This is a genomic window from Agreia sp. Leaf283 (genome assembly GCF_001422485.1).
Taxonomy (GTDB): Bacteria; Actinomycetota; Actinomycetes; order Actinomycetales; family Microbacteriaceae; genus Agreia.
This window is the reverse complement of sequence record NZ_LMNF01000001.1, coordinates 1,318,128-1,373,255: the sequence shown is the minus strand read 5'-3', so window position 1 is coordinate 1,373,255 and position 55,128 is coordinate 1,318,128. Positions and strand designations below refer to the sequence as shown.

At 67.9% G+C, this 55,128-nt stretch carries 55 protein-coding genes and 1 tRNA gene (2 of these 56 running past the window's edge); 22 read left to right on the top strand and 34 right to left on the bottom strand.

Translation table 11 applies throughout. The annotated features are described in order from the left end of the window. From ASF51_RS06225 to ASF51_RS06205, 5 genes are all read right to left on the bottom strand, one after another. A protein-coding gene (locus ASF51_RS06225; protein WP_055926585.1) for a heat shock protein transcriptional repressor HspR crosses the window boundary here: on the bottom strand, nucleotides 1-209 show its 5' portion. 202 nt of this gene lie to the left of the window's left edge; the window shows 209 of its 411 coding nt (coding positions 1-209); the start codon lies at nucleotides 207-209; its stop codon lies beyond the left edge, outside the window. 51 nt (nucleotides 210-260) lie between these two features. After that, complete coding sequence (locus ASF51_RS06220; RefSeq protein WP_055926583.1) at nucleotides 261-1,247, bottom strand: DnaJ C-terminal domain-containing protein; 987 nt, start codon at nucleotides 1,245-1,247, stop codon at nucleotides 261-263. 89 nt (nucleotides 1,248-1,336) lie between these two features. Further along, nucleotides 1,337-1,981, bottom strand: coding sequence for a nucleotide exchange factor GrpE (locus ASF51_RS06215; protein WP_055926581.1), 645 nt, complete (start codon nucleotides 1,979-1,981; stop codon nucleotides 1,337-1,339). A gap of 2 nt (nucleotides 1,982-1,983) precedes the next feature. Further along, on the bottom strand, nucleotides 1,984-3,855 hold the full coding sequence (dnaK, locus tag ASF51_RS06210; RefSeq protein ID WP_055926579.1) for a molecular chaperone DnaK: 1,872 nt from the start codon (nucleotides 3,853-3,855) through the stop codon (nucleotides 1,984-1,986). A gap of 181 nt (nucleotides 3,856-4,036) precedes the next feature. Further along, on the bottom strand, nucleotides 4,037-5,248 hold the full coding sequence (locus ASF51_RS06205; protein ID WP_055926577.1) for a hypothetical protein: 1,212 nt from the start codon (nucleotides 5,246-5,248) through the stop codon (nucleotides 4,037-4,039). A 102-nt stretch (nucleotides 5,249-5,350) separates the two neighbouring features. Here ASF51_RS06205 and ASF51_RS06200 point away from each other — a divergent pair, with 102 nt between their 5' ends. Beyond that, nucleotides 5,351-6,799, top strand: coding sequence for an MFS transporter (locus ASF51_RS06200; RefSeq protein ID WP_055928014.1), 1,449 nt, complete (start codon nucleotides 5,351-5,353; stop codon nucleotides 6,797-6,799). A 101-nt stretch (nucleotides 6,800-6,900) separates the two neighbouring features. On the opposite strand, the gene ASF51_RS06195 is transcribed toward ASF51_RS06200, so the two are convergent. From ASF51_RS06195 to ASF51_RS06170, 6 genes are read right to left on the bottom strand one after another with little or no spacing between them, the layout of a single operon-like run. Further along, entirely contained in the window at nucleotides 6,901-7,761 is an 861-nt protein-coding gene (locus ASF51_RS06195; RefSeq protein ID WP_055926574.1) for a prenyltransferase, read from the bottom strand. Then, nucleotides 7,758-8,096, bottom strand: coding sequence for a lycopene cyclase domain-containing protein (locus ASF51_RS06190; protein ID WP_055926572.1), 339 nt, complete (start codon nucleotides 8,094-8,096; stop codon nucleotides 7,758-7,760). Before ASF51_RS06190 ends, ASF51_RS06195 begins: the two co-directional genes overlap by 4 nt. Further along, nucleotides 8,093-8,443, bottom strand: coding sequence for a lycopene cyclase domain-containing protein (locus ASF51_RS06185; protein ID WP_055926571.1), 351 nt, complete (start codon nucleotides 8,441-8,443; stop codon nucleotides 8,093-8,095). The genes ASF51_RS06190 and ASF51_RS06185 overlap by 4 nt, the downstream gene beginning before the upstream one ends. After that, nucleotides 8,443-10,275, bottom strand: a complete 1,833-nt coding sequence (gene crtI / locus ASF51_RS19555) for a phytoene desaturase family protein (protein ID WP_235497150.1) — start codon at nucleotides 10,273-10,275, stop codon at nucleotides 8,443-8,445. Before crtI ends, ASF51_RS06185 begins: the two co-directional genes overlap by 1 nt. Continuing rightward, on the bottom strand, nucleotides 10,272-11,147 hold the full coding sequence (locus ASF51_RS18990; RefSeq protein WP_055926569.1) for a squalene/phytoene synthase family protein: 876 nt from the start codon (nucleotides 11,145-11,147) through the stop codon (nucleotides 10,272-10,274). Before ASF51_RS18990 ends, crtI begins: the two co-directional genes overlap by 4 nt. Further along, on the bottom strand, nucleotides 11,144-12,214 hold the full coding sequence (locus ASF51_RS06170) for a polyprenyl synthetase family protein (protein WP_082479585.1): 1,071 nt from the start codon (nucleotides 12,212-12,214) through the stop codon (nucleotides 11,144-11,146). The genes ASF51_RS18990 and ASF51_RS06170 overlap by 4 nt, the downstream gene beginning before the upstream one ends. A 139-nt stretch (nucleotides 12,215-12,353) precedes the next feature. On the opposite strand from ASF51_RS06170, the gene idi reads away from it, so the two are divergent. Continuing rightward, a complete protein-coding gene (gene idi / locus ASF51_RS06165; RefSeq protein ID WP_055926566.1) occupies nucleotides 12,354-12,890 on the top strand; it encodes an isopentenyl-diphosphate Delta-isomerase in 537 nt (178 codons plus the stop codon). On the opposite strand, the gene map is transcribed toward idi, so the two are convergent. Continuing rightward, nucleotides 12,862-13,644 carry a type I methionyl aminopeptidase gene (map, locus tag ASF51_RS06160; RefSeq protein ID WP_055926564.1) on the bottom strand — a complete coding sequence of 261 codons (783 nt, stop codon included), beginning with the start codon at nucleotides 13,642-13,644 and terminating at the stop codon, nucleotides 12,862-12,864. The genes idi and map overlap by 29 nt on opposite strands. Before the next feature lie 47 nt (nucleotides 13,645-13,691). Here map and ASF51_RS06155 point away from each other — a divergent pair, with 47 nt between their 5' ends. Continuing rightward, nucleotides 13,692-13,958 (top strand): helix-turn-helix transcriptional regulator, encoded by a 267-nt coding sequence (locus ASF51_RS06155; protein ID WP_055926562.1) that lies wholly within the window; start codon nucleotides 13,692-13,694, stop codon nucleotides 13,956-13,958. On the opposite strand, the gene ASF51_RS06150 is transcribed toward ASF51_RS06155, so the two are convergent. Then, on the bottom strand, nucleotides 13,924-14,394 hold the full coding sequence (locus ASF51_RS06150; RefSeq protein WP_055926560.1) for a helix-turn-helix domain-containing protein: 471 nt from the start codon (nucleotides 14,392-14,394) through the stop codon (nucleotides 13,924-13,926). The genes ASF51_RS06155 and ASF51_RS06150 overlap by 35 nt on opposite strands. An 82-nt stretch (nucleotides 14,395-14,476) precedes the next feature. Here ASF51_RS06150 and ASF51_RS06145 point away from each other — a divergent pair, with 82 nt between their 5' ends. From ASF51_RS06145 to mnhG, 7 genes are all read left to right on the top strand, one after another. Next, the gene (locus tag ASF51_RS06145) at nucleotides 14,477-15,193 is read left to right on the top strand and encodes an SDR family oxidoreductase (protein ID WP_055926558.1); all 717 of its coding nucleotides are present in this window, start codon (nucleotides 14,477-14,479) and stop codon (nucleotides 15,191-15,193) included. A gap of 143 nt (nucleotides 15,194-15,336) precedes the next feature. After that, nucleotides 15,337-18,405 carry a Na+/H+ antiporter subunit A gene (locus tag ASF51_RS06140; RefSeq protein ID WP_082479584.1) on the top strand — a complete coding sequence of 1,023 codons (3,069 nt, stop codon included), beginning with the start codon at nucleotides 15,337-15,339 and terminating at the stop codon, nucleotides 18,403-18,405. Further along, entirely contained in the window at nucleotides 18,402-18,845 is a 444-nt protein-coding gene (locus ASF51_RS06135) for a Na(+)/H(+) antiporter subunit C (protein ID WP_055926556.1), read from the top strand. The genes ASF51_RS06140 and ASF51_RS06135 overlap by 4 nt, the downstream gene beginning before the upstream one ends. An 8-nt stretch (nucleotides 18,846-18,853) precedes the next feature. After that, nucleotides 18,854-20,419 (top strand): Na+/H+ antiporter subunit D, encoded by a 1,566-nt coding sequence (locus ASF51_RS06130; protein ID WP_055928008.1) that lies wholly within the window; start codon nucleotides 18,854-18,856, stop codon nucleotides 20,417-20,419. A gap of 5 nt (nucleotides 20,420-20,424) precedes the next feature. After that, nucleotides 20,425-21,066, top strand: coding sequence for a Na+/H+ antiporter subunit E (locus ASF51_RS06125; protein ID WP_082479685.1), 642 nt, complete (start codon nucleotides 20,425-20,427; stop codon nucleotides 21,064-21,066). After that, a complete protein-coding gene (locus ASF51_RS06120) occupies nucleotides 21,063-21,398 on the top strand; it encodes a monovalent cation/H+ antiporter complex subunit F (protein ID WP_082479583.1) in 336 nt (111 codons plus the stop codon). Before ASF51_RS06125 ends, ASF51_RS06120 begins: the two co-directional genes overlap by 4 nt. Further along, on the top strand, nucleotides 21,395-21,781 hold the full coding sequence (gene mnhG / locus ASF51_RS06115) for a monovalent cation/H(+) antiporter subunit G (protein ID WP_055926552.1): 387 nt from the start codon (nucleotides 21,395-21,397) through the stop codon (nucleotides 21,779-21,781). Before ASF51_RS06120 ends, mnhG begins: the two co-directional genes overlap by 4 nt. Before the next feature lie 100 nt (nucleotides 21,782-21,881). On the opposite strand, the gene dcd is transcribed toward mnhG, so the two are convergent. Continuing rightward, entirely contained in the window at nucleotides 21,882-22,469 is a 588-nt protein-coding gene (dcd, locus tag ASF51_RS06110; RefSeq protein WP_055928005.1) for a dCTP deaminase, read from the bottom strand. A gap of 81 nt (nucleotides 22,470-22,550) precedes the next feature. Between dcd and ASF51_RS06105 the strand changes: the two genes are divergently transcribed. Then, entirely contained in the window at nucleotides 22,551-23,927 is a 1,377-nt protein-coding gene (locus tag ASF51_RS06105; protein WP_055926551.1) for an RDD family protein, read from the top strand. A gap of 65 nt (nucleotides 23,928-23,992) precedes the next feature. Then, nucleotides 23,993-24,063 (top strand) — tRNA-Gly (locus ASF51_RS06100). Between the two features lie 65 nt (nucleotides 24,064-24,128). On the opposite strand, the gene ASF51_RS06095 is transcribed toward ASF51_RS06100, so the two are convergent. Further along, nucleotides 24,129-24,446, bottom strand: coding sequence for a GlsB/YeaQ/YmgE family stress response membrane protein (locus tag ASF51_RS06095; RefSeq protein WP_369797290.1), 318 nt, complete (start codon nucleotides 24,444-24,446; stop codon nucleotides 24,129-24,131). Nucleotides 24,447-24,535: 89 nt separating this feature from the next. On the opposite strand from ASF51_RS06095, the gene ASF51_RS06090 reads away from it, so the two are divergent. Continuing rightward, nucleotides 24,536-25,204: a response regulator transcription factor gene (locus tag ASF51_RS06090; RefSeq protein ID WP_055926546.1), complete on the top strand. Its 669-nt coding sequence runs from the start codon at nucleotides 24,536-24,538 to the stop codon at nucleotides 25,202-25,204. A 1-nt stretch (nucleotide 25,205) separates the two neighbouring features. Here the strand turns inward: ASF51_RS06090 and budA are convergent, their stop codons facing one another. Continuing rightward, nucleotides 25,206-25,979 carry an acetolactate decarboxylase gene (budA, locus tag ASF51_RS06085; protein ID WP_055926544.1) on the bottom strand — a complete coding sequence of 258 codons (774 nt, stop codon included), beginning with the start codon at nucleotides 25,977-25,979 and terminating at the stop codon, nucleotides 25,206-25,208. Between budA and ASF51_RS06080 the strand changes: the two genes are divergently transcribed. Beyond that, complete coding sequence (locus tag ASF51_RS06080) at nucleotides 25,978-26,379, top strand: PPOX class F420-dependent oxidoreductase (protein WP_055926542.1); 402 nt, start codon at nucleotides 25,978-25,980, stop codon at nucleotides 26,377-26,379. The two genes, budA and ASF51_RS06080, sit on opposite strands and share 2 nt — an antisense overlap. A 4-nt stretch (nucleotides 26,380-26,383) precedes the next feature. Here the strand turns inward: ASF51_RS06080 and ASF51_RS06075 are convergent, their stop codons facing one another. The 5 genes from ASF51_RS06075 to ASF51_RS06055 all read right to left on the bottom strand — a co-directional run bounded on the left by ASF51_RS06075 (nucleotide 26,384) and on the right by ASF51_RS06055 (nucleotide 33,110). Next, nucleotides 26,384-28,156 (bottom strand): beta-galactosidase, encoded by a 1,773-nt coding sequence (locus tag ASF51_RS06075; protein WP_055926540.1) that lies wholly within the window; start codon nucleotides 28,154-28,156, stop codon nucleotides 26,384-26,386. Beyond that, entirely contained in the window at nucleotides 28,149-29,714 is a 1,566-nt protein-coding gene (locus tag ASF51_RS06070) for an alpha-N-arabinofuranosidase (protein WP_055926538.1), read from the bottom strand. The genes ASF51_RS06075 and ASF51_RS06070 overlap by 8 nt, the downstream gene beginning before the upstream one ends. A 75-nt stretch (nucleotides 29,715-29,789) precedes the next feature. Then, nucleotides 29,790-31,142 (bottom strand): sugar ABC transporter substrate-binding protein, encoded by a 1,353-nt coding sequence (locus ASF51_RS06065; protein WP_157412025.1) that lies wholly within the window; start codon nucleotides 31,140-31,142, stop codon nucleotides 29,790-29,792. Nucleotides 31,143-31,222: 80 nt separating this feature from the next. Next, nucleotides 31,223-32,173, bottom strand: coding sequence for a carbohydrate ABC transporter permease (locus ASF51_RS06060; protein WP_055926536.1), 951 nt, complete (start codon nucleotides 32,171-32,173; stop codon nucleotides 31,223-31,225). 1 nt (nucleotide 32,174) lies between these two features. After that, nucleotides 32,175-33,110, bottom strand: a complete 936-nt coding sequence (locus tag ASF51_RS06055; RefSeq protein ID WP_055926534.1) for a carbohydrate ABC transporter permease — start codon at nucleotides 33,108-33,110, stop codon at nucleotides 32,175-32,177. 222 nt (nucleotides 33,111-33,332) lie between these two features. Between ASF51_RS06055 and ASF51_RS06050 the strand changes: the two genes are divergently transcribed. After that, on the top strand, nucleotides 33,333-34,322 hold the full coding sequence (locus ASF51_RS06050) for a LacI family DNA-binding transcriptional regulator (protein WP_055926532.1): 990 nt from the start codon (nucleotides 33,333-33,335) through the stop codon (nucleotides 34,320-34,322). A gap of 36 nt (nucleotides 34,323-34,358) precedes the next feature. Here the strand turns inward: ASF51_RS06050 and ASF51_RS18985 are convergent, their stop codons facing one another. Both ASF51_RS18985 and ASF51_RS06045 read right to left on the bottom strand, forming a co-directional pair. Next, nucleotides 34,359-34,532, bottom strand: a complete 174-nt coding sequence (locus ASF51_RS18985; protein ID WP_157412024.1) for a hypothetical protein — start codon at nucleotides 34,530-34,532, stop codon at nucleotides 34,359-34,361. 100 nt (nucleotides 34,533-34,632) lie between these two features. Then, nucleotides 34,633-34,965, bottom strand: coding sequence for a hypothetical protein (locus ASF51_RS06045; protein ID WP_055926531.1), 333 nt, complete (start codon nucleotides 34,963-34,965; stop codon nucleotides 34,633-34,635). Nucleotides 34,966-35,146: 181 nt separating this feature from the next. On the opposite strand from ASF51_RS06045, the gene ASF51_RS06040 reads away from it, so the two are divergent. The 4 genes from ASF51_RS06040 (at nucleotide 35,147) to ASF51_RS06025 (ending at nucleotide 38,609) form a co-directional block, all read left to right on the top strand. Next, entirely contained in the window at nucleotides 35,147-35,413 is a 267-nt protein-coding gene (locus ASF51_RS06040) for a hypothetical protein (RefSeq protein WP_055926529.1), read from the top strand. A 93-nt stretch (nucleotides 35,414-35,506) separates the two neighbouring features. Then, complete coding sequence (locus tag ASF51_RS06035) at nucleotides 35,507-35,995, top strand: hypothetical protein (RefSeq protein ID WP_055926527.1); 489 nt, start codon at nucleotides 35,507-35,509, stop codon at nucleotides 35,993-35,995. Nucleotides 35,996-36,029: 34 nt separating this feature from the next. Then, complete coding sequence (locus tag ASF51_RS06030; RefSeq protein WP_055926525.1) at nucleotides 36,030-37,487, top strand: flotillin family protein; 1,458 nt, start codon at nucleotides 36,030-36,032, stop codon at nucleotides 37,485-37,487. Nucleotides 37,488-37,640: 153 nt separating this feature from the next. After that, nucleotides 37,641-38,609, top strand: coding sequence for a DMT family transporter (locus ASF51_RS06025; RefSeq protein ID WP_055926523.1), 969 nt, complete (start codon nucleotides 37,641-37,643; stop codon nucleotides 38,607-38,609). 67 nt (nucleotides 38,610-38,676) lie between these two features. Here the strand turns inward: ASF51_RS06025 and ASF51_RS06020 are convergent, their stop codons facing one another. After that, complete coding sequence (locus ASF51_RS06020; RefSeq protein WP_055926522.1) at nucleotides 38,677-39,963, bottom strand: MFS transporter; 1,287 nt, start codon at nucleotides 39,961-39,963, stop codon at nucleotides 38,677-38,679. Nucleotides 39,964-40,078: 115 nt separating this feature from the next. On the opposite strand from ASF51_RS06020, the gene ASF51_RS06015 reads away from it, so the two are divergent. Further along, nucleotides 40,079-40,765, top strand: coding sequence for a GntR family transcriptional regulator (locus ASF51_RS06015; RefSeq protein ID WP_055926520.1), 687 nt, complete (start codon nucleotides 40,079-40,081; stop codon nucleotides 40,763-40,765). A gap of 94 nt (nucleotides 40,766-40,859) precedes the next feature. Then, nucleotides 40,860-41,462 carry a hypothetical protein gene (locus ASF51_RS06010; RefSeq protein ID WP_055928001.1) on the top strand — a complete coding sequence of 201 codons (603 nt, stop codon included), beginning with the start codon at nucleotides 40,860-40,862 and terminating at the stop codon, nucleotides 41,460-41,462. Between the two features lie 360 nt (nucleotides 41,463-41,822). Here ASF51_RS06010 and ASF51_RS06005 read toward each other — a convergent pair whose 3' ends face one another. Further along, nucleotides 41,823-42,515, bottom strand: a complete 693-nt coding sequence (locus tag ASF51_RS06005; RefSeq protein WP_055926518.1) for a response regulator — start codon at nucleotides 42,513-42,515, stop codon at nucleotides 41,823-41,825. Nucleotides 42,516-42,528: 13 nt separating this feature from the next. Next, nucleotides 42,529-44,160, bottom strand: coding sequence for a sensor histidine kinase (locus ASF51_RS06000; RefSeq protein ID WP_055926515.1), 1,632 nt, complete (start codon nucleotides 44,158-44,160; stop codon nucleotides 42,529-42,531). A gap of 191 nt (nucleotides 44,161-44,351) precedes the next feature. Here ASF51_RS06000 and ASF51_RS05995 point away from each other — a divergent pair, with 191 nt between their 5' ends. Then, the gene (locus ASF51_RS05995; RefSeq protein ID WP_055926510.1) at nucleotides 44,352-45,776 is read left to right on the top strand and encodes a cation:dicarboxylate symporter family transporter; all 1,425 of its coding nucleotides are present in this window, start codon (nucleotides 44,352-44,354) and stop codon (nucleotides 45,774-45,776) included. An 84-nt stretch (nucleotides 45,777-45,860) separates the two neighbouring features. Here ASF51_RS05995 and yicI read toward each other — a convergent pair whose 3' ends face one another. The 8 genes from yicI to ASF51_RS05955 all read right to left on the bottom strand — a co-directional run. Beyond that, a complete protein-coding gene (yicI, locus tag ASF51_RS05990) occupies nucleotides 45,861-48,161 on the bottom strand; it encodes an alpha-xylosidase (protein ID WP_055926507.1) in 2,301 nt (766 codons plus the stop codon). A 29-nt stretch (nucleotides 48,162-48,190) separates the two neighbouring features. Further along, nucleotides 48,191-49,174: a carbohydrate ABC transporter permease gene (locus tag ASF51_RS05985; RefSeq protein ID WP_082479681.1), complete on the bottom strand. Its 984-nt coding sequence runs from the start codon at nucleotides 49,172-49,174 to the stop codon at nucleotides 48,191-48,193. An 11-nt stretch (nucleotides 49,175-49,185) separates the two neighbouring features. Beyond that, complete coding sequence (locus tag ASF51_RS05980; RefSeq protein ID WP_055926504.1) at nucleotides 49,186-50,151, bottom strand: carbohydrate ABC transporter permease; 966 nt, start codon at nucleotides 50,149-50,151, stop codon at nucleotides 49,186-49,188. A gap of 107 nt (nucleotides 50,152-50,258) precedes the next feature. Next, nucleotides 50,259-51,554: an extracellular solute-binding protein gene (locus tag ASF51_RS05975; RefSeq protein ID WP_369797288.1), complete on the bottom strand. Its 1,296-nt coding sequence runs from the start codon at nucleotides 51,552-51,554 to the stop codon at nucleotides 50,259-50,261. Between the two features lie 126 nt (nucleotides 51,555-51,680). Continuing rightward, nucleotides 51,681-52,706: a LacI family DNA-binding transcriptional regulator gene (locus tag ASF51_RS05970; RefSeq protein WP_055926498.1), complete on the bottom strand. Its 1,026-nt coding sequence runs from the start codon at nucleotides 52,704-52,706 to the stop codon at nucleotides 51,681-51,683. A 557-nt stretch (nucleotides 52,707-53,263) separates the two neighbouring features. Then, nucleotides 53,264-54,043, bottom strand: a complete 780-nt coding sequence (locus tag ASF51_RS05965; RefSeq protein WP_055926495.1) for an ABC transporter ATP-binding protein — start codon at nucleotides 54,041-54,043, stop codon at nucleotides 53,264-53,266. Further along, entirely contained in the window at nucleotides 54,040-54,888 is an 849-nt protein-coding gene (locus ASF51_RS05960; RefSeq protein ID WP_082479581.1) for an ABC transporter ATP-binding protein, read from the bottom strand. Before ASF51_RS05960 ends, ASF51_RS05965 begins: the two co-directional genes overlap by 4 nt. After that, nucleotides 54,885-55,128: the final stretch of an ABC transporter permease gene (locus ASF51_RS05955; protein ID WP_082479580.1), read on the bottom strand. It continues 665 nt past the right edge of the window; only the last 244 of its 909 coding nucleotides appear in the window; its start codon lies off the right edge, out of view; it ends in the stop codon at nucleotides 54,885-54,887. The genes ASF51_RS05960 and ASF51_RS05955 overlap by 4 nt, the downstream gene beginning before the upstream one ends.

Here is a 55,128-nt window from a genome sequence, read left to right as displayed (position 1 = left end):
GCGATGCCCTCGAGACTCACGCCCTCCGCCGAGAGACGCGCGACCTCGCGGAGCTGAACCACGTTGCGCATCGAGTAGCGACGCGACTTGCCCGCCGTGCGGGTGGGGCTCACGAGCCCGATGCGGTCGTACTGGCGCAGGGTCTGCGGATGCATGCCGGCCAGTTCGGCGGCCATGGCGATCGCGAACATCGGTGAGTTCTCGTCCATGGCCTGCCTTTCTGTACGGCGTGTGCGGAGGGTCGATCGAGGGGGCGAGTGTTACTCGTGCGCCTTGGAGAGCAGCTCGAGGCGCGGGTTCTCCTGCGGCTCGACCGCGTGGAACGCCTCGAGCGCCTCGCGGGCCTCGGGGCTGAGGTGCGCGGGAACCGCGACCTGCACCACGGCGAGCAGGTCGCCGGTGCCCTTCGACGTCTCGACGCCGCGTCCCTTCACCCGCAGCACGCGCCCGGAGGGGGTGCCGGGTGCGACCTTGAGCTTGACGGGATCGCCGCCGAGGGTCGGAACCTCGATCGTCGCCCCGAGCGTCGCCTCGACGAAGGTCACGGGAACGTTCACGCGCAGGTTCAACCCGTCGCGTTCGAATACGGGGTGTTTGCGCACAGTCACGGTCAAGACGATATCGCCTGGCTCGCCCCCGTCTGGACTGCCCTCACCCTTGCCGCGCAATTTGATCTTCTGGCCGTCGGAGACGCCGGCTGGGATCTTCACGGTGATCGGGCGCCCGTCTGCGGTCTGCAGCTTGATCGTGTCGCCCTTTGTGGCCGTGAGGAAGTCGATGGTGGCGCGGGCCGTGACGTCGCGGCCACGCGTCGGTCCGCCGTAACCGCGGAAGCCACCGGACGATCCGCCGAAGAGGCCTCCGAGCAGGTCGTCGTACTGGCTGCCGGCACCGGGCTGGGTGTAGGTGTACTGCTGGCCTCCGCGGCCGCCTCCGCCGCCGCCGAACATGCCGCCGAAGACGTCTTCGAATCCGCCGCCCTGCTGGCCGGGAGCCTGGAAGCGGGCCCCTGAGCCCATGGCGCGGATCTGGTCGTACTCCTTGCGCTGCTCAGGATCGGACAGCACCGAGTTGGCCTCGGAGATCTCTTTGAACTTGGCCTCGGCTTTGGGATCGCCGGGGTTGGAGTCGGGGTGGTACTGACGCGCGAGCTTGCGATACGTCTTCTTGAGCTCGGCCTCGGAGATGTCCTTCGAGACGCCGAGCACCTTGTAGAAGTCCTTGTCGAACCAATCCTGGCTGGCCATTCGTGTCCTTGTTCGTGTTCAGCCCTGCGACAGGCTCGGGGAACGGGTCGTTCCCTGAGCCTGTCGAAGGGGCTCTACCAGGTTGTGTGTTAAGCGCTGACCGGAGTCGAGACGACGACCTTGGCTGCACGCAGAAGCGTGGAGCCGAGGTAGTAGCCCGTCTCGACGACGTCGGCGACCGTCTCGACCTCGACATCGGCCGACGGCTGCTGGAAGATCGCCTCGTGCAGCTGCGGGTCGAAGACATCGCCCGCGGCTCCGAACGGCTTCAGACCCAGACGCTCGGTGCCGCCGCGCAGCTTCTGCGCGATGGATGCGAACGGCCCGTCGCCGAGGTCGCCGTGCTTCTCAGCACGGTCGAGATCGTCGAGCACCGGAAGCAGAACCTTGACGACCTCGCCGACGGTGCGCTCCCGCTCGACCTCGCGGTTCGCCTCGGTGCGCTTGCGGTAGTTCGCGTACTCCGCGGTGACCCGCTGCAGATCGGCGAGCCGTTCTGCGGCGAGCACCTCGTCTGAGGCCGTCGACGACGACGCAGAGGAGGCGTCTTCGAGGAAGCTCAGGTCGGCGTCGCTCAGCGAGGTCTCGACATCGGGGCCTTCGGCCTCGATGAACTCTCCCTCGATAATCGGTTCGCTGGCTGGAGAATCGCTCCCCGAGCCTGTCGAGGGGCCCGCCGCCGAAGCCGCTTCCTCCCCTTCGACAGGCTCAGGGAACGAGTTCTGATCCGTCATGGTTACTTGTCCTTCGAGGGCTCGTCGTCTTCGACAACCTCGGCGTCGACCACGTCTTCGTCAGACGCGGCGTCCTGAGGTGCGTCGGTCGGCGCGTCGCCTTCGGCGGCAGCGTCGGCCTGGCTCGAGGCGTAGATGGCCTCGCCCAGCTTGCCCTGGCTCTCGTTGAGCTTGTCGAACGCGACCTTCACGGCCTCGTCGTTGTCTTCTCCGGCGAGTGCCGTCTTCAGCTCGTCGACGTCGGCCTGAACCGAGGTCTTGACGTCTTCGGGCAGCTTGTCCTCGTTCTCCTTGATGAGCTTGTCGATCGAGTAGGCGAGCTGCTCGGCGTTGTTGCGCACCTCGGCGGCCTCACGACGCTTCTTGTCTTCAGCGGCGTGCTCTTCGCCCTCGCGAACCATGCGGGCGATGTCCTCCTTCGAGAGGCTCGAGCCACCCGTGATGGTCATCGACTGCTCCTTGCCGGTGCCCTTGTCCTTCGCGGACACGTGCACGATGCCGTTGGCGTCGATGTCGAAGGTGACCTCGACCTGCGGGATGCCGCGCGGGGCCGGCGCGATGCCGGTCAGCTCGAACGTTCCGAGGTTCTTGTTGTCGCGGGTGAACTGGCGCTCGCCCTGGAAGACCTGGATCGCGACGGACGGCTGGTTGTCGTCTGCCGTGGTGAAGGTCTCGCTGCGCTTGGTCGGGATGGCCGTGTTGCGCTCGATGAGCGTGGTCATCATGCCGCCCTTGGTCTCGATACCGAGGCTCAGGGGCGTGACGTCGATGAGCAGAACGTCCTTGCGCTCGCCCTTCAGCACGCCGGCCTGCAGTGCGGCGCCGACGGCGACGACCTCATCGGGGTTGACGCCCTTGTTGGGCTCCTTGCCGCCCGTGAGCTTCTTGACGAGCTCGACGACGGCGGGCATGCGGGTCGATCCACCGACGAGCACCACGTGGGCGATGTCGTTGACCGAGACGCCGGCCTCGCGGATGACGTCTTCGAACGGCTTCTTGGTGCGGTCGAGGAGGTCGGAGGTGAGCTCTTCGAACTTGGCGCGGCTGAGCGTCTCGTCGAGGTTGGCGGGGCCGTTCTCGGTGAGAGACAGGTACGGCAGCTGGATGCTGGTCGACGTCGACGACGACAGCTCCTTCTTCGCCTGCTCCGCGGCCTCCTTGAGGCGCTGCTTGGCGATCTTGTCGCCGGAGACGTCGACGCCCGTGGCGTCTTTGAAACGCTTGATCAGGTAGTCGACGACGCGCTGGTCCCAGTCGTCTCCACCGAGGCGGTTGTCACCGGAGGTGGAGCGCACCTGGATGGTCGAGAAGTCGTCGTCCTTTCCGACTTCGAGGAGCGACACGTCGAACGTTCCGCCACCGAGGTCGAAGACCAGGATGAGCTCGTCTTCCTTGCCCTTGTCGAGGCCGTAGGCGAGAGCAGCGGCGGTGGGCTCGTTGATGATGCGCAGAACGTTGAGGCCCGCGATCTCACCGGCCTCCTTCGTCGCCTGGCGCTCGGCGTCGTTGAAGTAGGCGGGAACCGTGATGACCGCGTCGGTGACGGTGTCGCCCAGGTAGGACTCCGCGTCGCGCTTGAGCTTGGCGAGGATTCGGGCCGACAGCTCCTGCGGGGTGTAGGGCTTGCCGTCGATGTCGACGGTCCAGTTGGTGCCGATGTGCCGCTTCACCGAGGAGATGGTGCGGTCGACGTTGGTGACGGCCTGGCGCTTGGCGGTCTCGCCGACGAGAACCTCGCCGTCTTTGGTGAATGCGACCACCGAGGGGGTCGTGCGGAAGCCTTCCGCGTTGGCGATGACGGTGGGTTCTCCACCTTCGAGGACCGCGACCACCGAGTTGGTGGTACCGAGGTCGATTCCTACTGCACGAGCCATGTGAGTGATTTCTCCTTGTTTTGCTGGCGGGACCGACGTTCTCACATCAAGAATGTCTAAGTTCTCACAAGGGTTGAGCCTTGTTGACTCAAGCTTGCCAGCGACCGAAATCCATGTCAAGTCTTCACAGCTAAAGTTGAGCTAGATCGACTCAACTTTGGACAGCGGCTCGCCGATAGGGTCAGTCCCGGATGCGCGAGGGGTGCGACAGCCGGGCGTCTCGCGCCGCGAAGACGGCTCCGTCGACGACCCTCGACGGATGCGAGGGAAGCGCGATCACCTCGACGTGGGCGTCGACGGACGGCGCGATGAGCGTGCCGAGCACACCGAGGTAGCCGTCGAGCACCACCACCTCGGCCCCGACCACCGCGGCGGCGGCCTCGATCGCCTGCGCCAACGAGGCCATGGCGGCGGTCACCGCGGCCGCCGCCGCCTCGTCTCCTTCGGCCACGGCTGCGAGCAGTGCCGACAGGGCCTCGCGGGGAAAGCGGTCGACGAGGTCGGCCGCCTCGGCGTCGGATCGCACGCCCGCCGTCGTCAGCAGCCCCGCCAGGGCGACCGCGTCTCCGAGTCGACGCGACTCACCGCCCTCGATCGCCACGGGGATCCGCGCGAAGTCGGCCTCACCGAGGCCGCCGGGGATGGCCGGCTCGCCGGCGACGAGAACGCAGCCCGCGACCGCGCGCTCCCCGCCGAAATACAGCAGGGTGCGTTCGCCGATGCGCTCGCGCAGTTCGCCGCGCACGAGCCCGAGGGCGGCGGTCGCACTGTCGCTCATGACCTGGACCACGGCCCCGCCACAGCCATGCGCGGCCAGCACATCGCGCACCCCGCTCGCGAGGTCGACGTCGGCCCAGCCGAGGGCATCCGACCGCACGACGACGTCGCCCCAGGGCGATACACGCCCCGCGACAGCGATGCTCACGGCCGTCAGGACTCGCGGGGGCTCCACCGACTCGACGATCCAGTCGATCGCGGCCGCGAGCATCCGGATCGCCTGTGCGGGATCGCCGCCGCGCAGATCGGCGCGATCGGCGTAGCTGCCGAGGTGATCACCACCGACGGTGGCCGTCTTCGCACGAACGCCGTCGACATCCACCCGGAGCCCCGCGACGACCCAGCCGTCACCCGACAGCGACACGGCGTGGGTGGGGCGTCCGAGACGGGACTGCGTGTCGGCGAGCCCCTCTGTCACGAGATCGAGGGCCTTCAGCTCACCGATCATGCCCGTCAAGGTCGACAGGCCGAGCCTCGACGAGTCGGCGATCTGGGCTCTGGAGGATGGGCCGTGGTCTCGCAGATAGCGCAGCACCAGGGCGAGATTGTGCTCTCGCAGATCTGCGGTATCTCCTCCGCGCCCCCGCACGAAGAGCCCCCCCGGGTGCCGATTCATGCGTCTAACCCTAGCCCGGAAGATCGCCGCAGTATGGGCGATTTCACCTCGTGTGCCCGCGTTGTCTGCTGCCTCGTCTCGGCGCACGGCTACTGTGTGAACATGACTCAGAATCCCGGCGACGCAGCCGGCCCAGACGACGCCTCGACGCGGCCCGCGATGCCACTTGTCGCCAATACCGGCGCGGCCCTGGCTGTGGGACTCGACCTGCAGGTGGAGCCCGTTCCGGCGAGGCAGGTTCGGTCGTGGGCGCTGTGGGACTGGGCCACCCAGCCCTTCAATTCGGTCATCCTCACCTTCATCTTCACCGCCCTCTACCTCACCACCGACGTGTTCCTGCCGGCCGACGTGGCCGCGCTGCCCAAGAACGATCCGGTGAAGGTCGCCGGCCTCGCCGAACTCGCCAGCGGGTTCGGCTTCGCGATCTTCCTGGCCGGGCTGGTCATCCTCGTACTCGCACCGGTGCTCGGCCAGCGCGCCGACCGCACGGGCAGCCGCAAGGGCGGCCTGCTCGTCTACACGGTGCTGCTCGTGCTGTGCATGGCCGGTCTGTTCTTCGTGCAGGGACAGCCCAGCTACTTCGTTCTCGGGGCGTCACTCGTGGCGATCGGAAGCGTCTTCAGCGAACTCGCCGGGGTGAACTACAACGCGATGCTCGTGCAGGTGTCGACGAAGAAGACGATCGGGCGGGTCAGCGGCCTGGGCTGGGGCCTCGGCTACATCGGCGGCATCGTCGCGCTCGTCATCGTGGTCGTGGCCTACAGCGCCGACTGGTTCGGGCTGTCGCAGGAGAACGGACTGCCGTTCCGCGTCGTCGCGGTCGGCTGTGCCATCTGGACCGTGATCTTCGCCATCCCCATCTTCGTGTTCGTTCCGGAGCTTCCCCCGGCGCCCTCGGTCGGCCCCAAGGTCGGCTTCTTCGCGAGCTACGCGGTTCTCGTGAGAGACATCGCGCGCCTCTTCCGCGAGAGCCGGCACACGTTCTGGTTCCTCGTGGCCAGTGCCGTGTACCGCGACGGCCTGGCGGGCGTGTTCGCGTTCGGGGCCATCATCGCCTCCGGCACCTTCGGGTTCGAGTTCCTCGAGGTCGTCGCCTTCGGAATCGCCGCCAACCTCGTGGCCGGAGTCAGCACGATCATCTCTGGGCGCTTCGACGACCGCTTCGGTCCGCGGGCCGTCATCCTGTTCTCGCTGATCGGACTCGTGGTGGCCGGCACCGCCGTCTTCGCCCTGCACGACGGGGGCAAGATCGTGTTCTGGATCGGCGGCCTCGCCCTCTGCCTCTTCGTCGGCCCGGCCCAGACCGCGTCGCGCTCGCTGCTGGCACGGGTGTCGCCCGCGGGGCGAGAGGGCGAGATCTTCGGCCTCTACGCTACGACGGGACGCGCGGCGAGCTTCATCTCCCCCGGCCTCTGGGCGCTGTTCATCGCCCTCGCGGGTGCGCAGTACTGGGGCATCCTCGGCATCGTGCTCGTGGTGGCGGTGGGCCTGGTGCTGATGCTCTTCGTGAAGCTTCCCGACCTGCGCGCGGCCGCCACCGACGCGCCCTAGCCTGCCCGCGGCATCCGCTGCCCCGCGCCTGTTGCCGGGGGCGACGGATGTTGCCGGTCGCCCGGGCACATTCGTCGCCCCGAGCAACACTCGCGGCGAGGCTAGGGAACGAGCACCCACAGCCAGATCAGCAGCATCGTCACCACGAATCCGCACACGAAGTTGAACAGCAGGAAGCGTCGCCACCCCGTGTTGGCCCGCTCGGCGTCGGCGTCGGCGATCGACCAATACGGCAGCACGCTCAGCGCGTACGGCAGCACCAGCAGTCCTCCCAGCGGGCCCGGCCACGTGGTGAAGAGCATCAGCACTCCCCCGAGCAGGTAGGCCACGAAGGCGAAGCGCACGGTCGCGGCACCGCCGATGACGGTGGCGATCGACGCGATGCCGCCCTCCCTGTCGGCGACGATGTCCTGCACCGCACCGAACGCGTGGCTGGCGACGCCCCACAGGAAGAACGCGGCCAGCACGGCCCAGAGCGCGGGCGTGAACGTCGCCCCTGCAAGCACCAGCCCGTAGACCGCCGGACTCACGAAGTGCGTGCTCGAGGTGAGCGAGTCGATGAACGGGCGCTCCTTGAACCGCAGCTTCGGAGCGCTGTAGGCGAGCACCGCGAAGAGGCTCACGGCGAGCACGAGCCACGACAGCGGCGATCCCACCAGCACGAGGTACACGATGAACGGCACATTCGTGATGACCACCGCCCAGAGGGTCGGCCGGTGCAGCGACTTGTCGAGCACAGCGCCCTCGACGCCGCCCTTGCGCGGATTCCGCATGTCGGACTCGTAGTCGAACACGTCGTTGATCCCGTACATCGCGAGGTTGTAGGGAATCAGGAAGTACAGGGTGCCCAGCACGAAGACGAGGTCGACCTCGCGCGTGACCAGCAGGTATCCGGCGGCGAACGGAAACGCCGTGTTGACCCACGAGAGGGGCCGCGACGACAGCAGCAGCTGACGGATCATGCGCGCTCCTCCGGGCGTGCGGCGGCACCGGATGCGCACGAGCCCGCGGGCAGCAGCATCCAGAGCGACGGTAGCAGAACGGCGGCGGCGATCGCGTAGGCGAAGTCCTCGAGCGGCGCGATGCCGATGAAGGCCCCCGAGATGAGGGAGGGCTCGTAGCCGACGAGCCCGATGCCGATCATCACGTTGTCGAAGACCGCGGTCATCACCAGCAGAACGCCGAGGGTGATGGCGACCGCGACCCACGGCCGGGTGCTCCGGATGCGCACGGCCGCGACGATGGCGACCAGCGCGACGACCGCGAGGAAGATCGCATTGAGCGTCCAGTAGGTCACGAGCGCACCGCCTCGCGGCCGGCGACGCGGCCGGCCCGACCGACGGATGCCCGCGTCAGGAACCCGAACAGGTTCATCGCGAGATAGCAGAGCAGGGTGAGGAAGAAGATCTCCTCGACGGGCAGCTCGGGCGCCAGCTGCAGACCTGTCATGAACGAGGTCTCTCCGCGAAAGAAGATGCCGAGCCCGATGCCTGCCAGATCCCAGCCGACGAAGAACACGAGACCCGCGACGAGAACGATGGATGCCCGGCGCGCGTCGCGGAAGAAGAACAGCGTGAATCGGCGGTCGAGCACCACCATGCCCGTGATCGAGACGAGGAGCGCGAGCAGGTACAGCAGACCCATCAGTCGCCGGGCTCCGCCAGTGCTCCCGTGCTGGTGTCGCCGCGCAGTCGCTTGATCACGAGCTCCGCGCTGATCAGGCACATGGGCAGTCCGATGCCGGGGATCGTGGATCCTCCGGCGTAGACGAGCCCGTCGACCTTCTTCGACACGTTGCCCGCTCGGAAGAACGCGCTCTGGCCCAGGGTGTGGGCCGGGCCCAGCGCGGTGCCCTTCCACGCGTTGAGGTCGTCGACGAAGTCGGCGGGGCCGACGGTGCGCCGCACCACGATGCGGTCGGCGAGGTCGGGAACGCCGGCCCACTCGGCCACCTGCGCGATCGCGGCGTCGGCGATCCTCTCGACCCGGGCATCCCCCAGGCCGTTCTCGCCACCGTGGCCGATGCCGGGGTCGGCCGGGATCGGAACGAGGACGAAGATGTTCTCGTGGCCGTCGGGCGCGACGGTGTCGTCGGTGGCGCTGGGGCGGCAGACGTAGATCGACGCGGGCTCGGGAACCGACGTGGCCCCCTTCGGTCCGAAGCGCCCGAAGCGGCTCGCTCCGAAGATCTTGCCGAAGTCGCCCTTCCAGTCCTTCGTGAAGAACAGCGAGTGGTGCGCCAGCTGCGGCAGCTCGCCCGAGACGCCCAGGTAGACCAGCACGGCGCTGGGGCCGGCGGTCTTCTTCTGCCAGTACGACTCGGGGTAGGTCTGCAGTTCGGGCAGCAGCATGGTGGTCTCGACGTGCCGCAGGTCGGCGGTGGCGACGACCAGCTCGGCCTCCAGTTCGTGGGCGCGTCCCTCGTCGTCGACGTAGTGCACGCCGCCGACACGGCTGCGGTCGGATGCCGGTGGCCCGGCCACGACGTCGGTCGCCGTCGCGGGAGCCGTCGTTGGTGCAGCCGCAGTGGAGCCCTGCGCATCCGCTTCGCCCGCGAGCAGGCGCCGCAGCTCGTCGCGGTCGATCACGTTCGTGTCGAACTCGGTGGTCTCGTAGTCGTAGACGCTCTTCTCGGGCTCCGGCGCCTTCAGCGCTGGATCGAGTTCGAGCACGATGCGAGTTACGGTCGCGCCGGTGCGGATCTCGACGCCCGCGTCTCGGGCGATGTTCTCGATGCTGGCGATCACCTGGCCGAAGCCGCCCTGGGGGTAGAGCACGCCGTCGTTCATGTCGAGGTGGCTCATGAGGTGGTACATGCTCGGAGCGGCATACGGTGAGGAACCCAGGAAGACGGCGGGGTAGCCGAGGATCTGCTGCAGCCGCGGATCGCGCACGGTGCGACCGGCGAAGCTGGCCAACGTCTCGGTGAGCAGGCGCACGAGTCGGGGCGTGCGCGTGACGACGGGGCCGACCGCGAGCGGCTTGAGGTCTTGGAACGTGGAGTACAGGAAGTACTTCTTGGCGAGGTCGTAGGTCTCGGCTGCGGAGTCGAGGTAGCCGGCCATCTTCACGCCGGCGCCGGGCTCGATCGATTCGAACAGCTCGAGGTTCGATTCGAGGTCGCTGCGGATGTCGACCGTCGTCTCCTCTCCCTCGAAGAACACGCGGTAGCCCGGGTCGAGGCGGGTGAGGTCGAGCTGCTCTGCGGCCGAGGTGCCCATGAGCTTGTAGAAGTGGTCGAAGACCTCGGGCATCAGGTACCACGAGGGGCCCGTGTCGAAGGTGAAACCGTCTTTCTTCCACACGCCCGCGCGGCCGCCGACCGCGCCCCGCTTCTCGAGCAGGGTCACCTCGTAGCCCTCGCGGGCCAGCAGCGCGGCGCTGGCCAGCCCGCTGATACCGGCCCCGATGACGATGGCCCGCCGGGCCTCGCCCTGCGAGTCGGTGCTGTCACCGGTGGGGATGCTGGCTGTCACTCGTGCTCCTTCGGTAGACGACCCGCGGCAGCGAGGGCCGCGATTCGCATCTTAACGGGGTTGGGCACGCGGATGCGGGTGGTCACCAGGACGGAGGCCGGCGTTTCGCGTAGACGGCGGGTGAGCTCGGCGAAGAGTCCCTGGGCGAGCACCACGGCGCGCCGGGAGGAGCTCGGCAGCAGCGTCAGGGTCGAGCAGGCGATGTCGAGGTCGTTCTGGATGTCGTCGATGATGACGGTCTTCTGCGCCTCGGTGAAGGAGTCGACGTCGACACCGGGAAAGTAGCTGCGGCCGAGGGCCGTGAAGTCGGCCGCGAGGTCGCGCAAGAAGTTGATCTTCTGAAAGGCCGCGCCGAGGTGGCGCGCGCCGTCGACGAGCCGAGCCTCGTCCTCGTCGGAGTAGCGGTGTCCGACGAGGAACGCCTTGAGGCACATCAGGCCGACGACCTCGGCGGATCCGTAGACGTAGAGGTCGAATGACTCCGGCGTGTGCTCGGTCTGGCTCAGGTCTGCGCGCATCGACGCGTAGAACGGGGCCGAGAGCTCTTCGCCGAATCCGGTCTCGCGGGCCGTGAGCGCGAACGCGTGCACCACCAGGTTGGTACTGAAGCCGCAGCGCATCGCCTCGTTCGTCTCGCTCTCGAGCGCGTCGAGCTGGGCTCGGATGGCGCCGGCATCGAGGCGTGCCTCCGCGGCGACCCCGTCGACGACCTCGTCGGCGAGCCGCACGAGGGCATAGATGTTCTCGACGTGCTGCCGCACCGTGGGAGACAGCAGCTTCGACGCAAGACCGAACGAGGTCGAGTATCTCCGGATGACGACGGCCGAGGCCTCCATGGCCACACGGTCGTACAGCGATTCGGGCCGGGTCATTTGACCCGTTCCAGCACCGTGGCGACGAAGGCGCGGAACTCCGCGCGCACCGTATCGGGAAGCGCGCTCGACGCCAGCTGCTCCCAGGCCCTGTTGGCGAAGTCGCGGGCCAGAGCCTCTGCGTAGCGGCGGGCGCCGCTTTCTTCGAGCAGGCCGCGGATGCGCTGGGCGCCTTCGTCGTCGAGCTCGGGATCGCCGAACGACGGCTCGATCTGCGGCCACTGCTCGGTCGTCGCGGCGTAGGCGATGAGCACCGTTCGCTTGCCCTCGCGCAGGTCGCCGAGGGTGGACTTGCCGGTGTCTCCTTCGTCGCCGAAGACCCCGAGGAGGTCGTCGACGATCTGGTAGGCGATGCCGAGGTTGCGCCCGAACGACCCCAGTGCCTCGACCGCCGCCTCGTCGGCGCCCGCAAGCACCGCTCCGGCCTGGAGGGGGGTCTCGAAGGAATAGACGGCCGTCTTCAGACGCTCCATGTCGACGATGTCCTCGACCGAGGGCGGGTCGGGGTGCAGCGAGAAGTCCACGTCGAGGAGCTCGCCGGCCGCCGATGCGAACATGGCCTCGTCGAGGATCTCGTGGAGGCGCTCGCGCAGCTCTCCGCTGACGCCGCTGCGATCGAGCAGGCGGAAGGCGTTGAAGAGAGCGAGATCTCCCGCGATCACCGCGACCGAGAGGCCGCGGTGCTCTGCGGTGGGAATGGGGATGCCCGCGGTCTGCGCCAGGTCGCGGTAGCTGCCCGACACGTTGGGGCCACCACGACGGATGAAGTCTCGATCGATCACGTCGTCGTGCACGATCAGGGCGGTATGCAGCAGTTCGAAGGCCGCGCCGACATAGGCGGCCGTCTCCGAGTCGGTTCCTCCCAGGGCCTCGTAAGCGGCGAGAACCATGGCCGGACGAAAGCGTTTGCCGCCGGCGGAGTTCTTCTCGAGCGTCTCCCAGAGAGTCACATATCGAGGTCCGATGCCCGACGCCCGCGCCTTCGCGAGCCCGAAGAAGCGGTCGAGAACCGCATCGACGTGCTGCTGCCGCCGGCGGGTCACCACCACGAGATCATGCGTATCCACGGTTCGAGGCTAACTTACGAGACTGTCTAAGTACCGCGCCTCGTCGTGGGGATTGCACAATGGCGGGCTGCCTGCTCGAAGAATCCCGGCCCGATCAGTCAGTCGGCTGACTATTCGCCCGTTCTGACACAATAAGTGCATGTCCTCTCATGAACAGGTGGTTCTGCTTTCCGACGAAGGACTGCCGATCGGAACGGCCGACAAGGCCACGGTCCACACCGCCGACACGGCCCTGCACCTGGCCTTCTCGTGCCACGTCTACGACGCGCAGGGCCGCATCCTGGTCACCCGCCGCTCGCTCGGCAAGGTCGCCTGGCCCGGGGTGTGGACGAACTCGTTCTGCGGTCATCCGGCTCCGGGCGAGGCGATGACCGACGCCGTGGCGCGCCGCGCGCAGCGCGAGCTGGGAATCACGCTCGACGAGGTGACCCTGGTTCTCCCGGACTTCCGCTACCGGGCGACCGACGCATCCGGAATCGTCGAATACGAGATCTGCCCGGTGTTCACGGCCACGACGACCGACGAGGTCGCGGGCAACCCCGACGAGGTCGCCGAGTGGAACTGGGTCGACCCCGATGCGCTGCGCTCGGCCGTCGACAGCACGCCGTGGGCATTCAGCCCATGGCTGACCCTGCAGCTGCCGCTGCTCAGCGAGGCGACCGCGTCGGCACGGTGAGGATCTCGGCACCGTCGTCGGTGATGGCGATCGTGTGCTCGCTGTGCGCCGTGCGGGCGCCGGTCGCGCTGCGCAATGTCCACCCGTCGGGGTCCGTCACGAGTTCGTCGGTGTCGGCCATGACCCACGGCTCGAGCGCGAGCAGCAGGCCCGGCCGCAGACGATAGCCCCGACCCGGTCGACCGATGTTCGAGACGTGCGGATCCTGGTGCATCGTCGACCCGATTCCGTGGCCGCCGAACTCGACGTTGATCGGATAGCCCGCCTCGGTGAGGACGGATCCGATGGCGTGGGAGACGTCACCGATTCGAGCGCCCGGGCCCGCGGCGGCGATTCCGGCGGCGAGCGCCCTCTCCGTCGCTTCGATCATCGCAATGCTCTGCGGTGGCCTCGATCGACCCACGATGAAACTGATCGCGGAGTCCGCAGCGAGGCCGCGCAGCGACACGGCGAGGTCGAGCGTCAGCAGGTCTCCGTCCTGCAGGGCGTAGTCGTGCGGCATGCCGTGCAGAACGGCGTCATTCACCGCGGTGCAGATGTAGTGGCCGAACGGTCCCGTGCCGAACGAGGGCGCGTAGTCGACGTAACACGATTCGGCGCCGGCTTCGAGGATCAGGTGCTTGGCCCATCGGTCGATGTCGAGCAGATTCGTGCCCACCGTGCTGCGCAGCCTCAGAGACTGCAGGATGTCGGCGACGAGGCCGCCAGTAACGCGCGCGCCGGCCAGCTGGGCGTGATTCAGAATCTCGATCATTCCGATAACTATACCGGTACTGTTATGACGGTATTAGAATCGGGAGCATGGTCCGACTCCCCCTCACCCCCGATGAGCTCGAGCGCGGTCAGCGACTCGGTGCCCTGTTACGGCACGCGCGAGGCGAGCGCTCCATGCTCGACGTGGCCCTCGAGGCAGGGGTCTCGCCTGAGACGCTGCGCAAGATCGAGACCGGCCGCGTCGCCACTCCGTCGTTCCAATCGATCGCAGCGATCGGGCGCGTTCTCGGACTCTCGCTCGACGACGTGTGGGCCGAGATCAACCCGCCGCAGGCAGCGCTCCTGGCCCGCTGACGCTCTCGACCCGATCGAGAGGAACCTCGCGGCCGTCGCTCGTGACAAAGGCGATGTGCAGCAGCTCGTTCGTGGCGCGTTCGCGATGCTCGACGACGGGGCCGAACCCCGTCGGTCGGTGCGTGTCGCCCCACTGGGCGAAGCTCGCGAGCACGACCCCGAGGTCGCGACCCGCGTCGGTGAGCAGGTACTCCGAGCGCTCGCGCTCGCCTTCGGCGCGGTAGGAGTGTCGCTCGAGCACGTCGAACTCGACAAGCGTCGACAGCCTGGCCGCGAGCACGTCTTTGGCCACGCCGAGCCTCTGCTGGAAATCGGAGAACCTCGTGACGCCCGCCAGGGCCTCCCGCACGACGAGGATCGTCCACTTCTCTCCGAGCACCTCGAGGCTGCGAGCCACGGGGCACCGAGGGTCTTTTCCCAGAACCGTTGTCGCCATTCCTCGACGATAGCATCTGAGTTTGATTTTGCAACCCAGGGTGCTAGGTTGTGAATCACAACCTAGAAGGAAGAAGTTCACCATGCCGTCAGCAATCAGCGGCTCCGTCGTTCTCGTCACCGGAGCCAACGGAGGACTGGGACGCGAGTTCGTGGCCCAGGCCCTCGAGCGCGGGGCCACGAAGGTCTACGCCACGGCCAGGACGCCCCGCGAGTGGAACGACGCACGGGTGCAGACGATCGCGCTCGACGTGACGGACGAGTCCTCGGTGAGGGCGGCCGCCGCCATCGCAGCGGACACCACCATCGTGATCAACAACGCCGGCGTCGGCGGCGACGTGCCCATGCTGGGCGGCTCCGAGGCGCTGCGCCAAATGTTCGAGACCAACTTCTTCGGTGCGGTCTCGATGGCGCGCGAATTCGCACCCGTGCTCGCCGGCAACGGCGGCGGAGCCCTGCTCGACGTCCACTCCGCGCTGAGCTGGCTCGGCGTCGCAGGCGGGTACAGCGCGACGAAGGCCGCCTTCTGGTCGGCGACGAACTCGCTGCGCCTCGAGCTCGCACCCCAGGGCACGCACGTGGTGGGCCTGCACCTCGGCTACGCGGACACTCCCATGACCGAGGGGGTCACCGAGTTCAAGAGCGACCCGGCCGACATCGTCGCCCGCGCCTACGACGGCCTCGAGGCCGGCGATTTCGAGGTGCTCGCAGACGAGACGAGCGTTCAGGTGAAGGCGGGCCTCTCCGCTCCGCTGCAGGCCCTGTACCCGCAGCTCGCCTCGGCGGTGCCCACGGCCTGAGCACGGAGAGTGCTGCCGATGCCCCGGACGGACTTATGCCGTTCGGGGCATTCACCTGTCATGTCCCGGTAGACTGAAGCTCCACACGGCCGCTTGCGACCGGGCGCGAACCGTTCCCCGGCTGACTATCTGAGGGAGCCGAAATGATCATCTCTCTCGTCGGCTTCGCCCTCGCCGGGCTCGTCCTTCCCACGCTCACGGCCCGCTTCGGCCCTCGTATGTTCGTGTTCGCCGCACTCGTTCCCGCGGCCGTCTTCGTCGGACTGCTCTTCCAGGTCCCCGCCGTGACCCGAGGCGAGACTCCCACCGAGCTCCACCCGTGGGTGCCGCAGCTCGACCTCGCGTTCGCGTTCCGCCTCGACGCCCTCTCGCTCACGATGGCGCTCATCGTCACAGGCGTCGGAACACTCGTCGTGCTCTACTGCGCCCGCTACTTCCGCCGCGGCGAAGACGGGCTCGGCCGCTTCAGCGGCGTGCTCCTCGCCTTCGCCGGAGCCATGTTCGGCCTCGTCGTCAGCGACGACATCTACGTGCTCTTCATGTTCTGGGAGGCGACCACCGTCTTCTCCTACCTGCTCATCGGCCAGTACACCGCGAAGCGCAAGAGCAGGGGCGCCGCGCTCCAGGCGCTGCTCGTGACCACGGCGGGCGGCCTCGCCATGCTGGTGGGCGTCGTCATCCTCGCCGTCGAATCGGGCACCACGCGGGTGTCGCAGATCGTCGCAGACCCGCCGCAGGCATCCGGTCTCGTCACGGTCGCCGTGATTCTCGTGCTCGTCGGAGCACTGTCGAAGTCGGCCCAGGTTCCCCTGCATTTCTGGCTGCCCTCCGCCATGGCCGCGCCGACCCCGGTGAGCGCCTACCTGCACGCTGCGGCGATGGTGAAGGCCGGCATCTTCCTGATCGCCCTGCTGGTTCCCGCGTTCGGAGACACCCCCGGGTGGCGGCCGCTGCTCGTGGCGGTCGGCGTTCTGACCATGCTGGTGGGCGGATGGCGGGCCCTGCGCCAGCACGACCTGAAGCTGCTGCTCGCCTATGGAACCGTCAGCCAGCTCGGCTTCCTCACCGTGGTCGTGGGCTACGGCACCCGCAACGCCGCGCTCGCCGGCATCACGCTCATCACCGGCCACGCCCTCTTCAAGGCCACCCTGTTCCTCGTGGTCGGCATCATCGACAACCGCCTCGGCACCCGCGACCTGCGCAAGATCAGCGGACTCGGTCGGCAGGCGCCCCTGCTGGCGATCGTCGCCACCCTCGCCGCCGCGTCGATGGCGGGCCTGCCTCCCCTGCTCGGCTTCGTGGCGAAAGAGGCCACGTTCACGGCCCTGCTCGAAGACGCCGAGCACGGGGCTCCGCTCGGGCTCGTCGCCCTCATCGGCGTCTCCGTCGGCTCGATTCTCACCGTTGCGTACACCGCGCGCTTCCTGTGGGGCGCCTTCGCGTCGAAGCCCGGCGTCGAGCCCGCCGAGTTCGTGCACGAGCACGTCGACTTCCTCATCTCGCCCGCGATCCTCGCCCTCACGAGCCTCGGCCTCGGCATCGCCTCCCCGCTGCTCGACCCGCTCTTCGGACTGTATGCCGACACCGTTCCGCCGCTCAGCGGCGAGGCGTCGTCCGTGTCGTCAGAGGCCCCGGATGCGGCCCATCTGGCCCTGTGGCACGGTCTCGAGCCGGCCCTCGGCATCTCGGCGGTCACCCTCGTTCTCGGACTCGCCCTCTTCGCCGCACGCACCCGGGTGTCCGCCATCCAGGGCCGCGTGCCGTCGCTGATCGACTCGGCCCGCGGCTACAGCCGCATCGTGCACCTCGTCGACCGCGGAGCCGTGCGCCTCACGCGGGTGACCCAGACCGGATCGCTTCCGATCTACGTCGCGACCATCCTCGTCGTGCTCATAGCGGCGGTCGGCACCGCGCTCGTGCTCGTCGGCGAGCTGCCCGGCTCATTCCGAATCTGGGATTCGCCGGCGCAGCTGCCCATCGCGATCGTCATGGGCGTCGCGACCATCGCCGCCGCCCGGGCACAGAAGCGCTTTATGGCCGTGGTGCTCGTGGGCGTGACCGGCTACGGCATGGCCGCGCTCTTCGCGCTGCAGGGCGCCGCCGACCTGGCGCTGACGCAGGCACTCGTCGAGACCGTCACGCTCGTGACCTTCGTTCTCGTGCTGCGCCGTCTGCCGTCGGCCATCGGGCAGGACCACGGCCGGCGGCACCGCGTCGTGCGGGCCGTCATCGGCGTGGGCGTCGGCATCCTGATGTCGGTCGTGGCCGTGGTCGCCCTCGGCTCCCGCATCGCCGAGCCCATCTCGCTGCAGTTCCCCCAGCTCGCCTACGAGGGCGGGCACGGACGCAACGTCGTGAATGTGCTGCTCGTCGACATCCGCGGGTGGGACACCCTCGGCGAGATGAGCGTGCTCGTGGTCGCCGCCACCGGTGTCGCGAGCCTCGTGTTCCTCTCCCGCCGCAGTGGCGACATGCCGAGGCTCGGACCCGAGACAGAGCGGCCGCGCTGGTTCGCCCGTCGCGGCCGGCTGGCCGAGGCGCCGATCGAGGCGACCGCGAGCGCCGGGGCCACTCCCGACGGGGCCGCACCCTCGCAGGAGGGGTCCGGGCAGCGCACTCCCTGGCTGCTGGCAGGAAAGACGCTCGCCCCCGAGAACCGATCGATCATCCTCGAGGTCGTCGTGCGGCTGCTGTTCCACTCGGCCATCGTCGTGTCGGTCTACCTGCTCTTCGCCGGCCACAACCTCCCCGGCGGCGGATTCGCCGGAGGGCTCGTGGCAGGGCTCGCCTTCGTCGCCCGCTACCTCGCCGCGGGGCGCTTCGAACTCGGTGAGGCCGCGCCGATCGACGCCGGAAAGCTGCTCGGTTTCGGCGTGCTCTTCGCCGGGGGCACCGCCCTCGTGCCCATCTTCTTCGGCGTCGACGCGCTCACCTCCACGTGGTTCGAGGCCGAGATCCCCGTGGTCGGGCACATCGAGTTCGTCACCTCGACGCTCTTCGACATCGGCGTCTACCTGGTCGTCGTCGGTCTCGCCCTCGACATCCTGCGCAGCCTCGGAGCCGAGATCGACCGGCAGCAGGAGGAGGACCACGACGACGAGAGCAGTGACGACGACGGCCTTCCCGGAGCCCACGAGGTGAACTCGCTGAGCAGCGCACCCGATGCGCCCGCATCCGACACACCGACGTCCCCCGAGAGGAGCCCCCGATGAGCGCCTCCCTGGTTCTGATCCTGCTGATGGCCGTGCTGTACGCGGGCGGCGTCTACCTGCTGCTCGGCCGCAGCATGACCCGCATGCTCCTCGGCTTCCTGCTGGTCGGCAACGCGACGAACCTCCTGATCCTGATCATCGCCGGGCCCGCCGGCCTCGCCCCGATCGTGGCCGACGGCGTCGAGCCGTCCGAGATGCACGATCCGCTGCCCGAGGCGCTCATCCTGACCGCCATCGTCATCACCTTCGGTGTCTCGGCGTTCCTGCTCGCCCTCATCTACCGCTCGTGGCGCATCGCCCGGGCCGACGTGGTCACGACCGACGCCGCCGACGCGGCCGTGGGCGGCAGCTCCATCGACGACGAGGAGAGCACCGAGGCCGAAGACGGCTCGGACGAAGACACCGAATTCGAAGGCCGAGCGGAGGCGAAGACATCGTGACCGCGCTGATGAACTCCCTCATCCCCCTCGTCGTGCTGCTGCCCCTCATCGGTGCTGCGGGCGCCCTCGTGGCGGGCCGCCGTCCGCGACTGCAGGTCACGTTCTCCATCACGGTGCTGTCGCTCGTCGTGCTCACGAGTGCCGCCCTCGTCTACCTCACCGACCAGACCGGCGGCCACGCCGTGACGGTCGGCGGGTGGTCGGCGCCCTTCGGCATCGTGCTGGTGGTCGACAGGCTCTCGGCGCTGATGCTGCTGATCTCGTCGATCGTGCTGCTGTGCGTTCTCGTGTTCTCGGTCGGCCAGGGCATGGCCGACGGCGACCGCGAGACGCCCGTGTCGATCTACCACCCGAGCTACCTGATCCTGGCTGCCGGGGTCTTCAACGCCTTCGTCGCGGGCGACCTGTTCAACCTCTATGTAAGCTTCGAGATCCTGCTCGTGGCGAGCTATGTGCTGCTCACCCTCGGCGGAACCCAGGCGCGCATCAAGGCCGGCATCACGTACATCATCGTGAGCCTCGTGTCGTCGATGCTCTTCCTGGCGTCGATCGCCATGATCTACGGCGCCACTGGAACCGTGAACATCGCCCAGCTGTCGGTGCGCCTCGGCGAGCTGCCCGCCGACATCCAGCTCGTGCTGCAGATCATGCTGCTGGTGGCGTTCGGAATCAAGGCGGCCGTCTTCCCCCTCTCGTTCTGGCTGCCCGACTCCTACCCCACGGCCCCGGCGCCGGTCACGGCGGTGTTCGCGGGCCTGCTCACCAAGGTCGGCGTCTACGCGATCATCCGCACCGAGACCATCCTGTTCCCGGGCAACACCCTGCAGACCGTGCTGCTCGTCGTCGCGCTGCTCACCCTGGTGATCGGCATCCTGGGTGCCGTCGCGCAATCCGACATCAAGCGGATGCTGTCGTTCACGCTGGTCAGCCACATCGGTTACATGATCTTCGGCATCGCGATCGGAACGGTGGCCGGTCTCGGCGCCACGATCTACTACGTGATCCACCACATCACGGTGCAGACCACGCTGTTCCTCGCGACGGGACTCGTCGAGCGACAGGGCGGAACCACCGCGCTCAACAGACTCGGCGGACTGCTCAAGGCCTCGCCCGTGATCGCGGTGCTGTTCTTCGTTCCCGCGCTCAACCTCGGAGGCATCCCGCCGTTCTCGGGCTTCATCGGCAAGCTGGGCCTGTTCGAGGCCGGAGCGCAGACGCCGTCGCCGCTCATCTGGGTGCTCATCGGCGCCGGAGCGCTCACCTCGCTGCTCACTCTCTACGCGCTCATGCGCGCGTGGAGCCTCGCGTTCTGGCGCCCCAAGCGCGAGGCGCACGAAGAGGAGTCGCCGGCGCTCGACCGCATCGAAGAGGCGCCCGACGAGTCGGCCGACGTTCAGGAGACCAAGGCGTCGCCGCGCATCATGATCGGTGCCACCGTGGCCATGGTCACCGTGAGTCTGGCCCTCACCGTCTTCGCCGGGCCCCTGTACTCCATGGCCACCCGCGCGGCCCAGAACCTCGAGCAGCCCGCAGACTACATCTCGCTCGTCTTCCCCAACGGAGGCGTCTCGTGAGCCGCATGAAGGGGTCGATCTGGCGCCAGGTGCCGCTGCTCGTCTGGCTCGTGGTGCTCTGGCTCTTCCTCTGGGACCAGGTGTCGGTGCTCAGCATCGTCACGGGACTGGTGCTCGCCCTGCTCGTGACCCGGGTCTTCTACCTGCCGCCCGTCGAGCTGCCCGACCGGGTGAACCCGCTCGGCGTGCTCCTGTTCCTGGCGAGATTCGTCTTCGATCTCGTTCGAGCGTCGTTCCAGGTGGCGTGGATGGCGATCGACCCGCGACGCGTGCCGACGAGCTCCATCATCGCCGTGCAGCTGTCGACGAAGTCCGACCTCAGCCTCACTCTCACCGCCCTGGCCGTATCGCTGGTTCCCGGCTCGCTGATCGTCGAGGCCGACCGGCAGGACGACATCCTGTACCTGCACGCGCTGGGAACCGAGACCCCGGAGGACGTCGAGCAGGTTCGCGCTGGCGTCGTCGCGGTCGAGGAGCGCATCGTGCGCGCCATCGGATCGCGCGACGACGTGCGCCGCGTCAACATGTCGCGAGCCGAGCGGTCGCTTCCTCCGCTCATCACCGGGCGACGGCAGAGCGCCTGGGAGTCGCGGCATCCGATCGTTCCCGCCGAGCAGTACACACCAGAAGGGGGATACCCGGAATGAACATCGTCGTCTACGTGGCCGGAGCCCTCTTCGCGGTCGCCGCGCTCTTCGCCGTCGTGCGCATCTGGCGCGGACCCTCCATCCTCGACCGCATGGTGGCCGCAGACATGCTGCTCTCGACCCTCATCTGCGTTCTGGGGGCGGAGATGGTCTACAACCATCACACGCGCACCCTTCCCGTCGCCCTCGTGCTCGCCATGTTCGCCTTCGTCGGCTCGGTCAGCGTGGCCAGGTTCGCGACGAAGCAGAAGGAGGCCGAGGCGAAGCAGGCAGATAGAGGCACCTCTCCCCTCGATCCGTCGCTCGACGAGCTGGCAGGGGGCGAGAAATGACCGCCGACGCCTGGTTCGAGGTCGCCTCCGCTGTCTGTCTGCTCATCGGCGCGCTGCTCAGCCTCGCGGCCGGCATCGGGCTCCTGCGTTTTCCCGACGCCCTCTCGCGCATGCACGCGGCGACGAAGCCGCAGATCGCGGGGCTGGCGTTCATCCTGCTCGCCATCGCGCTCGAGCAGCGCAACTGGGCCACGGTCTCCACGCTGTTCCTGGTGATGCTCTTCCAGATGCTCACGGCCCCGGTCGCCGTGCACATGATCGGCCGTGCCGCCTACCGCACACGCCACCTGCGCCGCGAGCTGCTGCTCACCGACGAACTCGCCGACGTGGTCGACCGCGCCAGCCAGGACCTGGCGACGGACCCGGCCGCCCGCCCGGAGTAGCCGGCCCGCCCGCGCGCATCCGCCCTGTCTGTTACCGAGGGCGACGGATGTGCCCGGGCGACCGGTAACATCCGTCGCGCAGGGCAACACCCGCCAGTGGTCAGTCGGCCTGGGAGACGTCTGTTCTGTGGAAGTTGAGGTGCGAGCGCGAGGCCGTGGGGCCGCGCTGGCCCTGATAGCGGGAGCCGTACTCCGTTGAACCGTAGGGCTTCTCGGCAGGGCTCGACAGGCGGAAGAAGCAGAGCTGGCCGATCTTCATGCCCGGCCAGAGCTTGATCGGCAGCGTCGCCACGTTCGACAGCTCGAGGGTGACGTGGCCGGAGAAGCCGGGGTCGATGAATCCGGCGGTGGAGTGGGTCAGCAGGCCGAGTCGGCCCAGCGAGCTCTTGCCCTCGAGCCGCGCGGCGATGTCGTCGGGCAGGGTGACGAGCTCGAATGTCGACCCCAGCACGAACTCCCCCGGGTGCAGGATGAACGGCTCGTCGGGCTTGGCCTCGATGAGCCGCGTGAGTTCGGGCTGATCCTCGGCGGGGTCGATGAAGGGGTACTTGTGGTTGTCGAACAGCCTGAAGAAGCGGTCGAGGCGCACGTCGATGCTCGAGGGCTGGATCAGCTCGGGCTGGTAGGGATCGAGGCCGATGCGGCCCTCGTCGAGTTCGGCTTTGATGTCACGATCGGATAGCAGCACGGCCATAGCCTAGCCAAGTGGCGGGCCTGGCCACATGCGTAGTCCTGCAGGGCGGATCGGGCCTCGCACTAGGGTGGTCGGATGGACGCCTCCGACCCGTTCGCCCGGGCTCTCTCCGCCCCCTCGACTCTTCCGTCGGAGCTCGCCGGACTCGACGCCGACCCCCTCTGGGCGGCCCTGCTCACGAGCGTGCAGAACGTGGTGCTCGGAGAGATCCGCCGCGGCCGCCACCCCGAGCTCGCCGACGAGACGCAGCGCTCGTCGTGGCCGGCGCTCCTCGACCGGCTCGGCCACGACGCGCGCGTGCGCATCGGGCGCGAGATCGTCGACGAGCTCACGGTGGGCACGGTCGACGAGCTCTGGGTGTCGGCGATGCGCGTGACGGGCCAGGATCGCGGCGTGGCTGGTGTCGGCCGTATGGCTGGTGTCGGCGGCGTGGCCGGGGTCGATCCGGATGCGCTGGGCCGGCAGGCCGTGACCAGCGCCGACCCCGGGGTGCAGGAGCGCATCGTCGACCTGCTCGAACTGCTCGGCGAGGTCGTCGACGCCCAGCTCTCCGATCGCTTCGGGGTACTCGCCGACGAGTCGCGCGCCGGAGCGGTCGAGTTCTCGCTGTCGGATGCGGGGCCCGCGCCGGCGCCGGTGTCGGAGCCCGCGCTGCCGACTCGATCCGAGCAGCGACCGGCTGCACCGCAGGCCTCGCCCTTCGTCGCGCCTGCTCCCGTGGCTCCCGCCGATGCGGGGCTCGTCGCGTCTCTGCCCCCGGCGCTGGCGCAGCCGCCCGCCCGACCGGCGGCCCTGCCGGTGTTCGACTGGGAACCCGGCCCCGGGCATCCGGTCGCCGCACGATCTGAGAGCGCAGCAGCGGCCCAGCCCACGGCCCCGCAGATCGCCGCGCCCCAGACTCCTCCGGAGCACACCGTCGCGCGGCAGCCCGAGATGCCCCCGGGTGATCCGGGATGGCGGCCCCTGCCGACGACGCCGACGACGCGCACGCCGGCATCGTTCGGAAAGCGCGCGGCGGCCTTCCTGATCGATCGGGCCATCACCACCCTCATCGTGACCGCGGCCGCGCTGCTCTTCGTGTGGCCGGCAGCGGCGTACGCATCGGCGACACCTCGTCCCGACGCGGGCACGCTCGTCGTCGCTCTGGCCCTCGTGGGCGTGGTCGCGGTGAGCCTCGGCTGGTTCCTCGTCGTCGCCTGGCTCGTCGGAACGCGCGGCGCCTCCCCCGGCAAGCGGATCATGCGCATCGAGGTGGTCGGATTCTCGTCGCCCGGACCGATCGGCTTCGGGCGGGCGCTGCTGCGCGGGCTGATCCTCGCCGCCTTCACGATCGGCAGCATCGTGACCGCCTGGCTGCCCTACGCATCCGTCTTCTGGGACTCGTCGAAGCAGCTGCGCGGCTGGCACGACAAGGCCGTCGACGACATCGTGGTCGAACTCGCGAGCCTCTGACGCATCGCGACTCCGCGCCGATCGTCGGTTAGGCTATGGATGCCTGCGGCACGAATGCAGGCCACGCGGATGTAGTTCAATGGTAGAACTTCAGCTTCCCAAGCTGATAGCGCGGGTTCGATTCCCGTCATCCGCTCTCACACACAACAGAAGCCCGTCCGACCAGAGGTCAGACGGGCTTCTGTCGTCATGAAGCACTTGCTAGCGGCGGGCAGTGCTGCGGCCGCGCACCTGGATCCAGATGATGAGCACGATGATCGCGCCGATGATCGATCCGATGATGCCGGCGGGCTGGAAGAAGCCCTCCTGGGCGTCGGCGCCGAAGATCAGGAAGCCGAGGAATCCGCCGACGAAGGAGCCGACGACGCCCAGCACGATGGTCATGCCGATCGACAGGTTCTGCTTGCCGGGCACGACGAGGCGGGCGATGGCGCCGGCGATGATGCCGACGACGAGGATGCTGATGATGAGTCCGAGCATGATGATGACCTCTTCAGGTGAAGTGCGTTGTGAATGCACGGTTTCGCCGTCCGGGTGTCGAACGGTGTACCCAATCAATCACCTTCGCAGGCTGGGAAATACACCCCTAGGGGTGTAAGTTCTACCCCATGGCAGCCACGAGCACGCGACCCCTCACCGTCGCCCTCGTCGACGACTACGACGTGGTGCTGGTCGGGCTCGCCCACATGTTCGACTCCTACTCCGACCGCGTGGTCGTCGCCGAGATCGACGCCACGACAGAGCTCAGCGACACTGTCGACATCGTCATGTACGACTCGTTCGCCCAGCCCGAGTCCGACCACGACGAGATCAGTGCCCTCGTCGCGAGCCCCCGGGCGGGCAAGGTCGTGATGTACACCTGGAACTTCCACCCCGATCTCGTCGAAGGCGCGCAGCAGCAGGGTGTGCACGGGTACCTGTCGAAGACGCTTCCCGCCCGCGAGCTCGTGGCGTCGCTCGAGCGCATCCATGCCGGCGAGATGGTGATCAGCGACCCTCCCCGTCGCGCGAGCCCGGCATCCGGCCTCGACTGGCCCGGGCGGAACGAGGGCATCACCGACCGCGAGTCCGAGATCCTCGCGCTCATCACCCAGGGCAAGAGCAACGCCGAGGTCGCGCAGCTCACCTACCTCAGCCCCAACACGGTGAAGAGCTACATCCGCAGCATCTACCGCAAGATCGGGGCATCCAGCCGCACGCAGGCGGTGCTCTGGGGCGTCGACCACGGCTTCACCCCCGACAAGCACCGCATCGACCACTGGCGGGGCGGGCCCTGACCTAGTGTGACGGCCTGCTGTTCTCCGCGTTGCGCACCTGGTCGTCCAGGTCTGCCGGGTCGAGGTCGGCCTCTCCGAAGCTCTCGTTGAGCGGCAGGCGCAGCTGCAGGTCGGTGCCCTTGCAGATGTCGACGCGCCCGTGCTCGAGCACGAAGTCGAGCACGTGCCCGCCCGCCGTGAACTCGTCGTCGATGAAGTGCACGTGCCCGCCGGGAACGCCGATGCCGCGTTCGTACAGGGGTGTGCGGAAGCCCGCGACGGTGCCGTCGACCCCCTCGAAGGTCACGATGGCCTCGTCCTTAACCGCCTCGCGCATCGGCGGATACGGCTTCTGCTGCTTCCTCACCGTGCGCGTCGTGACCGACTCGAAGCGCCCGCGCACCCGCACGGCGAACAGGTAGTTCTGCGAGTCCTCGCGCGCGATGATCTGCGCCACCACGTCGGCGCGCGACATGCGTGACGTCACGTCGAATCCGACTGTCGGTTCGAACGGCGTCACCACGGCGAACGGCGTGCGGTCGTCGAGGGATGCACGCTCCGCCGTCCCGTCTGCGCGCAGCCGGTGGCACACGCCGTCGAGAACGAGCATCTCGCCGTCGAGAGCGTTGAACGTTCCGAGTCCGAAGTCGCCGTGCTCGAGCAGCTCCGCCACGGTCAGATCGCCGTCGTAGACGCCATCGAGGAGGGCGCTCATGAGGCTGGTCTGAAAGACGGTTCGGCGTCGGCTGTCCACCCGTCCAGTATGCGTCAGCACCTGCCGTAGCCTGTCGATCATGAGCAATTCAGCAGCCTTGACCGACGAGGGCCAGCAGTTCGTGACCGAGCGGCACCTCGCGATCCTGTCGACCATCTCGCCGAGCGGCCGCATCCACTCGGTGCCCGTGGGCTTCACGTTCGCCGACGGTGTGCTGCGCATCATCACGGGCGACGGCACGCAGAAGGTGCGCAACATCGAGCGCGCCGGGCACGCCACCGTCAGCCAGGTCGACGGAATCCGCTGGCTCACCCTGTCGGGTCCCGCACGCATCGAGCGCGAGCCCGATGCGGTTGCGGATGCCGTGGCCCGGTATGCGGTCCGTTACCGCCAGCCGCGGGTCAACCCCCAACGCGTCGTGATCAGGGTCGACGTCGACGACCTGCTCTCCTCGAGCGGCCTGCGGGCGACGTCGGACTGAGACTTCAGAAGTCGGTGTGCCCCAGCGACGGGCCCGACACGAAGCGCACGACCGCCTTCTGCGCTCCGTGCAGCTCGAACAGCACCAGCTCGTTGGCGCCGTCGATGACAAGGGGACCGGGCACGTACAGCGTGGTGGCCGGGCCGCGGCTCCAGTACCGTCCGAGGTTGAACCCGTTGACCCAGGCCTGGCCCTTGCCCCAGCCTTCCGTGCTGAGGAACAGGTCGCGGCCCGCCTCGGCCTCGAACCGCCCCCGCAGGAAGGACGGACCGGCGACCGCCCGCTCGGCGGGCACTGCCGAGTAGACGCCGGATGCCTGCCCCGAGGTGACCCCGGTGAAGTCCAGCTCGGTGACGGCCCAGTCGTCGTGCTCGACCCCGTCGAGGCGAACCCCGCCGATCAGGCCCTTGTGCTCGCCGATGCGCGGGCCGTAGTTCACGCGCCCCTGGTCCTCCACGAGGATGTCGAGCGTCGCGCCTCCTTCGAACACGGCGGGGAGACCGAGGGCGGTGTCGTGGTGGTCGCGCTGCAGCACTCCCACGGCGGCGGCGCCGACGAAGACCTGCGCCCTGTCCCTCACCTCGTCGACCGTCAGCACGCGTGGGCCGCCCGCCTCGATCCGGCTGCGGTAGAACGCGAAGCCCCGGAACTGGCCCTGCTGGTCCATGGTCGGAAGACCGCCGACCGTGACGGCCTCGCCCAACGCGCCCAGGGCATCCGACAGCGCCGCGCGCTCGCCGAGCGCGACCTCGATCTCGGGCGCGGGCACGGCCTCGGCCGGCGTCTCGTCTGGAACCGGGGCGTAGCGCGCGATGACGTCGCGGAACGCCCAGTACTTGGGACCGGGGTCGCCCGACTCCGTGAGCGGGGCGTCGTAGTCGTACGACGTGACGGTCGGCTGATAGACGCCCTTGTCGTTGGCGCCGTTCGTGAAGCCGAAGTTCGTGCCGCCGTGGAACATGTAGATGTTCACCGAGGCGCCGGCGGCCAGGAGCGCGTCGAGCTCCCGCGCCGACTCCGCCGCGTCGGTCACGTGGTGGTGTGCGCCCCAGTGGTCGAACCAGCCGTCCCAGAACTCGGCGCACATGAGCGGGCCGGTCTTCTGGTGCGCTCTCAGGGTGGCGAGCCGTTCGGCGGCCCGCGATCCGAACGAGCCCGTCTTGTGCAGTTCGGGCAGGCTGCCGTCGTCGAGCATCTGGTCGGTGGGCTGGTCGATGGTGGTGAAGTCGACCGTGATGCCGCCCGCACGGGTGAGCTCGATCAGCGCGCGCAGATAGTCCTTGTCGGAGCCGTACGCCCCGTACTCGTTCTCGATCTGCATCAGGATCACGGGACCACCCCTGTCGATCTGGCGCGACGCGACGATCGGCAGCAGTGCGGCGAAGTAGTCGGCGACGGCGCGCATGTACACCGGCTCGTTGCGGCGCACCCCCACGGCCGGATCGCTGAACAGCCAGCCGGGGAACCCTCCGTTGTCCCACTCGGCGCAGATGAACGGCCCGGGTCGCACGATGGCGTACATGCCCTCCGCGGCCACCAGGTCGAGGAAGCGTCCGAGATCGAGGCCGCCCTCGGTGTCGAAGCGGCCGGGCTCGGGCGAATGCTCGTTCCACGCCACGTAGGTCTCGATGGTGTTGAGCCCCATGAGCTTCGCCTTGTGGATGCGATCGGCCCAGTGATCGGGGTGCACCCGGAAATAGTGCAGGGCCCCCGAGAGGATGCGGAAGGGCTGCCCGTCGAGCAGGAAATCGGTGTCGCCGATGCGGAAGTCAGACATTGTCGGTCCCAGGTGTCGTGATGGTCGAGGTGGTTCGGGGAGTCGCCAGGCGCACGATCGACCACGACAGGGCCGGCAGCACGGCCCTCGCGGCGCCGTCGTCGACCGTGACGATTCCGAGGTCGAGCGGCAGCACGGCATCCGGTTCGCTCTGGCTGTTGCTCGAGTGCCGGCTGCCGCCGTCGGGCACGCCGAGCGTGCGCTGGTGCAGAACGGATGCGACGGGTGCGCCCTCGACATCGACCGCGACCTCGAGGGCCTCGGTCGTGGAGCGGTTCACCAGGAGGAGCGTCGTCTCGTCGCCGTCGGCCAGGGCGACGGCGTCGAGCAGCGGCACGGCCCCGTAGCCGGCCGTGCTCTGCTCGTCGGCCTCGACCGTGGAGCGCACGACGGAGCCCTGGGCGAAGCGCGCCGTCAGGGCGAAGGGGTGGAATGTGGTCTGCCGCCACGCGGGGCCATCGGGCTCGGAGCGGATCGGGGCGATGACGTTCACCAGCTGGGCGAGGTTCGCCATGCTCACCACATCGGAGTTGCGGAGAAGCGACATCAGCAGCGACCCCACGACGACCGCGTCGGTCACGGTGTACTCGTCTTCGATGATGCGCGGGTGCTCGTTCCACCCGCCGGCGAAGAGCGGCGGCTTGTCGATCTCGTTGAAACGCGTCTGGTTCCAGACGTTCCACTCGTCGACGCTGATGCCGATCGTGCGGTCGGAGCCGTGGGCGTCGAGGGTCTCGCGGATGATGTCGGCGACGCGGCGGATGTAGCGGTCGAGGCCGACCCCGGAGGCGAGGAAGCTGTCGACGTCACCGTTCGTCTCCTCGTAGTAGGCGTGCAGCGAGATGTGGTCGAACACGTCGATGCCGTGCTCGAGCACCGTCTTCTCCCACGTGCCGAAGGTGGGCATGTCGGCGTTGGAGCTTCCGGCGGCCACGAGCTCGATGCCGGGATCGATCCATTTCATGACCCTGCCGGTCTCGGCGGCGAGCCGGCCGTATTCATCCGCCGTCTTGTGACCGATCTGCCAGGGGCCGTCCATCTCGTTGCCGAGGCACCACAGGGTGATGCCGAAGGGCTCGTCGCGGCCGTTGGCTCGGCGCTGCTCGGAGAGGGCGGTGTTCTCGGGGTGATTGCTGTATTCGAGCAGCGAGGCGGCGTCTTCGATTCCGCGCGTGCCCAGGTTGACCGCGTTCATGACCTCGACGCCGGCCGTCTCGGCCCAGTCGGCGAACTCGTGCAGGCCCACCTCGTTGGTCTCGATGCTGTGCCAGGCGACCTCGAGGCGGGTGGGGCGCTCGGCCACCGGCCCGACGCTGTCCTCCCAGCGGAAGCCCGACACGAAGTTGCCGCCGGGGTACCGGATGACGGTGGCCCCGAGCTCCTGCACCAGTTCGAGCACGTCGCGACGGAATCCCCGCTCATCGGCCGTGGCGTGGCCCGGCTCGTAGATGCCCGTGTAGACGGCGCGGCCCATGTGCTCGACGAAGGAGCCGAACAGGCGCGGCGACACCGGGGCGATGATGTCGGACGGGGTGACGGTGAGGCGGGCGTGGGCCACGAAGGATTCTCTTTCAGGTGTGCGTGAAGACGGCCCCCGCCAGCTGGCTGACGGGGGCCGTACGGATGCAGGAGGCTAGCTGCCCGCCTTGACGGTGAAGCCCTGCTCGTTTCCGTAGTCGGCCGTGGCCTTCTGCCACGCCTCGAGACCGGAGTTGAGGTCGGACTTGCTCGAGTAGGCCTTGCCCACGGTGTCGTTGAAGATGCTGTTCGAGTACACCTGGAAGGGCAGGTACTGCCATCCCTTCACGACGTCCTTCGACGACTGCACCAGAACCTGGTTGATCTTCTGTCCACCGAAGTAGGGGCTCTCGTAGTTCAGGAACTCATCGCTGTTGAGGTCGGCGACGGTCGACGGGAATCCGCCGGCCGCGATCGACGTCTGGGTTCCTTCGCCCTCGTTCATGTACTGCAGGAATCCGGCCGCGGCCAGCTTGTTCTTGCTCTGCTTCATGATCGCGTCACCGCCGCCGCCGTTCTCGGCGCTGGCGGCCGCTCCGGGCTCCCACGTCGGCATGGGCGCGACGCGCCAGTCTCCGGCCGCGTCCGCGACGCCGGATTCCAGGTTGCCCGGCATCCAGGCACCGATGGTCAGTGTGGCGATGCTGCCGTCGGCGAGGCCCTTGTACCACTCGTCGCTCCACGACGAGATCGGCGAGACGAGGTCGCCCTCGACGAGCTGGCTCCACGTGTCGGCGAACTTCTTCGAGCCCTCGTCCTGCAGGTTGATCGAGACGTCGGTGGAGTTCTCGGTCTTGTACGGCTCGCCGCCCGCCTGCCAGATCATGCTGGTGGTGAAGCCGGCGTCACCCGTGTCGTTGGTGATGTACTTCGTGGGGTCCGCGGCGTGCAGCTGCTTCGCTGCGGCGACGTACTCGTCCCACGTGGTGGGCACGGCGATGCCGTACTGGTCGAAGACGGCCTTGTTGTAGAACAGCGCCATGGGGCCGGAGTCCTGCGGGAGGGCGTAGACGCCGCCGTCGAGGCTGACCGAGTTCCAGGTGCTGTCGGTGTACTCGTCGGCGAAGGAGTCGAAGCCGAAGTCCTTCAGGTCGACGAGCGAGTCGCTGAGCGCGAACTGCGGCAGGGCGTAGTACTCGATCTGGGCGACGTCGGGCGCGCCCGATCCGGCCTTGATCGCGTTCTGCAGCTTCACGTACTGGTCGTTGCCGGTACCGGCGTTCACGACGTTGACGGTGACCTTCGGGTGCTCCTTCTCGAAGTCCTTGGCGATCTGCTCGACGGCGGGGGCCCAGGCCCACACCGTGAGCGTGGTCTCGGTGTCGAGCGCCTTGGCGATATCGTCTGCGTTGCCCGTCTCGGCGCCGCCGCCGGCGGAGGAGCAGGCGGAGAGGGCGAGTCCCAGGGCCAGAGCCCCGGTGAGTGCCGCCGCGCCTCTGCGGAGGCCCTTGTTGCTGCGAATCTTCATGTGTATGCCTTTCACTTCCTTGTGGTGTTGAACTGGTGGTGCGATGGAGGATGGGTTCGGGTGGCGGGGGCGCCGGCCGATCAGGCCTTGACGCTTCCTGCGGAGAGGCCTGACTGCCAGTACTTCTGCAGGAACAGGAACGCGACGATGATCGGAACGATCGTGAGCAGCGAACCGGTGACGACCAGGTTGTAGATCGCGTCGCCGCCGACGGTCTGCGACTGCGCGTTCCACTGGTTCAGCCCCACCGTGAGGGGGTACCAGGTCGGCTCCGACAGCATGATCAGGGGCAGGAAGTAGTTGTTCCACGTCGCGACGACGGTGAACAGCAGCACCGTGACGATGCCGGGCGTCAGTAGACGCAGCGAGATGGTGAAGAAGGTGCGCATCTCGCCGGCGCCGTCCATGCGCGCGGCCTCGAGCACCTCGGTCGGCACGGCGTCGAGCGCGTAGGTCCAGATCAGGTAGAGGCCGAACGGGCTGATCAGCGACGGCAGGATGATCGACCAGGGCGTGTTGGTCAGGCCCAGCTGGCTGAACATCAGGAAGGTGGGCACCGCGAGGGCCGTGCCCGGGATGGCGACCGCGCCCAGCACGACGGCGAAGACGCCCTTCTTTCCGGGGAAGTTGAATTTGGCCAGGCCGTAGCCGCCGAGTGCCGCGAGAAGCGTCGCACCGCCGGCGCCGACCACCACGTACAGCAGCGTGTTGCCGAACCAGCGCACGAATTCGCCGTTGCCGTAGCTGAGCGTCTGGGCGATGTTGTCGAAGAGCGAGAAGTCGCCGCTGAACCAGAGGCCGAACGAGCTGAGCAGCTCGGACTGGGTCTTCGTGGAGCTGACGAACAGCCAGAACAGCGGGAAGAGGGCGTAGACCACCATCACGGACATCACGATCGTGAGCAGGATCGATCGGCGCTGGTGCACGCCTCGGCCCCCGAGGGAGCGCGTGTGCCTCGTCGCTCGCGACGACGACCGGGCGCTGCGGGTCGGGGCCGTCGTGGACGGGACGGGAATTGTGGCCTGGGTCATCTCAGACCTCCTTTCGCGAGCCGCGATTTTGCACGATGAGGGCGATCACCGCGGTGGCGACGCCCATGACGATGGCGATCGTGGCCGCGTAGTTGTACTGCTGCCCTGAGAACGACAGGTTGTAGGCGTACATGTTCGGCGTGAACGACGTGACGATGGTGTTCTTCGCCAGGGGCTTCAGGATGTTCGGCTCATTGAACAGCTGGAAGCTGCCGATGATCGAGAAGATGGTGCCGATCACGATGGCGGGGCGCAGCGCCGGCAGTTTGATGCTGCGGATGACGCGGAAGTGGTTGGCCCCGTCGAGCTCGGCCGCCTCGTAGAGGTCGGTGGGGATGACGCGGAGGGCCGCGTAGAACAGCAGCATGTTGTAGCCGACGAACTCCCACGTGACGATGTTGCCGATCGAGGCCAGAACCCACGCGTTCGAGAGCGGGTCGGGCAGCGAGATGCCGAAGAAGTCGTTGATGTTGGCGACGAGGCCGAAGCGCACGCCGTACATGAACCCCCACATGAGCGTCGCGACCACCGCCGGCACGGCGTAGGGCAGGAAGATGCCGATGCGGAAGAACGCCGGGAAGTGCAGACGGGCACTGTCGATCGCGAGAGCCGCGAACAGTGCGAGCAGGAGCATGATCGGAACCTGCACGACGAGGAAGATGGACACCCGGCCGAGCGACTCCCAGAACTTCTGGTCTCCCAGCACCTGGATGTAGTTGGCGAGTCCGACGAAGGAGTTGCCGCCGACGAGCTGGTCCTTGAAGAAGCTCAGATAGATCGAGTAGACCACCGGGGCGATCAGCACGAAGGCGAAGATCAGCATGAACGGGCCGATGAACTTCCAGCCGGTCCAGTCCCGCTTCGCCTTGTGCGGGGCGGCACGCCTGCCCAGGCGGGGCTCGACCGCAGCGGTCGGATCCTGTGACACCGTCGTCATTTCACATTCTCATTCTTCTAGAGAGAGTCTCTGCGTGAGAGACGTTGACATCCGCCGCGCGGATGTTTACGTAAACACGATGGGATGACGCTAGCATGTTTACGTAAACAAATGCCACGCGGATGTGCGATCCGGTCGCGTGCAGACAATCGGAGAACAGTGAGCGCTCGAGAAGACGACGATGTCACCGACCAGCTTCCCCGCCCGCAACGAGGGCCTTCGATGGCCGATGTCGCCGCCGTGGCAGGCGTCTCTGCGCAGACGGTGTCGAGAGTCGCGAACGGGCTGAACAACGTCGAGCCGTCGACGAAGGAGAGAGTCCTCGCGGCGATGAGCCAGATCGGCTATCGGCCGAACAGCGCCGCCCGCGCGCTGAAGACCGGCCGGTTCAATTCGATCGGCGTCATCATGTTCACGCTGTCGACGTTCGGCAACATGCGCACGCTCGACGCGATCGCGACCGCCGCGACGCAGGCCGGCTACTCCATCACCCTGATCCCGATCGCCCTGCCGACCCAGGGTCAGCTGCTCGGAGCATTCACCCGGCTGAGCGAACAGGCCGTCGACGGCGTGGTCGTGATCGCGGAGTCGCACATCCTCGACCGGGCCGACATCTCACTGCCCACGGGCATGCCGGTCGTGATCGTCGACTCCGACGCCGACGACACCTACGCCGTCGTCGACACCGACCAGACGGCCGGGGCGCGCGACGCGACCCGACTGCTCCTCGACCTCGGTCATCGCACGGTGTGGCACGTGTCCGGGCCGGAGGCGTCGTACTCCGCCGCCCGGCGCAGGGATTCGTGGCTGCACACCCTCACCGAGGCCGGCATCGAGGCCCCACCCGTTCTCGTCGGCGACTGGTCGACCAACTCGGGCTACCAGCACGGCCTCGCCCTGGTGAAGAACCGCGACGTCACGGCCGTGTTCGCCGCCAACGACCAGATGGCGCTCGGACTCATGCGCGCGTTCCACGAGAACGACCTCGCCGTTCCCGAGCACATCAGCGTCGTGGGATTCGACGACATGGAGGAGTCGAGCTCGTTCTGGCCTCCGTTGACGACGGTGCACCAGGACTTCAGCGCCGTGGGGCGACTGTGCATCGAGCAACTCCTCGCCCAGATAGACGGCTCGAGGCCGTCGGGCGGAGCGACGATCGTTCCCACCGTGCTCATCGAACGGCAGAGCACGGCGCCTCCCCGTTCGCTCTGACGCCGTCGGGTCTGAGCCCGTTCGGTGTGACGCTGACTACAGGGGCGGGGTCACCGTGTGGTTGATCTCCCAGCCGGAGTCCCACTCCTCGTCCGAGAAGAACGTGCCCATCTCCTCGGTTCCGTAGGGAATGGCCTTCGAGTTGAGGGAGCGTCGAGGTCGCGCGGGCGGCGGCGGCGTGATGTCATCGTCGTCATTCGTGGCACCCATCCGGCTCACCTCCTGTGGCTCGTTCTCCGCCGCTAGAGTACGTCGTCGATGCCGGGCGCAACAGGTCTAGGCAACACGGGCCTCGTGAGGCACAATGCGCTCACACGTGTCCGCGGGGGTTCCACGAGGGCGGCGTGCCCGGCTCCTCCGTGTAGACGAGGCCCTGTCCACTGTTCGACGATGCTGCCAGCAGGTCGATCCACTCCCTGTTGACCGGGCCGAGTTTCGAGTCGTGGAAGCGGAAGTAGAGGGGGAGGGCGGGCGTGAGCCAGATGCTGGAGCGGCCGCTTCCGACGGCGACATCCTCCTTCCACGAGAAGAAGAAGCTCTCGCCGCGACGAAGCTTCGCTCCGATGACGAGCTGCAGGTGCAGGAGCGCCCGATCGGCGATGTCGATCTCGAGTTCGGACCGTGCGTAAATCAGTTTTCCCATTGCTCTTCTCTTGGTGCGCGCGCCTCCGTACAGCGAGACCGGACAACTGTAGGGAAGATCGCGAATCGACATTCTGGGACTTGACAAAGACGTCCCCGATTCGGATCGTTCGAATCTTTGGCGTGTCGCGAACGCGCGCCTATGCTCGTCACTATCGAACATATATTCGAATGATCGGAGCATGATGAGCATCTCGTACACGGCCGAAGCGGTCACCCTCTGGGTCGACGACGACGTGCCCTCCCGCATGGTGTGGAACGGGCGGCGTTGGCGCGTCAGCGACATGCCCACCCCTCTCGAAGACCTCGCGTGGTCGCGCGTCACGCACCCCCCGATCGTTCGCGGCTGGCGGTTCCAGGCCACCAACGAGCTCGGTGTGAGCTTCGTCTTCGACGTGGTCTGGTCGGTCTCCGATCGCGAGTGGTCGCTCGTGCGCGTCTACGACTGAGACCGTGTCGTCGGCGCGCTCGCAGCGCGCAAGACCTGACAGGGCACCCCTCGTTAGGGCATGCTAGAAGAGCTACGACACGAAAGGTGCCGCATGCTCCCGTTTCTCATCGTCGGCGCGGTCGGCCTTCTTCTGCTGCTCTCGAGCATCATCGTCGGCGATCTGCTCGACCTTATCGGGGCGGGTGACGGCCTCGTCTCCGGCATAGCGATCGGCGCCGCCCTGTCGATCTTCGGCGTCGCGGGCATCATCACCGTCTCGAACGACCTGCCCACCTGGCTCACCTACGTCATCGCCGTGGCGCTCGCCCTCGTCGCCCTCGTGGCCATCCAGCTCTTCGTCAGCCACATCGCGAAACAAGAGAGCGGCGGCCACTACTCGCCCGTCGGCCTCGTCGGCGTCACTACCGTGACCACCGGCCCTGCCGGCGGAGAGGTGAACCTCGACGACGTGCGCGAGCTCGAACGGCGACTCGCCTTCAGCGACGCGACCCTCGCGGCGCAGACGCGCATCCGGGTCGTCGAAGAAGACGGCTACCGCGTCAAGGTCGAGGCGATCGTCGAAGACGCACCCGCCTCCTAGAGCCATAGTCCCCTACAGAGAGGAAGCCCAGTACATGGACTTCATCAGCAGCAACACGTCCATCGTCTCGGTGGTCGTCGTCATCGTCATCATCGTGGCGTTGCTCGGCTTCATCGCCAGCCGCATCCGCCGCGTTCCGCCGAACCAGGCGCTCATCGTCGTCGGCCGCGGCGCAGCCAAGGGCGCCGCAGAGGGCATCACGTCGCCGCAGAAGGTCATCATCGGCGGCCGCACGTTCATCTGGCCCATCTTCCAAGAGGGCTTCAAGCTCTCGCTCGAGCAGTACCAGACCTCGGTCGACGTCACCGCAATAGACAGCAACTTCATCCGCACCTCGGTGAAGGCCACGGTCAACTTCAAGGTCACCGGCAGCGAAGACGGCGTTCGCCGTGCCGCCCAGCGCTACCTGCTGCAGCAGGCGAAGCTTCCCGAGATCGTGCAGCAGTCGCTCGAAGGTTCGCTGCGTGGACTCATCGGCGGCCGGGCCGTCGACGAGCTGGTCAAGAACTTCGCGCAGCTCGCGCAGGATGCCGTGACCGAGACCAAGGGCGAGCTCGCCGAGCTGGGCCTGCAGATCGAGACCCTGAACATCCGCGAGATCGAGACCCCCGGCTCGACGTACCTCGCCGACCGCGGTCGCGCAGAGGCCGCCCAGGCCCGCCAGATCGCCGAAGTGCGCGAGGCCGAGACCGTGCGCGCCGCGGCCCTGTCGCGCATCGAGAACGAGCAGCTCACGGCAGAGCGCCAGCGCGAGCTCGACATCCGAGTCGCCTCGATCAAGGCAGACACCGAGCGAGCCAATGCCGAGGCGGATGCCGCCGGTGAACTCGCACGCGCCGAGCAGGCCACCTTCGTGGCCGGCAAAGAGCGCGAGGCCGTGGTCGAGCAGGCCAAGGTCGCCGAGCAGCGACTCAACATCGAGGTGCGCCAGCCCGCCGAGGCGGCTGCCTACGCCGCGGTGCAGAAGGCCCAGGCCGATCGCGACACCGAGAAGGCCGCCGTCGATGTCGAGGTCTACCGTCGTCAGCAGACGGCAGAGGCCGCCCGCACCGCAGCCGTCAACGAGGCCGAGTCGATCACCGCCCTCGGAAACGCCAACGCCGCCGCCACACGGGCACGGGGTGAGGCCGAGGCCGCCGCGGTCAAGGCTCTCGCCGAGGCGCAGAACCTGCTCAGCCGCGAAGCCCTCGCCTCGCGCGCCATCGACGCACTGCCCGAGGTCGCGCGTCGCATGGCCGAGCCGCTGTCGAACGTCGACAACATCTCGATCATCTCGACCGACGGTGCGAGTGCGCTCACGAAGTCTGTCGCGCAGAACATGACCGAGCTGCCCGAGGTCATCAAGCAGGCCACGGGCCTCGACCTCAGCGCACTGCTCGCAGGGCTCGGCGGCGGCATGGTCGCCAAGTCGACTCAGGGCGCGGGCAGCACCGGCGCGCGCACCACGGCGGCGCCCGCCACAGAGGCCGACACCGAGTCGCCCGTCATCTAGCACCTTCCAGCTAGCACCCTCCATCGAGCGCGGGTGTTCGCGTCGAACGCGGTGGTTCAGCCACCGCGCATGGCGTGAACACCTGCGCTCGACTGGCACTGTGACGTCGGAATCCCGCTAGAGCCAGTCCGCCGCTACCGATACCGTGAACCCATGAGCACCACGCACCGCACCGCCGAGGGCACCACGAACGTCTCGGCGGCCATCCAGTTCGCTTCGATGGGAATCGTGTGGGGTGCCAGCTTCCTCTTTATGAAGGTGGCCCTCGAGGGCACCTCGTTCGGCCAGGTCGCCTGGAGCCGCCTGGTGCTCGGCGGTCTCGCCCTCGGCGTGGTGATGCTCATCACCCGCAGCGCACTCCCCCGCTCGCCGAAGGTGTGGGCGCACTTCGTCGTCGTGGCCATCTCCGGGTCGGTTCTGCCCTATCTGCTCTTCGCCTGGGCCGAGCAATACGTGTCGAGCGGGCTCGCGAGCATCTACAACGCCGTCACCCCGATCACCACCGCCCTCATGGCCACTCTGGTGTTCCGCGTCGAGAAGCTGTCCCGCGCGCAGATTGTCGGCGTCGCTGTGGGAATCGTCGGAGTCATCGTGATCATCGGCCCCTGGCGCTTCGTGCCCTCGGCCGCCGCGGCCGGCTCGCCCGTCACCGAGCTCGCGGGCCAGCTCGCCTGCCTCGGCTCTGCCGTCTGCTACGGATTCACCTTCAGCTACCTGCGCCGCTTCATCACCGGTCGGGGCGTCAGCGGCGTCACGACGGCCTTTATGCAGATCGGCCTCGGCGGTGCCATCATGCTGCTGCTCACGCCCGTCGTCGCGATCGGCGCCGTGCAGCTCACACCCGCGATCGTCGCCAGCCTGCTCGTCCTCGGAGTCGTGGGCACCGGCTTCGCCTACCTCTGGAACATCAACGTGCTGCTCACCTGGGGCCCGACCGTGACATCCACCGTCACTTACCTGACGCCGATCGTGGGAGTCGCCCTGGGCATCCTGGTTCTCGGCGAGACCCTCTCGTGGAACGAGCCGCTGGGCGCCGTGCTCGTGTTCCTCGGCATCCTGCTGGCGCAGCGCAGACTCCGCTGGCCCCACCGATCGCCCGCTCGGGCACGCGAGAGCGCGTAAACGTTGCCCTTGGCGACGGATGTGCCCAGGCCACCGGCAACATCCGTCGTCACGGGCACCAGGCAGCTCAGAGCCGGTCGCGCTCCTCGCGCATGCGCGGCACGAGAGGGATCGCGGCCACCGGGAACAGGGCGACCACCACGAAGGCGAGCGGATAGCCGACGAGCCCGATCAGCGCTCCGACAGCGGGGCCCACGATCGAGGCGGCCACGTACTGTCCGGTGTTCTGCACGCCGAGGGCGCGGCCGCTCCAGGCCGGCCCCGCGGTCTCGGCCACCGAGGTGAAGGCCAGCCCGTTGTCTGCGACGACCACGACCGTGGCGATCACGAAGACGACGGCGGCGGCACCCCACGCCGCGGCATCCGAGAGGGCGAGCAGCAGCATCACGGCGCCCGCCGACATGGCGACCCAGCGCAGCGGGCGCACGCGGCTGCCGAGCCTGTCGCTCCACACCCCCACGAGGATGCGCCCGATCGCGCCCACGAACTGCGCGGCTCCCACGAGAACTCCGGCGGCGAGCGGCGTCCAGCCGAGCTCGGTGACCAGCCACACCAGCCCGAACGTCGACACGGTGAACTGCGGCACGACGAGCAGAACCGACACCACGTGGATGCGCCACAGGAACGCGCTTCCCCGGTAGGGATTGGCGGGTCGCGCCGTAGAGACAGCCGGCACACCGGGCGCCGTGGGCGCGTCGCTTACCCCGAGCGAGCCGGATGCCGCGGGCGCGTCCGCCGCTCGCACCTGCACCGCGGGCGCATTGCGGATGCCGACCCCGCAGGCCACGGCGAACACGCCCGCAATCACGCCGGGAACGAGCAGGGCGAGCGGCACTCCCCCGGCCTCGGCCGCCACGGGCACGGAGACGGCGGCGATCGTCACTCCGAGCGGCACGGCCATCTGCCGGATGCCCATGGCCAGCCCGCGCCGCGAGCTCGGGAACCAGCGCACCACGAGCGAGCCGCTTGCCGAGTTCGTGCTGGCAGAGGCCATGCCTCCGAGAAGCAGGAAGACACCGATCGCGACGTATCCGTCGACCGTCATGGCGAGGAACGCCGCCGCCGAGGTGAGCGCGAGACCGACGGCGATCACCCCGCGCTCCCCGATGCGGTCGACGAGCGCGCCCCAGGCGAACAGGGTCAGCACCATGCCGACCGTCGGCGCCGACGCCAGCAGCCCCGCCTCGGCCAGGGTGAGTCCGCGCTGCGTGTGCAGCAGCAGGATGAGGAACGCGGGCGTGTTGATGAAGACCGTTCCCGCGGACTGCGCCCCCAGCCCGAGGCCGAGGTTGATCCAGGCGCGGGCGGGGATGCGCACGGTCGCGCGGTCGGATGCTGTCTCCGTGGAGGTCATGGGGCCGTTCCTTCGTCCGACCTCCGGGAGGAGGCACATTGGTATACCATTACGGTATACCAATTGCTGAATGCCGCAACCGCGCTGAAGAATCAGGCAAGGAGCAGGGACACCCATGGCCGACGACGTCGAGCGCTCATCCCAGACGGCGCAGTTGTACGAACGACTGCGCACCGCGATCCTGACCCTCGAGCTGCTGCCCGGCCAGAGCCTGGCCGAACGCGGCCTCGAGTCGCGATTCCAGGCATCCAGAACCCCCGTGCGCGCCGCGCTCGTTCGTCTCGAGGCCGAGGGTCTCGTGCGCCGCGACGGCCGCAGCTACGCGGTGGCGCCGATCGACCTCGACGAGATCGCGCAGCTCGCCGAATACCGCGAGGCGATCGAGACCGCGGCGGCCCGACTGGCCGTGCGGAGGGCATCCGACGAGCAGCTCGATGAGCTGGCAGACGAGCTGAACGACGCCGCAGATTCGAGCGCCGCCGGTGACAGCGTGCAGGCGGGAGGCGACTTCCACGCCCGCCTCGCGGAGCTCGCCGGCAATCCGTTCTTCGGCACGGCGGTCGCCGCCTCCCTGCGCCGCCTCGAGAGAACCCGCTGGCTCGAAGCCCGCTCGCCCGAGGCCCGCAGCTACGCGCGCGACGAGCACCGGCGCATCCTGCACGCCGTGCGCGGGCGCGACGCCGAGCTCGCCACGACATTGATCGCCGAGCACATCCGCGGAACCCACGAGCGACTGCAAGACGCCGTCGCCACGAACGACTGGCGCCGGGCGCAGCTGCTGCCAGCACAGACTCATGCGTGACCAATTCAGGAGGAGCGCATCGCCGACGCCACTATCCACACGGCTAAGCTCTCCTCCTGAATTGATGACGAGCCTCGACGCCTATGCTGGCCCGATGGTCACCGAACACCGCTTCACTGGTCGCATAGCCGGCTTCGGCACGGCGTCGGGCACTCGAATCGTCGTGGGCATCTGGGCCGAGTCGCCGCTCGGCGCCTTCACCGACGTGATGCTGCAAGATGTCGACGGCCACCGCACGCTGCTCGCTCCGAGCGACGAGATCGCCGAATTCGTGTCGTCGACGTACTCGTTCGACGAGGTGAGGGTGGTGCCCATAACGACGAGGCGCGTCGACGGCGGCATCGCGGTGACCGCGGGCGACCTGTCGGTGCGGATGCGCGTGGGCGGCCTCTCGACGCTCGGCCGGCTGCTGCGCGTGGTGCCGTCGCTGGTCGCGACGCATCCGGCGTGGCTCCGGGTGATCGATCCCGTCGCGAGCCGCCTCGTGGCGGGAGTGCACACGGCCGGCACGGCGGGCAACGGGAGGCGGGAGTTCTACGGGGTGACGCTCATCCGGGATCTCGACGACGTCGTGGCGACCCGTTCGGGTGAAAGCCTGGGCGCGATGACCCCGCTCGATCCGCCGGTGACCTTCGGATTCGGATCGGCCCCGCCCGCCCCCTCGATCGTCGACGTCGTGACGACCATCCGGGAGTAGCTGGTCGAATAGGTCGCCTGCGTCCGTATCGAGGCCACCGTGTCACTGAGGTGCGGAAAGTGGCCGCATCAACCGTCGGCGAAGCGGCCACCTTCCGCACTTCAGTGTGTTACGCGACCGGCGCATACCGGGACGCAGAGGCAGCCGGCAGCTCGACGTCTCCGCCCAACCTGGCGAATGGGCGGAGATACGCCACACCAACGCAGTATTCGGGTCGGATGTGCCCATCTCCGCCCATTGCGCTGTCGAGTAGGCCACGAAGCCGCCGCATCGTCGACGTCGTGACGACCATCCGGGAGTAGCTGGTCGAATAGGCCGCCCTTCGACAGGCTCAGGGAACGAGCGACCGGCGCAGGGCGGTCACGCGCGCCAGCGGTACTCCACCTCGGGGCGGCCCGGCGTGCCGTAACGCGGCGCCCTGTCGGCGCGACCCGAGTCGGCCAAGTACTCCAGGTACCGCCGTGCCGTCACCCGCGACGCACGGATCTCCTCGGCCAGCTCCCGCGCCGACACTCCCCCGCTCGACTCGAGCAGCAGGGTCGACACGGCACTGAGCGTCTCCGGGCTCAGCCCCTTTCCGAGGCCGGGGTCGTTCGACGTGCGCAGCGCCGCGAACGCACCGTCGACATCCCTCTGGCTCGCCACGGTCGGCGACTGCGCGAACAGGCTGCGGAAATCGCGGTAGCTCGTGAGCTTGTCGGTGAACACCCCGAACGTGAACGGCTTGATGAGGTACTGCACGATGCCCGCCGCGATCGACGCCCGCACCACCTCGGCACTGCGCACCGCCGTGATGGCGATCACATCGACGTCGACCCCGCCCGCGCGGATGCGCCGGCACAGCTCCAGCCCGTCGATGTCGGGCAGGTTCATGTCGAGCAGAATGAGGTCGATGCGCTCGGCTGTCTCGCCCAGCGACGCCTTGAGCAGCCGCACCGCCTCGGCACCGGTGTGCGCGATTCCGCCGACCTCGAAGCCGTCGAGCCTGCCCACATAGAGGGCGTGCGCCTCGGCCGTCAGCACCTCGTCCTCGACGATCAGCACCCTGATCATGGCCCGAACCCCCTCACGACTCGACCCGCGCGGGCATCGGCAGAGTCACCGTGAACACGGCGCCCACGTGCTCGCTCAGCTCGATGACCCCGCCGAGCCGGGCGACCGTCTGCCGAACGAGGGCCAGCCCGAGGCCCCGGCCGAAGGCATCCGATTCTTTCGTCGAGAACCCGCGCCCGAACACCCGCTCGCGCGCCTCGTAGTCGATACCCGGGCCCGAGTCCGAGACCTGCACCACGAGGTCGTCCTCGCCGTCGCCCAGGCCGAGGTAGACCTCGACCCACGGCTCGGTGCCGGGGGCGGTTCCGGATGCGGCCGCGTCGAGCGCGTTGTCGACGAGATTGCCGAGGATCGTCACGACGTCAGCCGGTTCGAAGCCCTGCGTGCCCGGCTCGAGGTGCGTCTCGAGGTTGAGCGCCACCCCGCGCTCGCGCGCCTGGGCCGCCTTGCCGAGCATCAGGGCGGCGATCACGGGTTCGTCGATCGAGACCAGCACGCGGTCGGCGAGCCGCTGGCTGAGGTTGAGCTCGTCGGCGGCGAAGCGCAGCGCCTCGTCGCTTCTGCCCAGCTCGAGCAGCGACGCGATGGTGTGCAGGCGATTGGCGAACTCGTGGGTCTGCGAGCGCAGCGCATCGCTCATCGTGCGCATCGACTCGAGCTCGCCGGTGACCCGCAGCAGTTCGGTGCGGTCGCGCAGCGTGGTGACGGTTCCGAGAGACCGGATGCGGCCCGAGCCGCCCTGGGTCTCGGGCGGCAGGGCCGGCTGATGGTTCACGACGAGCACGTGGTCGCGAGTCACGAAGACCTCGTCGCGCGCCTCGCCCTCGCTCAACAGCAGGGACTTGAGCGACGCCGGGATGTCGAGCTCGTCGACCGGCCGCTCGGGGCCGCCCGGGGTGAGGCCGAGCAGATCGGCCGCGTGGTCGTTGTAGAGCACGAGCACCCCTCGGGCGTCGACGAGCACCAGGCCCTCGCGCACGGAGTGCAGCACCGACTCGTAGTAGGCGAACACCTGGCCGAGCTCCTCTGCTCCGCGGCCCGCCGTGACCCGGCGCAGGTAGCGGCTGAACAGCCACGACACGAGCGCGCCCACCGCGATCATCGCGGCGCCGGCTACCAGCAGCAGGTGCACCCGGGGCCAGAATGCGGCGTCGACCTGGCTCAGCGTGATGCCGGCCGAGACGAGGGCCACGACACTTCCGTCGGCCCCGATGATCGGTGCGACCGCGCGTACCGACGGCCCGAGGGTGCCGGTGTACGTCTCGGTGAAGCTCTCACCCGCGAGCGCGGGGGCGATCGTGCCCAGGAACTTCTTGCCGATCTGCTCGGAATCGCGGTGCGTGTACCGCGTGCGATCCGGGGCCATCACGGTGATGAAGTCGACGTCGGTGTCGTCCATCAGGGTCACGGCATAGGGCTGCAGCACGGCGGAGGGATCCGGCTGCTGCACGGCGTCGATCACGAACGGGTTGTGGGCGACGGCCTGGGCGGTGACCATGCTGCGCGTCGACGCGTCCTCGGTGGACCGGCCACGGGCATCCAGAGCCAGCAGCGCGACGGCGAGGCCGACGGCCACGATCACGAACACGGCCTGCACGGCGAACAGCCGAGCGGCGATGCTGACCCGTCGTCGTCGACCGTTCATCTGCAGCTCCTTCGCGCTCCGTCGCGCCTCTGCCGCCCTACGCTACGCGTCGCCGGGCCCTTCCGTCGACCGGATCGCGAACAGTATGAACACAACCGCCTCCTGCGTCGTGGTCGCGCGCAGGATGACCTCAGTAGTTCAGGCAGAGTCGCCACGGTGTTGTGGCGGCCCCTCACGAAGGCAGGCATTCCATGAGCACCACATCGGCATCGGGCCGCAAGACCCGCAAGAAGCTCGACAAGAACCACTATCTCTACATCGCGGTGATCATCGCCGTGGTGGCCGGCGTCATCGTCGGGCTCGTCGTTCCCGAGTTCGCCAAGACGCTGGCCCCGATCGGCACCGCGTTCGTCGGCCTGATCAAGATGATGATCGCGCCGATCATCTTCTGCACGATCGTGATCGGCGTCGGCTCCATCGCGAAGGCCGCGACCGTGGGCAAGGTCGGCGGCCTGGCGCTGGGCTACTTCATCGTGATGTCGACGTTCGCCCTGGCGATCGGCCTCGTGGTGGGCAACCTGCTGCATCCGGGTGAGGGCCTCGACATCTCGGCTGCGAGCTACGACACGAGCAACATCGTCGCCGAGTCGACGGAGGACTTCTTCCTCGGCATCATCCCCGTGTCGCTCTTCTCCTCGCTCGTCGACGGCAGCATCCTGCAGACCCTGTTCGTGGCGCTGCTCGTGGGCTTCGCGCTGCAGAAGATGGGCGACAAGGGCGCGCCCATCCTCGGAGCGATCAAGTCTCTGCAGGCGCTGGTCTTCCGCATCCTGTCGATGGTTCTGTGGGTCGCCCCGCTCGGCGCGTTCGGCGCCATCGCGGGCGTCGTGGGCTCCACGGGCTGGGGCGCCGTCGTTGCACTCGCCACCCTGATGATCGGCTTCTACGTGACGTGCGCGATCTTCGTGATCGTCGTTCTCGGAACGCTGCTCAAGCTCGTCACGGGCGTGAACATCTTCTCGCTGATGAAGTACCTGGCCCGCGAGTACCTGCTCATCGTCGGAACCTCGTCGTCGGAGGCCGCGCTTCCCCGCCTCATCGCGAAGATGGAGCACCTCGGCGTCTCGAAGCCGGTCGTGGGCATCACCGTTCCCACCGGCTACTCGTTCAACCTCGACGGCACGGCCATCTACCTGACGATGGCGTCGCTGTTCATCGCCAGCGCCATGGGAACCCCGATGACAATCGGCGAGCAGATCGGCCTGCTGCTGTTCATGATGATCGCCTCGAAGGGGGCCGCCGGGGTCACCGGCGCCGGGCTTGCGACGCTCGCCGGCGGGCTGCAGTCGTTCCGTCCCGACCTGGTCGACGGCGTGGGCGTGATCGTGGGAATCGACCGCTTCATGTCGGAGGCCCGCGCCGTGACGAACTTCACCGGCAACGCTGTGGCGACGCTCCTCGTCGGAACGTGGACCGGCGAGGTCGACAAGGGTCAGGTGCGCAACGTTCTGGGCGGCAACGACCCGTTCCAGGAGTCGAGCATGAACCCGGATGCGCACGCGTCGGACGCCCCGGCCGAGGTGGCGGCGGCGGACGCCGACCCGGCGGTTCCGTCGACCGCCTCCCTGCACGCCCTCACGGGAGTCGAGCCCACGAAGGCGGCGCCGCGCCGCTGAGTCGGGCGCGCCCTGCGCGGGTGTTCGCGCGCGGCGCGGTGGTTTCGCCACCGCGGTGCGCGCGAACACCCGCGTTCGCGCGCGTCAGACGACGGTGGTCGTGACGACCACCCCCGACTCGGATGCCACGGTGGCGGTGCCGCCGGAGCGCGTCACCGTGAACGTGGCGGCGCGGCCATCCGGAGCGGTCACCGTGACCGAGGTCTCGCCGTCCGGCCCGGGGTACACCCGCAGCTCGAGGCCGTCGAGGTAGTCGTAGTCGGGTCGATCGGATCGCGCGCCGACCGGGAGCACGGCCCCCTCGCGCACATACAGCGGCAGCGACAGGAAGCCGTGCTGCTCGGTGCGCCAGCCGCCGCCGGCGACGACCTCTCCCGTGAAGTAGTTCGTCCAGCGCCCGGCCGGCAGGTAGAACTCGACCTCGCCCGACTCGGAGAAGACCGGCGCCACCAGCAGGTCACGCCCGAGCATGTACTGGGTGTCGAGGTGTGCGGCACCCCTGTCGTCGGGGAACTCGAGCGCCATCGGGCGCAGGATCGGCGTTCCCCGCCGCGTGGCCTCGAGCCCGGCGGCATAGAGGTACGGCATCAGCTGGAGCTTGAGGTTTGTGAAGAAGCGGGTGACGTTCGTTGCGCTGTCTTCTGCTTCGGTCTGCCCTGAGCCTGTCGACGGGTCGAATGCCCACGGCACGCGGTGCGAGTTCGAGCCGTGGAAGCGACTGTGGCTCGACAGCAGGCCGAAGGCGGTCCAGCGCTTGAAGACCCCCGCGTCGGGCGTGCCCTCGAAGCCTCCGATGTCGTGGCTCCAGAAGCCGAAGCCGCTGAACGCCAGCGACAGCCCGCCGCGCAGCGTCTCGGCCATCGACTCGTAGGTCGACGTGGAGTCCCCGCCCCAGTGCACGGGAAGGCTCTGCCCGCCGACCGTCGCCGACCGCGCGAACAGCACGGCGTCGCCGACGCCGCGCTCCTCTTCGAGCACCTCGAACACGGCCTTGTTGTAGAGCTGCGCGTAGTAGTTGTGCATGCGCTCCGGGCTCGAGCCGTCGAAGTAGTCGACCTCCAACGGGATGCGCTCGCCGAAGTCGGTCTTGAAGGCATCGACTCCCTGGCGTTGCAGCACGCGCAGCTTGTCCTTGAACCACTCCGTCGCGCCGGGGTTGGTGAAGTCGACGAGCCCCATGCCCGCCTGCCACAGGTCCCACTGCCAGACCGAGCCGTCGGGGCGCTTCACGAGGAAGCCCGCCTCCTTCGCCTCGGCGAACAGGGGAGAGCGCTGCGCGATGTACGGGTTGATCCACACGCAGATGTGCAGGTCCTTGTCGTGCAGGCGCGACAGCATGCCCTCAGGATCGGGGAACACTCTCGGGTCCCACTCGAAGTCGCACCAGTTGAACTCGCGCATCCAGAAGCAGTCGAAGTGGAAGACGCTCACGGGCAGTTCGCGCGCGGCCATCTCGTCGATGAACGACGAGACCGTCTCCTCGTCGTACGAGGTGGTGAACGATGTGGACAGCCACAGGCCGAACGACCACGCGGGCACGTGGGCCGGGCGGCCGGTCAGGGCGGTGTACCGCTCGAGGATCTCGGCGGGCGTCTCGCCGTGGATGACGAAGTACTCGAGGCCCTCGCCTGCGACCGAGAACTGCACGCGCTCGACCGACTCGGAGCCGATCTCGAAGGAGACGTGGCCGGGGTTGTTGACGAGTACGCCGTAGCCGCGGTTCGTGAGGTAGAACGGCACGTTCTTGTAGGCCTGCTCGCTCGACGTGCCACCGTCGGCGTTCCACACGTCGACCGTCTGCCCGTTCTTCACGAGCGGACCGAAGCGCTCGCCGAGCCCGTAGACCAATTCGCCCACGCCCAGCGACAGCTGCTGAACCGTGTAGTTCGGGGCGAAGGCGCGGGCCGTGCCGCCACGCGCATTGCCGACCGGGGCGCCGTCGAGCTGCGCATCCGGTCGCACCTGCATGTGCGCGGTCGACTTCGGACCCGCTGTCGTGAGCACCCGCCCACCCGCGGAGAAGCTGAGCCCGTAGGGCGCGCCCTTCTGCACCGTGACACTCAGGTCACCCGAGGTGAGCACGCCCCGCTCGTCGGAGACCTCGACGACGCCGTGCCCGTCTTGCGCCCCGAGCAGGTCGAAGCCCAGCTCGTCGCGACCTCCGGAGAAGTGCGAGACCTTCACCCCGATGATGTTCGGCAGCGGCGACGACAGCGCCACGGTGAGCACGGGACGGTTCAGCACGTCGCCCCGCTTCTCGATGACCATCGTCGGCGCGGTCACGACGATGCCGTTCTCGCCCTCCGGCCAGATGTCATACGCCTCCTGCGCGTAGAGGGGGGTGACGCCGGGGCGCAGCTGCCAGAAACCGTCGGTGAACTTCATATATGCCCCTTAATGTGCACTGCGTGTTGTTACTTGGTCGAACCGGCGGTGATTCCGCGGGTCAACGTGCGTTGGAAGATGAGGAAGAAGATGAGGGTGGGAATCAGACCGAGCAGGGCCGACGCACTCGTGGTCGTCACATCCATCAGCCTGTCGCCCTGCAGGGCCGTGATCGCGACCGGAACCGTCTGGTTCGCGTTCGACACCAGGAAGGTGAGAGGGATGAGGAACTCGTTCCAGGTCCAGATGAAGAAGAAGATCAGCAGCACCGAGAGTGTCGGACGGCTGATGGGCACGACGACGCGTCGCAGGATCTGCCAGCGGTTGGCGCCGTCGAGCGAGGCTGCCTCGATGATCTCCTTCGGGAACGTTCCGAAGACCGCCGACAGCAGATAGGTGCCGAACGCGCTCTGCACGACGGTGAAGATGATGATGACGCTCCACACGTTGTCGTAGAGGCCGACCTGCTTGAACATGAAGTACAGCGGGTAGAGCATCGCCTCCTGCGGCAGCGTGTTGGCGATCATGAAGAGCACCAGAACCCAGACACGGCCCTTCACCCGGCCGATGCCGATGGCGTAGGCGTTGAAGACCGAGACGATCACGGCGAAGACGGCCACGGTTCCGCTGATGAAGAAGCTGTTCCAGAGCTTCTCGGGAAAGTTGACCCGCTGCCAGAAGCTCGCGATTCCGTCGAGGTAGATGTTGGTCGGGAGGCTGAGCGGCCCGCCGTTGGCATAGTCCGAGGGCGACTTGAACGAGTTCACCAGAATGATGAGGAACGGCACCGCGACCAGCACGGCGACCACGATCACGGCGATCAGCAGGATCCAGTCGCCGACGGTGCGGCGCGGCTTCTGCCGGTGCGGCTTGAGCCTCGCGTTCCCTGAGCCCGTCGAAGGGCGGTCGTTGCCCGAGCGTCCGCTTCCCGAGCCGTCGTTCCCTGAACCGTCGTTCCCTGAGCCGTCGTTCCCTGAGCCGTCGTTCCCTGAGCCCGTCGAAGGGCGTTGCATTGTCGAGGTCATCAGCGTTCGTTCTCCAAACGTTCTGCGCGGTTCTGGGCGAGGATGAAGATGATCGTGATCGCGACGACGACGACGGTCAGCGCGGTGGCGATCGTCGCTCCGTAGCCCACCTGCTGGCTCTGGAAGAACTCGCTGTACGAGTAGTAGCTGGGCACGATCGTGGAGTTGCCCGGGCCGCCGCGGGTGAGGGCGTAGATCGGGCCGAACACCTTGAGGGCCGCGATCGTCGCAGTGAGCACCACCACGTAGATCTCGGGGCGGATGATGCTGACGGTGATCGACGTGAAGCGCTGGAACCAGTTGGCACCGTCGAGCTCGGCGGCCTCGTAGAGTTCCGGGTCGACGCGCTGGAGCGCGGCCATGAAGATCACGACCGGGTAGCCGATCTGCACCCAGACCATCACGACCATCACGCTGGCCAGGGCCGTATCGGGACTGCCCAGCCAGTTGTGCTGCAGGGATCCCAGGCCGATCGTCTCCAGAACCGTGTTGAGCGCCCCGTTCTCGGGCCGCAGGATCCAGCCGATCACGATCGCGGCGATGGCCACGGGCAGAATCTGGGGCAGGTAGTAGGTGGCGCGGAGGAAGCTCGCGAGCCTGCCGCCGAACTTCTTGCCGACGAGGTCGAAGAGGAGGGCGGCAAGCACCAGGCCGGCGAGGGTCGGCACTACGACCATCGCGACGATCATGGCGACGCTGTTCTGGAACGAGACCCAGAACTTGTCGTCGCCCATGAGTTTGGCCCAGTTGTCGAGACCGATGAATTCTGGCGGGCGGATGCCGCGGTACGACGTGAAGCTGAGGTAGATGTTCCAGATGAGGGGAACGAGGATGATGATCGTGAACAGCACGAGGCCGGGGATCAGGTAGAGCCAGAAGCCTCGTTTTCGCACTCCGGGGAGCAGGCTCATCTCCGGTGCTCGGCGACTCCGTGCGATGACGGGGGCGGGTGGCAGCGTTGCCATGGGGTGTCCCTTTCGTGCGGTCTGAGGGAGTGAAGTGGGGGGCCTTCGGCGGACTCGGGGAACGGGTTCGTTCCCCGAGCCCGTCGAAGGGCGAGGGGACGAGAGGACTATTCGCCTGTGATGTCCGCCACGCCGGATTCGTACTCGTCGCCGAGCGTGGTGTTCATCTCCTCCGGGGTGGTCGAGCCGTTGAGCAGCTCCTGCGTCGCCGCCACGATCTGGTCGTAGAACGTCGAGGTGGGCCAGTCGGGGTAGAACGCCAGCCCGTCACGCTCGGTGAGCGTGTTGAAGTTGGCGATCAGCTCCTGGCTCTTCGGGTCGGTGATGTCCTCTGTGTTCGCCGCGACGGGCACGCCACCGTTGTTGCCGATGAGGGCCTGGATCTCCGGACGCATGGTGATGTCGATGAACTTGTACGCCAGATCCTTATTGGCAGCGTTCTCGGGAACCACCCACAGGTTTCCACTGGAGCCGGGAGCCATCTCCGATCCGGGGAAGAGGAAAGTTCCCCAGTCGAAGCCGGTGGCCTCGTTGATGACGCGTCCGTACCACCACGAGCCCGACACCATGATCGGATACTGGCCCGACATGAACGAGACGCCCATGTCCTCGGCCTTGATGCCCGTGACATCCTTCGAGATGTAGCCCTTGTCGACGTACTCTGCGAGCTTCTCGCTGGCGTAGCTGAGCTCTGGACCCTGCCAGTCGACCGGGTTCTTGTAGAGCTGGTAGTCGTCGACGAAGTCTCGGTCGCCCTTGGAGAGTGCGAGCTGATACCAGAGCTGTCCGATGGGGTACTCGGCGCCGGCCTCGGCCAGTGGTGTCACGCCGTTGTCGACGAACGTCTGCAGGGCGGCCTCGAACTCGTCGTAGGTCGTGGGCACGGCGATGCCGTACTTCGCGAACATGTCCTTGTTGTAGTAGACCTCGACGAACTCGCCGTAGTTCGGGATCCCGTACCAGGAGCCCGAGCCCATGACGCCCTTGTCGTCGTAGCGCGCGGTCGTCTGCAGTGACGGGGCGAGCTTGTCGGCCCACCCGTACTCCTCGACGGCATCATCGATCGGGGTGAGCAGTCCCTGGCTGGCCAGCAGACCCGCCGTGGCGTTTCCCTTGTTGTATTCGAGAATGTCGGGGGCTTCGTTCGAGTTGAGCACCTGGCTGGCCGTCGAGCGGATCTGTTCGAAGCTCTTCGCCTCGAACTCCACCTTCGCGCCGGTCTCCTTCTCGAACGTCTTGATGGCCTCGTCCCATGCGATGCCCATCGCGCTGTCCTCGCCCTCGAAGTGCCATAGCTTCAGCGTGTTGGCGTCCTCTTCTGACGCTCCGGCCGAGCAGCCCGAGAGCAGGGCTCCCGCGGCGATCACGGTCGTGAGCATCGTGAGTGTGCGTTTCATTTTCATGTGTCTACCTCCTTGTAGGGATGAGTTGCCGGCCGGGCCGGCGATGGTGCTGTGGGTTTCGAGTGGCGTATCGACGATCGTCGAAGCGCTTCGACAATGCGCGCGGAACTCCTTTCGGGTCGAGTGTCAGGCCGGGTGGGCGGCGGGCTTCGGGGCGGCGATGGAGCCGCGGTCGAGATAGGTCGGGGCGATGAGCGTGACCTTCGGGTGGCCGAGCGCGTCGACCAGGGCCAAGGCGTTCTCGACGGCCGAGTGGCACATCTCATCGAGGGGAAGGGGAATGGCGCTCAGCGGCGTCTCGAGCTCGTCGGCGGCGTAGCTCGCACACGCGGCGAGCACCGAGAGGTCGCCCGGAATCGACAGCCCGAGTTCGCTGATACGACGCAGCGCCCCTTCGACGATGGGCTCGTTGCAGTGGAAGACCAGGGCGGTCATGTCGGGGAGCTGTTCGCGCAGCAGGTCGTAGGCCTGCTGCCCTCCCGAACGCCCGATCTCCGGCCACTGCGTCGCCGTGCGCACACCGCGCGCCCGGCACTCCTCGTCGAAGCCGTGCGTGAACCGGCGGATGAAGTTGGTGTCGCGGTCTACGTAGCTGTGCGGATGCCCGATCACGCCGATCGCCGCATGCCCGGCGTCGGCCAGCATGGCTACGGCATCCCGTCCCGCCCGATCGAAGTCGAGGTCGATGCACGACATGTCGTCGATGCCGGGGGGCACCCCGATGAATGCCGACGGAAGGCCGAGACGCCGAACCAGGGGCACGCGCTCGTCGACCGTGGCGACGCCCATGATGACGACACCGTCGATCAGCGATCGCGAGGCGGCGCGGCGGATGCCGGAGACCTCGTCGTCGGTGGCGAGCAGCAGCACGTCGTAGTCGTGCGCCCGTGCCGCCTCGACGACGCTGGTCACGAAGCGCATGTGGGTCGGCAGGTGGCCGTCGGGGCCGAGCGGCGCGCTCAGGGCGAGGATGTTCGTGCGAGCGCCCGCAAGCATCCGGGCGCCGGCGTTGGGTTCGTACTCGAGCTCGTCGATGGCCCGCATGATGCGCTGGCGCGTGGAGGCTGCGATGGACCGCTTGCCGGAGAGCGCGTATGACACCGTGGAGATCGACACGCCCGCGGCCTGTGCCACGTCGGTGATTGTCGCCATCAGAAGACTCCGGTGTCTGGGGTGGTGCGGTCTGTTTAAGCGCTTCGATTGTGAACGCGCTCTCAGCAGAGTACGACGCGAAGCGCTTCGACGCAACAGATATTGCTGACTCGCCCAACAAATCGCCTCGCAGCCCGGGCGCCCAACGCAGGAGTTCTCGCCGAGCGCGTCGGCGAACAGCCGCCGTCACAGATGATCACGCCCAGACGGTCGGCGACGGAGGTGAGGAAGGCGTCGTCGTCGTCATCGTTGTGCTGATCCTCGTATCCGACGCGCTGTTCGGCCCGAGGTAGAACCTCTCTTCCCGAGTGACGTTCGCAATTCAGGAGGAGAGCTCAGCCGGCGCCACTATCCACGTGGGTGCGCGCTCCTCCTGAATTAGGGCCGTTCGTTGGCCCGATCGTGGTGAGCATCGGCCTGCTTCTGGCCTTCGCGGCTCTCATGCGTTCGAGCAGCCGCCTCCTCGACGCCGTGACCTTCGCGGCGCGGTCAGTTCCGCTGTGACTCGCGGCGGGTCGGGCTTTCCCTTCAACAGGCTCAGGGAACGGGGGCGGGGGTCAGCCCGGCAGAACGCCCAAGCCGTCGACCTTCGGGATCGCCGACAGCAGCTGCTTCGTGTAGGGCTGCTGCGGATTCGACCACACCTCGTTCACGTCGCCGCGCTCCACGATCTTGCCCTTGCTCATGACGGCCACGTCGTCGGCGATCACGCGCACCACCGAGAGATCGTGGCTGATGAACAGCAGCGACGCACCGGTCTCGAGCGCGAGACTGCGCATCAGGCCCGCGACCCGCGCCTGCAGAGACGCGTCGAGGGATGCGATGGGCTCGTCGCCCACGAGCAGGTCCGGCCCCGAGGCGATCGCCCTGGCGATGGCGATGCGCTGACGCTGCCCGCCCGAGAACTGGTGCGGAAAGCGCGACCGGGCCGACGCATCCAATTCGACGTGCGCGAGCAGGTCGGGAACCGTCCAGGCCGAGCGATCGGGATTGACGCGCAGCCCGTCCTCGATCTGCCTGCCGATCGTGCGCCGCGGGTTCAGCGAGGCGTAGGGGTTCTGAAACACCATCTGGATGCGCAACAGTTTGCGATCACGGGTGCGCATGCCGAGGCGGGTCACGGGGGTGCCGTCGAACGTGATCGATCCGCTGTCGAGGCCCTCGAGGCCGCAGATCGCACGGGCGAGCGTGGACTTGCCGCAGCCCGACTCGCCGACGAGCCCCAGCACCTGCCGGGTGCCGAGCGAGAGGCTCACGTCATCCACGGCCACGAGCCGAGGGCGACCCGCCACGCGATAGCTGACCTTCACACCGTCGATTTCGAGCAGCGCCGTCATGATGCATCTCCTGTCGGGGCCGACTTCGGTGCCGCACCCGGGCCCGAGCCGTCGTGCGGCAACGCGTCGATGAGCGCCCGCGTGTAGGGGTCGCGCGGTGCCGTGATCACCTGGAACCGGTCGCCGTGCTCCACGATCTCGCCCTCGCGCATCACGGCGATGGTGTCGGCCAACGCGCTCATCACGCCGAGGTCGTGGGTCACGAGCAGAATCGCGAGGCCGAGTTCGTCGCACAGCTCGCGCAGCAGGCGCAGGATGCCCGCCTGCACGGTGACGTCGAGCGCCGTCGTGGGCTCGTCGGCGATGAGCACGCTGGGGCTGCACATGATAGCCGAGGCGATGGCCACGCGCTGCAGCTGTCCGCCCGAGAACTGGTGCGGGTACTTCTTCAGCGCTCCGGCGGGGTCGGGCACCTTGACCTGCTCGAGCACGACGCGGGCGCGCTCGAGGGCCTCGCGCTTCGACATGCCCGTGTGCTGGCACAGGTGGTCGGTGAGCTGCGATCCGATCGAGAGCATCGGGTGCAGGCTCGAGGTCGGATCCTGGAACACCATCGCGATGTCGTTTCCGCGCAGGGTGTTGAGCTTCTTCGTCGGCAGCTCGAGCAGGTTGCGGCCGTCGAACTCGATGACGCCGCCGACGGTCGCCTGTTCGGGCTGCAGGCCCAGAACCGTCATGCCCGTCATCGTCTTGCCCGAGCCCGACTCCCCCGCGAGGCCGGTGATGCGGCCCGCGGGCACGTCGAGTGAGATGCCGCGCAGGATACGCTTGGCCTTCTCGCCGCGCCCGATCGAGAGCGTCAGGTTGCGAATGCTGAGACCGCCGGATGCCGATGGCTGGTTCACAGGGCCCGGCCTTTCACGGCGTCGGCGGTGCGCGGGTCGAGTGTGTCTCGCAGCGCGTCGCCGAGGAAGTTGAAGGCCAGCACCACGGTGAGGATGGCGAGGCCGGGGAACACCGAGATCCACCACGACGAGAAGTTCTGCACGCCGTCGGAGACCATCGCGCCCCAGTCGGGAGTGGGCGGAACGGCTCCGAGGCCGAGGAACGACAGGCCGGCGAGCAGCAGGATGGCCGTGCCCACG

Coding starts and splice junctions, on each gene's coding strand:
- ASF51_RS06220 (WP_055926583.1), bottom strand. CDS start 1,247: ATGGCCAGCCAGGATTGGTTCGACAAGGACTTCTACAAGGTGCTCGGC.
- ASF51_RS06215 (WP_055926581.1), bottom strand. CDS start 1,981: ATGACGGATCAGAACTCGTTCCCTGAGCCTGTCGAAGGGGAGGAAGCG.
- dnaK (WP_055926579.1), bottom strand. CDS start 3,855: ATGGCTCGTGCAGTAGGAATCGACCTCGGTACCACCAACTCGGTGGTC.
- ASF51_RS06205 (WP_055926577.1), bottom strand. CDS start 5,248: ATGAATCGGCACCCGGGGGGGCTCTTCGTGCGGGGGCGCGGAGGAGAT.
- ASF51_RS06200 (WP_055928014.1), top strand. CDS start 5,351: ATGACTCAGAATCCCGGCGACGCAGCCGGCCCAGACGACGCCTCGACG.
- ASF51_RS06195 (WP_055926574.1), bottom strand. CDS start 7,761: ATGATCCGTCAGCTGCTGCTGTCGTCGCGGCCCCTCTCGTGGGTCAAC.
- ASF51_RS06185 (WP_055926571.1), bottom strand. CDS start 8,443: ATGGGTCTGCTGTACCTGCTCGCGCTCCTCGTCTCGATCACGGGCATG.
- ASF51_RS18990 (WP_055926569.1), bottom strand. CDS start 11,147: ATGACCCGGCCCGAATCGCTGTACGACCGTGTGGCCATGGAGGCCTCG.
- idi (WP_055926566.1), top strand. CDS start 12,354: ATGTCCTCTCATGAACAGGTGGTTCTGCTTTCCGACGAAGGACTGCCG.
- map (WP_055926564.1), bottom strand. CDS start 13,644: ATGATCGAGATTCTGAATCACGCCCAGCTGGCCGGCGCGCGCGTTACT.
- ASF51_RS06155 (WP_055926562.1), top strand. CDS start 13,692: ATGGTCCGACTCCCCCTCACCCCCGATGAGCTCGAGCGCGGTCAGCGA.
- ASF51_RS06150 (WP_055926560.1), bottom strand. CDS start 14,394: ATGGCGACAACGGTTCTGGGAAAAGACCCTCGGTGCCCCGTGGCTCGC.
- ASF51_RS06145 (WP_055926558.1), top strand. CDS start 14,477: ATGCCGTCAGCAATCAGCGGCTCCGTCGTTCTCGTCACCGGAGCCAAC.
- ASF51_RS06140 (WP_082479584.1), top strand. CDS start 15,337: ATGATCATCTCTCTCGTCGGCTTCGCCCTCGCCGGGCTCGTCCTTCCC.
- ASF51_RS06135 (WP_055926556.1), top strand. CDS start 18,402: ATGAGCGCCTCCCTGGTTCTGATCCTGCTGATGGCCGTGCTGTACGCG.
- ASF51_RS06130 (WP_055928008.1), top strand. CDS start 18,854: ATGAACTCCCTCATCCCCCTCGTCGTGCTGCTGCCCCTCATCGGTGCT.
- ASF51_RS06125 (WP_082479685.1), top strand. CDS start 20,425: ATGAAGGGGTCGATCTGGCGCCAGGTGCCGCTGCTCGTCTGGCTCGTG.
- ASF51_RS06120 (WP_082479583.1), top strand. CDS start 21,063: ATGAACATCGTCGTCTACGTGGCCGGAGCCCTCTTCGCGGTCGCCGCG.
- mnhG (WP_055926552.1), top strand. CDS start 21,395: ATGACCGCCGACGCCTGGTTCGAGGTCGCCTCCGCTGTCTGTCTGCTC.
- ASF51_RS06105 (WP_055926551.1), top strand. CDS start 22,551: ATGGACGCCTCCGACCCGTTCGCCCGGGCTCTCTCCGCCCCCTCGACT.
- ASF51_RS06090 (WP_055926546.1), top strand. CDS start 24,536: ATGGCAGCCACGAGCACGCGACCCCTCACCGTCGCCCTCGTCGACGAC.
- ASF51_RS06080 (WP_055926542.1), top strand. CDS start 25,978: ATGAGCAATTCAGCAGCCTTGACCGACGAGGGCCAGCAGTTCGTGACC.
- budA (WP_055926544.1), bottom strand. CDS start 25,979: ATGATCGACAGGCTACGGCAGGTGCTGACGCATACTGGACGGGTGGAC.
- ASF51_RS06075 (WP_055926540.1), bottom strand. CDS start 28,156: ATGTCTGACTTCCGCATCGGCGACACCGATTTCCTGCTCGACGGGCAG.
- ASF51_RS06065 (WP_157412025.1), bottom strand. CDS start 31,142: ATGAAGATTCGCAGCAACAAGGGCCTCCGCAGAGGCGCGGCGGCACTC.
- ASF51_RS06060 (WP_055926536.1), bottom strand. CDS start 32,173: ATGACCCAGGCCACAATTCCCGTCCCGTCCACGACGGCCCCGACCCGC.
- ASF51_RS06055 (WP_055926534.1), bottom strand. CDS start 33,110: ATGACGACGGTGTCACAGGATCCGACCGCTGCGGTCGAGCCCCGCCTG.
- ASF51_RS06050 (WP_055926532.1), top strand. CDS start 33,333: ATGGCCGATGTCGCCGCCGTGGCAGGCGTCTCTGCGCAGACGGTGTCG.
- ASF51_RS18985 (WP_157412024.1), bottom strand. CDS start 34,532: ATGGGTGCCACGAATGACGACGATGACATCACGCCGCCGCCGCCCGCG.
- ASF51_RS06045 (WP_055926531.1), bottom strand. CDS start 34,965: ATGGGAAAACTGATTTACGCACGGTCCGAACTCGAGATCGACATCGCC.
- ASF51_RS06040 (WP_055926529.1), top strand. CDS start 35,147: ATGATGAGCATCTCGTACACGGCCGAAGCGGTCACCCTCTGGGTCGAC.
- ASF51_RS06035 (WP_055926527.1), top strand. CDS start 35,507: ATGCTCCCGTTTCTCATCGTCGGCGCGGTCGGCCTTCTTCTGCTGCTC.
- ASF51_RS06030 (WP_055926525.1), top strand. CDS start 36,030: ATGGACTTCATCAGCAGCAACACGTCCATCGTCTCGGTGGTCGTCGTC.
- ASF51_RS06025 (WP_055926523.1), top strand. CDS start 37,641: ATGAGCACCACGCACCGCACCGCCGAGGGCACCACGAACGTCTCGGCG.
- ASF51_RS06020 (WP_055926522.1), bottom strand. CDS start 39,963: ATGACCTCCACGGAGACAGCATCCGACCGCGCGACCGTGCGCATCCCC.
- ASF51_RS06015 (WP_055926520.1), top strand. CDS start 40,079: ATGGCCGACGACGTCGAGCGCTCATCCCAGACGGCGCAGTTGTACGAA.
- ASF51_RS06010 (WP_055928001.1), top strand. CDS start 40,860: ATGGTCACCGAACACCGCTTCACTGGTCGCATAGCCGGCTTCGGCACG.
- ASF51_RS06005 (WP_055926518.1), bottom strand. CDS start 42,515: ATGATCAGGGTGCTGATCGTCGAGGACGAGGTGCTGACGGCCGAGGCG.
- ASF51_RS06000 (WP_055926515.1), bottom strand. CDS start 44,160: ATGAACGGTCGACGACGACGGGTCAGCATCGCCGCTCGGCTGTTCGCC.
- ASF51_RS05995 (WP_055926510.1), top strand. CDS start 44,352: ATGAGCACCACATCGGCATCGGGCCGCAAGACCCGCAAGAAGCTCGAC.
- yicI (WP_055926507.1), bottom strand. CDS start 48,161: ATGAAGTTCACCGACGGTTTCTGGCAGCTGCGCCCCGGCGTCACCCCC.
- ASF51_RS05985 (WP_082479681.1), bottom strand. CDS start 49,174: ATGCAACGCCCTTCGACGGGCTCAGGGAACGACGGCTCAGGGAACGAC.
- ASF51_RS05980 (WP_055926504.1), bottom strand. CDS start 50,151: ATGGCAACGCTGCCACCCGCCCCCGTCATCGCACGGAGTCGCCGAGCA.
- ASF51_RS05975 (WP_369797288.1), bottom strand. CDS start 51,554: ATGAAAATGAAACGCACACTCACGATGCTCACGACCGTGATCGCCGCG.
- ASF51_RS05970 (WP_055926498.1), bottom strand. CDS start 52,706: ATGGCGACAATCACCGACGTGGCACAGGCCGCGGGCGTGTCGATCTCC.
- ASF51_RS05965 (WP_055926495.1), bottom strand. CDS start 54,043: ATGACGGCGCTGCTCGAAATCGACGGTGTGAAGGTCAGCTATCGCGTG.